This window comes from Streptomyces sp. NPDC127108 (assembly GCF_042677545.1).
Taxonomy (GTDB): Bacteria; Actinomycetota; Actinomycetes; order Streptomycetales; family Streptomycetaceae; genus Streptomyces.
Genome location: NZ_JBHXTE010000002.1, coordinates 197,314 through 253,286 on the forward strand (window position 1 = coordinate 197,314; position 55,973 = coordinate 253,286).

The 55,973-nt window shown below is 72.8% G+C and carries 51 protein-coding genes (2 of these 51 only partly in view); 23 read left to right on the forward strand and 28 right to left on the reverse strand.

The genetic code is table 11. From position 1 onward, the window contains the following. Together ACFVHO_RS02320 and ACFVHO_RS02325 are read left to right on the forward strand one after the other, a co-directional pair. A protein-coding gene (locus ACFVHO_RS02320) for a LysE family translocator (RefSeq protein ID WP_385708981.1) crosses the window boundary here: on the forward strand, positions 1–81 show its final stretch. It extends 543 nt beyond the left edge of the window; 81 of the gene's 624 nt are visible here — the last part of the coding sequence; its start codon lies off the left edge, out of view; the stop codon is at positions 79–81. 133 nt (positions 82–214) lie between these two features. Then, complete coding sequence (locus ACFVHO_RS02325) at positions 215–1,342, forward strand: M24 family metallopeptidase (RefSeq protein WP_385708984.1); 1,128 nt, start codon at positions 215–217, stop codon at positions 1,340–1,342. A gap of 30 nt (positions 1,343–1,372) precedes the next feature. Here ACFVHO_RS02325 and ACFVHO_RS02330 read toward each other — a convergent pair whose 3' ends face one another. The 3 genes from ACFVHO_RS02330 to ACFVHO_RS02340 all read right to left on the reverse strand — a co-directional run bounded on the left by ACFVHO_RS02330 (position 1,373) and on the right by ACFVHO_RS02340 (position 6,324). Next, the gene (locus ACFVHO_RS02330; RefSeq protein ID WP_385708986.1) at positions 1,373–2,374 is read right to left on the reverse strand and encodes an aldo/keto reductase; all 1,002 of its coding nucleotides are present in this window, start codon (positions 2,372–2,374) and stop codon (positions 1,373–1,375) included. A gap of 96 nt (positions 2,375–2,470) precedes the next feature. After that, positions 2,471–4,216, reverse strand: a complete 1,746-nt coding sequence (gene treZ, locus ACFVHO_RS02335; RefSeq protein ID WP_385708989.1) for a malto-oligosyltrehalose trehalohydrolase — start codon at positions 4,214–4,216, stop codon at positions 2,471–2,473. A gap of 86 nt (positions 4,217–4,302) precedes the next feature. After that, the gene (locus ACFVHO_RS02340; protein WP_385708991.1) at positions 4,303–6,324 is read right to left on the reverse strand and encodes an ATP-binding protein; all 2,022 of its coding nucleotides are present in this window, start codon (positions 6,322–6,324) and stop codon (positions 4,303–4,305) included. Between the two features lie 239 nt (positions 6,325–6,563). On the opposite strand from ACFVHO_RS02340, the gene ACFVHO_RS02345 reads away from it, so the two are divergent. Beyond that, positions 6,564–7,124 (forward strand): FHA domain-containing protein, encoded by a 561-nt coding sequence (locus tag ACFVHO_RS02345; RefSeq protein WP_385708994.1) that lies wholly within the window; start codon positions 6,564–6,566, stop codon positions 7,122–7,124. Between the two features lie 102 nt (positions 7,125–7,226). Here ACFVHO_RS02345 and ACFVHO_RS02350 read toward each other — a convergent pair whose 3' ends face one another. Both ACFVHO_RS02350 and treY read right to left on the reverse strand, forming a co-directional pair. Next, entirely contained in the window at positions 7,227–8,477 is a 1,251-nt protein-coding gene (locus tag ACFVHO_RS02350; RefSeq protein WP_385708996.1) for a M14 family zinc carboxypeptidase, read from the reverse strand. Positions 8,478–8,596: 119 nt separating this feature from the next. Next, on the reverse strand, positions 8,597–11,128 hold the full coding sequence (gene treY / locus ACFVHO_RS02355) for a malto-oligosyltrehalose synthase (RefSeq protein ID WP_385708998.1): 2,532 nt from the start codon (positions 11,126–11,128) through the stop codon (positions 8,597–8,599). An 81-nt stretch (positions 11,129–11,209) separates the two neighbouring features. On the opposite strand from treY, the gene ACFVHO_RS02360 reads away from it, so the two are divergent. Next, a complete protein-coding gene (locus ACFVHO_RS02360; RefSeq protein ID WP_385709001.1) occupies positions 11,210–12,553 on the forward strand; it encodes an MFS transporter in 1,344 nt (447 codons plus the stop codon). Here ACFVHO_RS02360 and glgX read toward each other — a convergent pair. Next, entirely contained in the window at positions 12,507–14,615 is a 2,109-nt protein-coding gene (gene glgX / locus ACFVHO_RS02365) for a glycogen debranching protein GlgX (protein WP_385709003.1), read from the reverse strand. The genes ACFVHO_RS02360 and glgX overlap by 47 nt on opposite strands. A 161-nt stretch (positions 14,616–14,776) precedes the next feature. Here glgX and ACFVHO_RS02370 point away from each other — a divergent pair, with 161 nt between their 5' ends. The 4 genes from ACFVHO_RS02370 (at position 14,777) to ACFVHO_RS02385 (ending at position 19,184) form a co-directional block, all read left to right on the forward strand. Beyond that, positions 14,777–15,571, forward strand: a complete 795-nt coding sequence (locus tag ACFVHO_RS02370) for a Tat pathway signal sequence domain protein (protein WP_385709005.1) — start codon at positions 14,777–14,779, stop codon at positions 15,569–15,571. Positions 15,572–15,656: 85 nt separating this feature from the next. Further along, on the forward strand, positions 15,657–16,985 hold the full coding sequence (locus ACFVHO_RS02375) for a copper amine oxidase (RefSeq protein ID WP_385709008.1): 1,329 nt from the start codon (positions 15,657–15,659) through the stop codon (positions 16,983–16,985). 105 nt (positions 16,986–17,090) lie between these two features. Beyond that, positions 17,091–18,332: an SAV2148 family HEPN domain-containing protein gene (locus ACFVHO_RS02380; RefSeq protein ID WP_385709010.1), complete on the forward strand. Its 1,242-nt coding sequence runs from the start codon at positions 17,091–17,093 to the stop codon at positions 18,330–18,332. A gap of 126 nt (positions 18,333–18,458) precedes the next feature. Next, positions 18,459–19,184 carry a 3'-5' exonuclease gene (locus ACFVHO_RS02385; protein WP_385709013.1) on the forward strand — a complete coding sequence of 242 codons (726 nt, stop codon included), beginning with the start codon at positions 18,459–18,461 and terminating at the stop codon, positions 19,182–19,184. 193 nt (positions 19,185–19,377) lie between these two features. Here the strand turns inward: ACFVHO_RS02385 and ACFVHO_RS02390 are convergent, their stop codons facing one another. After that, entirely contained in the window at positions 19,378–20,244 is an 867-nt protein-coding gene (locus tag ACFVHO_RS02390; RefSeq protein ID WP_385709014.1) for a phosphotransferase enzyme family protein, read from the reverse strand. 191 nt (positions 20,245–20,435) lie between these two features. On the opposite strand from ACFVHO_RS02390, the gene ACFVHO_RS02395 reads away from it, so the two are divergent. Genes ACFVHO_RS02395 through ACFVHO_RS02405 form a run of 3 tightly spaced genes read left to right on the forward strand, consistent with a single transcriptional unit; the run spans position 20,436 to position 23,568 of the window. Continuing rightward, positions 20,436–21,434: a carbohydrate ABC transporter permease gene (locus tag ACFVHO_RS02395; protein WP_385709017.1), complete on the forward strand. Its 999-nt coding sequence runs from the start codon at positions 20,436–20,438 to the stop codon at positions 21,432–21,434. Then, the gene (locus tag ACFVHO_RS02400) at positions 21,431–22,270 is read left to right on the forward strand and encodes a carbohydrate ABC transporter permease (RefSeq protein WP_385709020.1); all 840 of its coding nucleotides are present in this window, start codon (positions 21,431–21,433) and stop codon (positions 22,268–22,270) included. Before ACFVHO_RS02395 ends, ACFVHO_RS02400 begins: the two co-directional genes overlap by 4 nt. Continuing rightward, a complete protein-coding gene (locus tag ACFVHO_RS02405; RefSeq protein WP_385709023.1) occupies positions 22,270–23,568 on the forward strand; it encodes an ABC transporter substrate-binding protein in 1,299 nt (432 codons plus the stop codon). Before ACFVHO_RS02400 ends, ACFVHO_RS02405 begins: the two co-directional genes overlap by 1 nt. Positions 23,569–23,621: 53 nt before the next feature. Here the strand turns inward: ACFVHO_RS02405 and ACFVHO_RS02410 are convergent, their stop codons facing one another. Further along, positions 23,622–24,701 (reverse strand): hypothetical protein, encoded by a 1,080-nt coding sequence (locus ACFVHO_RS02410; RefSeq protein WP_385709025.1) that lies wholly within the window; start codon positions 24,699–24,701, stop codon positions 23,622–23,624. A gap of 64 nt (positions 24,702–24,765) precedes the next feature. Here ACFVHO_RS02410 and ACFVHO_RS02415 point away from each other — a divergent pair, with 64 nt between their 5' ends. From ACFVHO_RS02415 to ACFVHO_RS02425, 3 genes are all read left to right on the forward strand, one after another. Further along, a complete protein-coding gene (locus tag ACFVHO_RS02415; RefSeq protein WP_385709027.1) occupies positions 24,766–25,227 on the forward strand; it encodes a MarR family winged helix-turn-helix transcriptional regulator in 462 nt (153 codons plus the stop codon). Between the two features lie 77 nt (positions 25,228–25,304). Continuing rightward, on the forward strand, positions 25,305–26,546 hold the full coding sequence (gene mgt, locus ACFVHO_RS02420; RefSeq protein ID WP_385709030.1) for a macrolide-inactivating glycosyltransferase: 1,242 nt from the start codon (positions 25,305–25,307) through the stop codon (positions 26,544–26,546). Positions 26,547–26,823: 277 nt separating this feature from the next. Next, the gene (locus ACFVHO_RS02425) at positions 26,824–27,909 is read left to right on the forward strand and encodes a CDP-alcohol phosphatidyltransferase family protein (RefSeq protein ID WP_385709033.1); all 1,086 of its coding nucleotides are present in this window, start codon (positions 26,824–26,826) and stop codon (positions 27,907–27,909) included. Between the two features lie 7 nt (positions 27,910–27,916). Here ACFVHO_RS02425 and ACFVHO_RS02430 read toward each other — a convergent pair whose 3' ends face one another. After that, a complete protein-coding gene (locus ACFVHO_RS02430) occupies positions 27,917–29,377 on the reverse strand; it encodes a PLP-dependent aminotransferase family protein (protein WP_385709036.1) in 1,461 nt (486 codons plus the stop codon). A 110-nt stretch (positions 29,378–29,487) separates the two neighbouring features. Here ACFVHO_RS02430 and ACFVHO_RS02435 point away from each other — a divergent pair, with 110 nt between their 5' ends. The 4 genes from ACFVHO_RS02435 to ACFVHO_RS02450 all read left to right on the forward strand — a co-directional run bounded on the left by ACFVHO_RS02435 (position 29,488) and on the right by ACFVHO_RS02450 (position 32,994). Then, entirely contained in the window at positions 29,488–30,246 is a 759-nt protein-coding gene (locus ACFVHO_RS02435; protein WP_385709039.1) for a YitT family protein, read from the forward strand. 502 nt (positions 30,247–30,748) lie between these two features. After that, positions 30,749–31,957, forward strand: a complete 1,209-nt coding sequence (locus tag ACFVHO_RS02440; protein ID WP_385709042.1) for a S8 family serine peptidase — start codon at positions 30,749–30,751, stop codon at positions 31,955–31,957. 73 nt (positions 31,958–32,030) lie between these two features. Then, the gene (locus ACFVHO_RS02445; protein ID WP_385709044.1) at positions 32,031–32,582 is read left to right on the forward strand and encodes a DUF1697 domain-containing protein; all 552 of its coding nucleotides are present in this window, start codon (positions 32,031–32,033) and stop codon (positions 32,580–32,582) included. Beyond that, positions 32,575–32,994 (forward strand): DUF4440 domain-containing protein, encoded by a 420-nt coding sequence (locus ACFVHO_RS02450; protein ID WP_385709046.1) that lies wholly within the window; start codon positions 32,575–32,577, stop codon positions 32,992–32,994. Before ACFVHO_RS02445 ends, ACFVHO_RS02450 begins: the two co-directional genes overlap by 8 nt. Here the strand turns inward: ACFVHO_RS02450 and ACFVHO_RS02455 are convergent. Then, positions 32,966–33,895 carry a transglutaminase-like domain-containing protein gene (locus ACFVHO_RS02455; RefSeq protein WP_385709048.1) on the reverse strand — a complete coding sequence of 310 codons (930 nt, stop codon included), beginning with the start codon at positions 33,893–33,895 and terminating at the stop codon, positions 32,966–32,968. The genes ACFVHO_RS02450 and ACFVHO_RS02455 overlap by 29 nt on opposite strands. 89 nt (positions 33,896–33,984) lie before the next feature. Here ACFVHO_RS02455 and ACFVHO_RS02460 point away from each other — a divergent pair, with 89 nt between their 5' ends. Next, positions 33,985–34,986: a ketopantoate reductase family protein gene (locus ACFVHO_RS02460; RefSeq protein ID WP_385709050.1), complete on the forward strand. Its 1,002-nt coding sequence runs from the start codon at positions 33,985–33,987 to the stop codon at positions 34,984–34,986. A 51-nt stretch (positions 34,987–35,037) separates the two neighbouring features. On the opposite strand, the gene ACFVHO_RS02465 is transcribed toward ACFVHO_RS02460, so the two are convergent. The 14 genes from ACFVHO_RS02465 to ACFVHO_RS02530 form a co-directional block, all read right to left on the reverse strand. Continuing rightward, positions 35,038–35,574, reverse strand: coding sequence for a GNAT family N-acetyltransferase (locus ACFVHO_RS02465; protein WP_385709052.1), 537 nt, complete (start codon positions 35,572–35,574; stop codon positions 35,038–35,040). Positions 35,575–35,719: 145 nt separating this feature from the next. Continuing rightward, positions 35,720–36,526 carry a sirohydrochlorin chelatase gene (locus ACFVHO_RS02470; protein ID WP_385709055.1) on the reverse strand — a complete coding sequence of 269 codons (807 nt, stop codon included), beginning with the start codon at positions 36,524–36,526 and terminating at the stop codon, positions 35,720–35,722. A 5-nt stretch (positions 36,527–36,531) separates the two neighbouring features. Beyond that, complete coding sequence (locus tag ACFVHO_RS02475) at positions 36,532–37,458, reverse strand: ABC transporter permease (RefSeq protein WP_385709057.1); 927 nt, start codon at positions 37,456–37,458, stop codon at positions 36,532–36,534. Then, positions 37,445–38,260, reverse strand: a complete 816-nt coding sequence (locus ACFVHO_RS02480) for an ABC transporter ATP-binding protein (RefSeq protein ID WP_385709060.1) — start codon at positions 38,258–38,260, stop codon at positions 37,445–37,447. The genes ACFVHO_RS02475 and ACFVHO_RS02480 overlap by 14 nt, the downstream gene beginning before the upstream one ends. A 43-nt stretch (positions 38,261–38,303) precedes the next feature. Further along, complete coding sequence (locus ACFVHO_RS02485) at positions 38,304–39,434, reverse strand: ABC transporter substrate-binding protein (RefSeq protein ID WP_385709062.1); 1,131 nt, start codon at positions 39,432–39,434, stop codon at positions 38,304–38,306. Between the two features lie 251 nt (positions 39,435–39,685). Then, on the reverse strand, positions 39,686–41,041 hold the full coding sequence (locus ACFVHO_RS02490; protein WP_385709065.1) for a sulfate adenylyltransferase subunit 1: 1,356 nt from the start codon (positions 41,039–41,041) through the stop codon (positions 39,686–39,688). A 2-nt stretch (positions 41,042–41,043) separates the two neighbouring features. Beyond that, on the reverse strand, positions 41,044–42,015 hold the full coding sequence (gene cysD, locus ACFVHO_RS02495; RefSeq protein ID WP_385709067.1) for a sulfate adenylyltransferase subunit CysD: 972 nt from the start codon (positions 42,013–42,015) through the stop codon (positions 41,044–41,046). Then, entirely contained in the window at positions 42,012–42,605 is a 594-nt protein-coding gene (gene cysC, locus ACFVHO_RS02500; protein ID WP_385709069.1) for an adenylyl-sulfate kinase, read from the reverse strand. The genes cysD and cysC overlap by 4 nt, the downstream gene beginning before the upstream one ends. Further along, the gene (locus tag ACFVHO_RS02505; RefSeq protein WP_385709071.1) at positions 42,602–43,318 is read right to left on the reverse strand and encodes a phosphoadenylyl-sulfate reductase; all 717 of its coding nucleotides are present in this window, start codon (positions 43,316–43,318) and stop codon (positions 42,602–42,604) included. Before ACFVHO_RS02505 ends, cysC begins: the two co-directional genes overlap by 4 nt. Next, positions 43,315–43,494 carry a hypothetical protein gene (locus ACFVHO_RS02510; RefSeq protein ID WP_385709073.1) on the reverse strand — a complete coding sequence of 60 codons (180 nt, stop codon included), beginning with the start codon at positions 43,492–43,494 and terminating at the stop codon, positions 43,315–43,317. The genes ACFVHO_RS02505 and ACFVHO_RS02510 overlap by 4 nt, the downstream gene beginning before the upstream one ends. Then, entirely contained in the window at positions 43,491–45,197 is a 1,707-nt protein-coding gene (locus ACFVHO_RS02515) for a nitrite/sulfite reductase (protein ID WP_385709076.1), read from the reverse strand. The genes ACFVHO_RS02510 and ACFVHO_RS02515 overlap by 4 nt, the downstream gene beginning before the upstream one ends. A gap of 444 nt (positions 45,198–45,641) precedes the next feature. After that, positions 45,642–46,208, reverse strand: a complete 567-nt coding sequence (locus ACFVHO_RS02520; protein WP_385709079.1) for a GNAT family N-acetyltransferase — start codon at positions 46,206–46,208, stop codon at positions 45,642–45,644. A gap of 116 nt (positions 46,209–46,324) precedes the next feature. Further along, entirely contained in the window at positions 46,325–47,626 is a 1,302-nt protein-coding gene (locus ACFVHO_RS02525) for a GAF domain-containing protein (protein ID WP_385709082.1), read from the reverse strand. A gap of 309 nt (positions 47,627–47,935) precedes the next feature. After that, the gene (locus tag ACFVHO_RS02530; protein ID WP_385709084.1) at positions 47,936–49,570 is read right to left on the reverse strand and encodes an acyl-CoA dehydrogenase family protein; all 1,635 of its coding nucleotides are present in this window, start codon (positions 49,568–49,570) and stop codon (positions 47,936–47,938) included. Positions 49,571–49,587: 17 nt separating this feature from the next. Between ACFVHO_RS02530 and ACFVHO_RS02535 the strand changes: the two genes are divergently transcribed. After that, the gene (locus tag ACFVHO_RS02535) at positions 49,588–50,724 is read left to right on the forward strand and encodes a YihY/virulence factor BrkB family protein (RefSeq protein WP_385709087.1); all 1,137 of its coding nucleotides are present in this window, start codon (positions 49,588–49,590) and stop codon (positions 50,722–50,724) included. 647 nt (positions 50,725–51,371) lie between these two features. Here ACFVHO_RS02535 and ACFVHO_RS02540 read toward each other — a convergent pair. Further along, positions 51,372–52,244: an NmrA family NAD(P)-binding protein gene (locus ACFVHO_RS02540; RefSeq protein WP_385709090.1), complete on the reverse strand. Its 873-nt coding sequence runs from the start codon at positions 52,242–52,244 to the stop codon at positions 51,372–51,374. Positions 52,245–52,325: 81 nt separating this feature from the next. Between ACFVHO_RS02540 and ACFVHO_RS02545 the strand changes: the two genes are divergently transcribed. Both ACFVHO_RS02545 and ACFVHO_RS02550 read left to right on the forward strand, forming a co-directional pair. Continuing rightward, positions 52,326–53,282, forward strand: a complete 957-nt coding sequence (locus ACFVHO_RS02545; RefSeq protein ID WP_385709092.1) for an AraC family transcriptional regulator — start codon at positions 52,326–52,328, stop codon at positions 53,280–53,282. Between the two features lie 9 nt (positions 53,283–53,291). Then, entirely contained in the window at positions 53,292–54,047 is a 756-nt protein-coding gene (locus ACFVHO_RS02550; protein WP_385709095.1) for a DUF6597 domain-containing transcriptional factor, read from the forward strand. Positions 54,048–54,070: 23 nt separating this feature from the next. Here ACFVHO_RS02550 and ACFVHO_RS02555 read toward each other — a convergent pair whose 3' ends face one another. Next, the gene (locus ACFVHO_RS02555; protein ID WP_385709097.1) at positions 54,071–54,520 is read right to left on the reverse strand and encodes a VOC family protein; all 450 of its coding nucleotides are present in this window, start codon (positions 54,518–54,520) and stop codon (positions 54,071–54,073) included. A 126-nt stretch (positions 54,521–54,646) separates the two neighbouring features. On the opposite strand from ACFVHO_RS02555, the gene ACFVHO_RS02560 reads away from it, so the two are divergent. Next, on the forward strand, positions 54,647–55,072 hold the full coding sequence (locus ACFVHO_RS02560) for an NUDIX hydrolase (RefSeq protein ID WP_385709098.1): 426 nt from the start codon (positions 54,647–54,649) through the stop codon (positions 55,070–55,072). 18 nt (positions 55,073–55,090) lie between these two features. Here the strand turns inward: ACFVHO_RS02560 and ACFVHO_RS02565 are convergent, their stop codons facing one another. Continuing rightward, positions 55,091–55,873, reverse strand: coding sequence for a hypothetical protein (locus ACFVHO_RS02565; RefSeq protein ID WP_385709100.1), 783 nt, complete (start codon positions 55,871–55,873; stop codon positions 55,091–55,093). 59 nt (positions 55,874–55,932) lie between these two features. Beyond that, positions 55,933–55,973, reverse strand: the final stretch of a protein-coding gene (locus ACFVHO_RS02570) for a hypothetical protein (protein ID WP_385709102.1). The gene runs 1,363 nt beyond the window's last position; only the last 41 of its 1,404 coding nucleotides appear in the window; its start codon lies off the right edge, out of view; it ends in the stop codon at positions 55,933–55,935.

The window sequence follows — 55,973 nt, forward strand, 5'->3', positions numbered from 1 at the left end:
GCCGCGGAGCGGCGCAGGCTGGAGCAGGTGTCCGGCGGGGTCCTGGTGCTGCTCGGCGTGCGGCTCGCCGTCGAGGGCTGAGGCGGCACGGCACGGCGGGCGCCGCCCACGGCCCACCGACCCGCCACCGGCTCCGATGCGATACCCACTCGCGGGGCCCGGTGCCGCCGTGCAGGATGCTGGGGAAGACCCCGCACCCAGCCCAGGAGGCCCGATGACCACGGTCACGCCCGCGCCGTTCACCGCCGACGACTACCGCGCCCGCATGGACCGGGCCGCCCGCGCCGCCGCCGACGCGGGCCTCGCGGGCGTCCTCGTCGCGCCCGGACCCGACCTGGTCTGGCTCACCGGCTACCGCGTGCCCGCCGACACCGAGCGCCTCACCCTGCTCGTCATCGCCCCGGGCCGGGACCCGGTCCTCGTCGTGCCGAAGCTGGAGGCCCCCGACGCCGCGCGCGCCGCCGGCGCCCCCGCGCTGACCCTGCGGGACTGGACCGACGGCATGGACCCCTACGACGTGACCGCGCCGCTGCTCGACGCGCGCGGCCGCTTCGGCGTGAGCGACAACGCCTGGGCCATGCATCTCCTCGGCCTGCAGCGGCAGTTGCCCGACAGCTCCTACGCCGCCCTCACCGAGGCCCTGCCGATGCTCCGCGCCGTCAAGGACGCCGCCGAGCTGGAGCGGCTCGCCGCGGCCGGGGCCGCCGCCGACGCCACGTACGAGGAGATCCAGAAGGTGGCCTTCGCGGGCCGCAAGGAGACCGACGTCGCCGGTGACCTCGCGGACCTGCTGCGGCAGTTCGGGCACGAGCAGGTCGACTTCACCGTCGTCGGCTCCGGGCCCAACGGCGCCAGCCCGCACCACGAGGCGGGCGACCGCGTCATCGAGCGCGGCGACATGGTCGTCCTCGACTTCGGCGGCCTGCGGCACGGCTACGGCTCCGACACCTCCCGCACCGTGCACGTCGGCGAGCCCTCGGCCGAGGAGCAGCGCGTCCACGACGTGGTCCGCGAGGCCCAGGACGCCGCCTGCCGCGCGGTGAAGCCGGGCATCGCCTGCCAGGACGTCGACCGGGTGGCGCGCGCGGTGATCACCGAGGCCGGGTACGGCGAGTACTTCATCCACCGCACCGGCCACGGCATCGGCGTCACCACGCACGAGCCGCCCTACATGATCGAGGGCGAGCGGCAGCCGCTCGTCCCGGGCATGTGCTTCTCCGTGGAACCCGGCATCTACCTGCCGGGCCGCTTCGGCGTCCGCATCGAGGACATCGTCACGGTCACGGAGGACGGCGGCCGCCGCCTCAACGCCACCGCGCGCGAACTGGCCGTCGTCGACTGACGGCCCGGGCCGCGCCGCGCGGTCCCCGGCTCAGCCGTGCGGCCGCTCGTCCGTGAAGTGCGCCAGGAGGTCGTACGGATACGGCAGCGGCCGCGCGCTCGCCTCCGTGAGCCGCTGGTCCTGCGCCGCCGTCAGCGTCCAGCCCGCCGCGCCCAGGTTGTCCGTCAGCTGCTCCACCGAGCGGGCGCCCACGATCGGCGCGGTCACCCCGGGACGCTGGAGCAGCCAGCGCAGCGCCACCTGCGCGGGCGTGCGGCCGGTCTCCTCGGCGACGGCGAGCACGGCGTCCACGACCCGCCAGGTCTCCTCGGTGGCGCGCTCCTCCCAGGCGCCGCCGCCCCGCGCCCCCGCGGGCGGCGCCGCCATGCCGCGCCGGAACTTCCCCGAGAGCCAGCCCGCCTGGAGCGGGCTATAGGGGATGACGCCGACGCCCTCCGCCGCGCTGAGCGGAAGGAGTTCCCACTCGGCCTCGCGGGCGAGCAGGTTGTAGCGCGGCTGCAGGCAGACGTACGGCTCCCAGCCGCGCGCGCGGGACAGGTCGAGGGTCTTCTGCAACTGGGCCGGACTGACGTTGCTCGTGCCCAGGTAGCGGACCTTCCCGGCGCGCACCAGGCCGTCGAGCGTGGACAGCGTCTCCTCCAGCGGCGTGCGCGCGTCCCACACGTGCGTCTGGTAGAGGTCGATGTGGTCGGTGCCCAGGCGGCGCAGGCTCGCGTCGACCGCCGACAGGATGTGCTTGCGGCTGAGGCCGCGGGCGTTCGGGCTCTCGCCCATCGGCAGGAACACCTTGGTGGCGATGACGAGGTCGTCGCGGCGGCGGCCCTTGAGCCAGCGGCCGAGGACCTCCTCCGAGACCCCGCCGCCGTACACGTCCGCCGTGTCGATGAACGTGCCGCCCGCCGCCGTGAACGCGTCCAGCATCCGGTGCGCCGTCGCCTCGTCCGCGCCGCTCTCGCCGCCGCCGAACATCATGGCGCCGAAACACAGCTCACTCACCCGCAGCCCGGTCCCGCCCAGGTACCGCTGTTCCATCGGATCTCCTCACGTGTCCCGGCGCAGAATAGAAGTTGAAGTGCCCTTGAGGTCAAGGGCACTTCGCGACACCGCCCGTGCGGCCCCGCCATGCCCCTACGCGAGGGCGAGCACCGCGCACGACTCGCCCGGCAGCCGCAGCACCCCGTCCGCCCCCGGCGCCTCCACCGCGTCCCACGCGGCGAGCACGCGCGCGTGCGGCACGCCCAGCGGGATCACGACCGCCTCGCCTGACAGGTTCACGGCGATCCGCAGGTCCCCGCGCCGCACCGCGAACCAGCCCGCCCCCTCGTCGTACGCCACCCGCACCGCCGCCAGATCCGGGTCCACCAGGTCCGCGCGGGCGTGGCGCAGCGCGATCAGCTCGCGGTACCAGGCGAGCACGCGCGCGTGCGGCTCGCGCCGGGGCTCGGACCAGTCGAGGCAGGAGCGCTCGCGGGTCGCCGGGTCCTGCGGGTCGGGAATCTGCTCCTCGGCCCAGCCGTGCGCGGCGAACTCCCGCCGTCTGCCCCGGCGCACGGCCTCCGCGAGGTCCGGGTCGGTGTGGTCGGTGAAGAACTGCCAGGGCGTGCCGGCCGCCCACTCCTCGCCCATGAACAGCATCGGCGTGAAGGGCCCGGTGAGCGTCAGCGCCGCCCCGCACGCGAGCAGGCCGGGGGACAGCGTGGCGGAGAGCCGGTCGCCCTGGGCGCGGTTGCCGATCTGGTCGTGCGTCTGGCTGTAGCCGAGGAGCCGGTACGCGGGGGTGCGGGCGCGGTCGACCGGGCGCCCGTGGCCGCGGCCGCGGAACGTCGAGAACGTACCGTCGTGGAAGAAGCCGTGCGTCAGCGTCTTGGCGAGCGCGGCCAGGGGTGCGGCCGCGAAGTCCGCGTAGTAGCCCTGGGACTCGCCGGTGAGGGCGGTGTGCAGGGCGTGGTGGAAGTCGTCGTTCCACTGCGCGTGCAGGCCGAGGCCGTCGCTTGCGCGCGGGGTGATCACGCGCGGGTCGTTCAGGTCGGACTCGCCGATCAGGGCGAGCGGCCTGCCCAGTTCGTCCGCGAGGCCGTCCACGGCCGCCGCGAGCTCCTCCAGGAAGTGCAGGGCGCGGGTGTCCCGCAGCGCGTGCACGGCGTCCAGGCGGAGCCCGTCGATCCGGTACTCCCGCAGCCAGGCGAGGGCGCTGCCCACCAGATACGCCCGCACCTCGTCCGAGCCGGGCGCGTCCAGGTTCACGGCGGCGCCCCACGGCGTCTGGTGGGTGTCCGTGAAGTAGGGCCCGTACGCGGGCAGATGGTTGCCGGACGGGCCCAGGTGGTTGTGCACCACGTCGAGGACGACACCGAGACCGTGCCCGTGCGCCGCGTCGACGAACCGTTTCAGCGCCTCGGGGCCGCCGTACGGCTCGTGCACGGCCCACGGCGACACCCCCTCGTAGCCCCAGCCGTGCCGACCGGGGAAGGGGCACAGCGGCATCAACTCGACGTGCGTCACGCCGAGTTCGACGAGGTGGTCCAGGCGCTCCGCGGCCGCGTCCAGGGTGCCTTCGGGGGTGTACGTGCCCACGTGCAGCTCGTAGAGCACCGCGGCGCGCAGGCCCCGCCCCGCCCACGGCGTCCGCCACGCGTACCGGTCGTGGTCCACGACCGCGCTCAGCCCGTCGGGCCCGTCGGGCTGGCGCGCCGAGCGGGGGTCGGGCAGCGCGGGGCCGCCGTCCAGCGCGAAGCCGTAGCGCGTGCCGTCGGTCGCCGCCGCCTCCACCGTCCACCACCCCGGGCGCTCCTTGTCGCGCGCCGACGCCCGCGCGCCGTCGTCCAGGACCAGATCCACCCGCTCCGCGCGCGGCGCCCACACCTCGAACCTCACCGGCAGTCCCCTCGTCGGTCGACCGTGCCCATGGACTTGCGTATACCCGTCGGACCCGTCGGACCGTGCGCACTGGGTCCGTGGGGTCACCCCTTCCCCAACAGCTGCCCGGATACCGCCAGCCTGAGCACGGCGTCCGGATCCCCCTCCGCGCCCCGGCGGAACGCCAGCTGGAACGCGTACTCGCCGATGGACGCGACGGCCTCCGCCCGGCAGACGCGGCGCATCTCGCCCAGTTCGGGGGTGCCGCGCTGGGCGTGCCCCACGGCGGCCCAGTACGTCTGCCCGGCCCCGGCGGCCAGGGCGGCCGGTTCGCCGAGGCCGCGGGCGGCGGCAGCGGCGGCCAGGACGTCCATGCCGAGGGCGATGCCGAAGGTGTCGCCCAGGTGGCGCATGCCGGTCAGCATGGCGCGGGCGTGCTCGGCCGCGTGCGCGGGCCGCCCTTGCGCCAGCGCGATCAGGGCGAGCTGCTGATCGGAGTACGCGCGCGTCCAGTGCTCGCCGTGCGCCGCGCAGAGCGCCCGCAGCGAAACGGCCTCGCCGTGGGCCAGGTCGAGGCTGCCGAGCGCGGTGAGCGCGAACACCCGCACCAGGTGGCAGCGGAGCGTGGACGCGGACGTGAAGGGCGGCGCCCCCGCCACCGCGAGGGCGGCGTCGGCCACCTCCTTGGCCCGCCCCGGCTCCCCGGCGAGGAGCCGGGTCAGGCCGATGAGATACGCGGCGGCCAGCCGGGCCTCGGCGTCGTCGAGGCGCTCGGCGCCGTGCGCGCACCGGCGGCCGATGGCGGCCGCGCCGTCGAGGTCGCCCTGGAGGGCCTTGACGACCCCCAGCGCCCACTGCGCCCGCTCGCCCGCCCTGCTGAACCCCGGCCGCAGGCAGAGCACCTGCTCCAGATACGCGCGTGCCTCCCGCAGGTGCCCGCAGCAGACCCAGAAGAAGCCGAGCAGGGCGGCGAGTTCCACGGCGGCGGGGGGATCGTGGTCGCAGAGGTGGTCCAGGGCCGCGCACAGGTCGACGTGCGCGGCGCCGATCCTGCGGTACCACAGCAACTGCCCGGGCCCGGCCCAGCCCTGGTCCGCGGACCGGGCGTGGTCCAGGAAGTACAGGGCGTGGCGGGCGGCCGTCGCCTCGGTCTCCTGGAGCTCCTCCAGCCACATCGCGCCGTAGTCCCGCACGGTCCGCGGCAGCCGGTAGCGGTCGCCGTCCTCCCGGCTGACCACCGACTTGCCGGTGAGGCCCGCGAGCGCGGTGTCGACGGCCGCCGCGGACAGCGGCCCGCCCGCGCACACGCCCCGCGCGGCGCGGCTGTCGAAGGAGCCGGGGAACACCGAGAGCCTGGCCCACAGCAGCCGCTCCAGCGGCTCGCACAGCTCGTGGCTCCAGCCGATGGCCAGGCGCAGCGACCGGTGGCGCGCGGGCCAGGTCGGCGACATCAGGCCGACCCGGCGCGAACTCAGCCGCTCGCTCAGTTCGGGAAGCGTGGTGTGCATCAGCTGGGCCGAGGCCAGCTCCAGGGCGAGGGGGACGCCGTCGAGGAGCGCGCAGATCTCCCGTGCGCTGTCGTTCTGGCGCGGGGTCCGCAGGCTCAGGGCGGGGGCCACGGCCAGGGCCCGGTCGAGGAACAGGGTGAGCGCTTCGCCGTCGGCGGGCAGGGGCGCGATGTGGACGGCCCGCTCGCCGGGTAAGCCGAGGCGTTGCCTGCTCGTGGCGAGGATCCTCAGGTCGGGGCAGGCCGCGAGGAGTTCGCCGACCAGGTCGGCGCACGCGGCGACCAGGTGCTCGCAGGAGTCGAGGACGAGCAGGAAGCGGCGCCCCGACAGCCAGGTGGTGAGCGCGTCGAGGGCCACGCCGGTGGTGTGGTCGGCGAACCCCACGGCGTGCGCGAGGGCCGCGACCAGCTGCCGCTCGTGCGGGAGCCCGCCGAGGTCGGCCCACCGCGTCTCGCCGAGCGTGCCGGGCCGGTCGGCGGCGATCCGGTGCAGGCTCTCCAGCGCGAGGCGGGTCTTCCCCACGCCCGCCATGCCCGTGATGGTGGTCACGGGATGCGCCACGAGCGCGGCGGCCACGCGGGCCAGATCGGCTTCACGGCCCACGAAACTGTTCGCCACTTGCGGAAGATCAGCCACCATTTTCACATTCTGACCCAGGGGACGGCGCACTAGTCCAGCCGCCGTAACCCGTAAGGCTGTTGGCGCCGGAGCGGTCCGCCGGGGGCGGCCGGGGCGGGGTCGCGCGCGGTGGGCGCGGCCCGGGCCGTGCGGCCGGGGGGCACGGAACTCGGGGCGCTGTCCGGCCCCGGCCCGGCCCAATCTGGACACCCGCCGTGGCCTGGCCGACAATTGTCGACGTGACCTCGCCTTCCTCGCTGCCCTCCGAGTCCGGTACGAACCCGGTGCGGCTGACCGACGCCGAGCGGGAGCGGGCCCTCGAGGTGCTCAGAGAGGGCGCGGCGCTCGGCCGGCTCTCGCACGACACGTTCGTACGACGCATGGAGCTGGCCCTCGCCGCCCGGCGCCGGGACGAACTGGACGCGCTCACCGCCGACCTGCGCACCGAGAGCCGCTGGTCGAAGCTCGTGCTCGGCTCCGTGGGCGCGGTGTCCGGGTTCACGGTGAAGCTGCGCAGGGCCTGGCAGTCCGAGCGGCTGCCGAAGCTGCTGCTCCCGGCCCCCGGGGCGTACCCGCTGCGGATCGGCCGCGACCCGGCGAACGGCCTGCGGCTCAGCCACGACACGGTCTCGCGGCTGCACGCCGAACTGTCCGCGCAGGGCGGCATGTGGGTCCTGCGCGACCTCGGCTCGACCAACGGCACGTCGGTGAACGGCCGCCGGGTGATCGGCGCCGCCGTCGTCCAGGCCGGGGACCAGGTGTCCTTCGGGAGCCTGTCGTTCTGCCTCGCGACGGCCTGAGCGAAACCGCCCCCGACACCCGGGCCGCCCCGGCACTCGGCCCGCCCCCGGGCACTCACGTCCGGGCCGCCCCGGCACCCGCACCCCAAGCCGCCCGCTCGCTCAGTCGAGGGTCTCGCGCGCGTGCCGCGCCGCCTCCACCGCCGTCCGCGCCTGGTGCTCCACCTGGTGCTCCAGCGGCACCCACCGCGCCCCGAACCGCTCGGCGAACGCCTCGCTCCACTGCGTCACCAGGCGGTCCAGGCGCGGCGCCGCCCGGTCACCCGCACTGTTGAGCACCCGGAGCAGCATCGCCGCCGCCCGCAGCGGCAGCCGCCGCCCGAACGCGTCGACGCTCCCGATGTACGCCTTCGACGTGCCCGCGGGCGGCAGCCGCCCCCAGTCGTCGGCGAGCCCCGGCACCAGGCCGAGCGCCCACGTGGCCGCCCGCAGCAGCGGCCCCTCCGCGCGCGGAAGGCGGGGCAGCGCGTCCCCGAGCACCTCCTCCACGAGCCGCGCGTCGTGCCGCAGCCGGGACGCGAAGGACCGCATCGCCGTCCGCGGCGCCGGGTGCGCCGCGACGTCGCCCACGGTGTCGCTCGCCCACATCGGCACCTCCACGATGGCCGTCGTACCGCCGTAGCGGTGCGCGTGGTGCCACGTCGTGTGCCGGGCGTCCTCCGGCAGGCTCGGGTACGCCGCCGCCGACCCCGGGCCCGGCAGCACATGCACGCCGGGGCCGGACACCGGCCACCCGGCCGCGTCCGACGCGCCCGTCTCCACCGGGATGCCGAGGCGCGCCGCCGACTTGGCGAACGGCTCGGCGAGCCCCGGGATGTCCCGGGTCAACTGCACCCAGCTGCCGCCGAGGTCGGTGCAGTGCAGGGACACCTGCAAGTAGGGCCGCACTTCGTCGATGACGCGGGTCAGGGCGCGGGTCTCCGGGGGCAGCCGGTCCGGCGGGAGCACCGAGGGCGACCACTCGGGCTGCTCCGGGCCCGCGGGGCGGAAGAAGTGCCGGTGGTAGTCGAGGAGGCTGCGCGGCGCCGGGGTGCGGTGCAGGCTCGCGCCGTCCGGGTCCGCGCACAGCAGGAAGTGCCAGGAGGTGCCGTCCCTCAACTCCCGGTCGACCAGAGCCTGTTCGGCGAGCGCGAGGAGGGTGGAGCCGCCGGTGGGCTCGTTGGCGTGGGCGCCCGCGACCACCAGGACCGCGCGTGGGGAACGGCCCACGGACAGCAGGTGCAGGGGGCGGCCGCCGCGTGACGTGCCGACTCGGCGCAGCGTGCTCAGCTCGGGACGGTGGGCCGCCAGCTCCCGAACGGACATGAAGAGTTCGGGAACCGTGAGATAGCGGTTTTCCGCCAGTTGACTCACCCCCCGCCGGTCCGTCCGCTGACGCAATCCGCAGTACGCCACGTGACGGTTCAGGTGTCAAGCACTCCGGCCCCCGGTTCCCCAGGGCCCGCGCAAGAGAAGGGCGGTGCTCCGCCTCGTCACCGCCTTGTTGGCCTGTCTTGGCCCGTACGTTCCAGGAGCGTCACCGGCAGCTCCGCGAACAGCTCCGCCGCGCGCGCGTGCCCGCCGAACCGCCGCCCCGGTACGAGCAGGTCGGCCCAGTCGCCCGCGGGGAGCGGCAGCGTGGTGTCCCCCCAGCCGCCCGCGTCGGCGAGCCGCAGCGACAGTCGTGTCACGGCCACCACGACGTCTCCGGAGCGCGCGTAGGCCAGGCAGTGCCCGGCGTGGGGGCCCGTCGCGGCCAGGGGGTCGTACGTGCCCGCGCCGCCGAAGAGTTCCGGCCGCCGGGCCCGCAGCCGCAGCGCCGCGACGGTCACGGCGAGCTTCTCGGCGGACAGGTCCCGCACGCCCTCCGCGCCCTTCTCGCCCGTCTCCGGAAGTGACGGATCCAAGGAGTCTGCGGAGCCGACAGAGCTGTCGGAGCCGACGGAGCCATCGAGGGGGTCGCCGAACGACACGGGATGGCGGTTGTCCGGGTCCACCAGGGCCCGGTAGTCGCGCTCGGTGCCCTGGTAGAGGTCGGGCACCCCGGGCATCGTCAGGTGCAGCAGCGCCCCGCCGAGCACGTTGGCCCGCACGTGCGGTGCGAGTGCGGCGGCGAACTCGGTCACCGCGTGCAGCGGCGGCCCGCACGGCCCGGCCTCCAGGAACGCCGTCACCGCCCCCTCGTACGCCTCGTCGGGCTCCGTCCAGCTCGTGTGCAGCCCGGCCTCCCGCACGTGCTTCAACAGCGCCTCCTGGAGCCGCCGTGCGTACGGCCCGGCCTCCGCGGCCGCCCGCGCGGTGAGCGCCGACGGCGCGAACCCCACGGCCGTCTGCCAGGCGGCCCACGCCAGTTGGGGGTCGGGCGCCCGCCTGCCGCCCGGCCGCGCGGTCCGGCGCGTCACCTCCGTGAGCAGCGCCGCCCACCGCGCGGGCGCCTGCGAGAGCACGCTCACGGCCGCCCGCACGTCCGCGCTGCGCTTGGAGTCGTGCGTCGTCAGGACCGTGCCCGAGTACGGCCAGTCGCGCTGCACGCGCGCGCAGTACGCGTGGAACTCCGCCACGTCCACGGCGGGCCGGGCGGGCGAGCCGCCCACCTCGGCGGCCGACAGGAGCGGCGCGAACCGGTAGAACGCCGTGTCCTCCACCGACTTGGCCCGCAGCGCGGCGGCCGTCTGCGCGAACCGCGCCCGGAAGGCCTCGCGCGCCCCGTAGCCCTGGACCCTGCCGAGCACCAGGTCCCGCACCGCGTCCACGGCCTCGGCCTCCTCGGGGACGGCGAACACCCGCTCGGCCTCGCGCGCCGCCCCGGCCGTCAGGACCGTCTCGGGATCGGCGCCCCCGGTGACGTACGGACGGTAGACCTCGAGGCGTACGAGGAGTTCCCGCAGCGCCGTCCGCAGCGCCCACGGCGCGTGGTCGCGCAGCGCGGGGTCCGCCGCGCACAGCGCCGCCGCCTCGCGCGTGAGGCGGTCGACCTCGGCGGCCAGCTCGCGCGTGACGACCTTGTACGCGGCGCGCCGCAGCGTCGCCGTCCAGTCGCCGCCGCGGTCGGCGGGCGGGGCCGCGAACGTGCGGTACCGGCCGAGGAGTTCGGCGGCGCCCGCCTCGTCCGTGAGGACCCCGTCGACGTGCCGCAGCGCGTCGTAGCCCGTGGTGCCCGCCACGGGCCAGGCGGCGGGCAGCCGCTCCCCGTCGGCCAGGATCTTCTCGACCGCCGTCCAGCGCCCGCCCGTCGCCTCGTGCAGCCGCTGCAGATACGCCCCGGGGTCGGCGAGGCCGTCGGGGTGGTCCACGCGCAGACCGTCCACGACCCCCTCGTGAAGGAGCCGCAGCACCGTCGCGTGCGTCGCGTCGAACACCTCCGGGTCCTCCACGCGGACGGCGACGAGTTCCGAGATGGTGAAGAAGCGCCGGTAGTTGATCTCCGTGCGGGCGAGGCGCCACCAGGCAAGGCGGTACCACTGGGCGTCGAGGAGGCGTGTGAGCGGCAGCCCCTCGGTGCCCTCGCGCAGCGGGAACTCCTGGTCGTGGTAGCGCAGGACGCCGCCCTCGACGCGCAGCCGAGGCAGCTCCCGGCCGAGCCGGTGCCTCAGCACGGGCAGCAGCACCTTCCCGCCGCCCGCCTCCCAGTCGATGTCGAACCAGCGCGCGTACGGGGATGCGGGACCCTCGCGCAGCACCTCCCACAGCGCCCGGTTGTGCCGGGGCACCGCCGCCATGTGGTTCGGCACGATGTCCACGACCAGGCCGAGCCCGGCGCCCCTGGCCGTCCGCGCGAGCGCCCGCAGCCCGTCCTCACCCCCCAGCTCCGCCCGCACCCGCGAGTGGTCCACGACGTCGTACCCGTGCGTCGACCCCGGCACCGCCTCCAGGACCGGCGACAGATGCAGGTGCGAGACCCCGAGCGAGGCCAGGTACGGCACCGCCCGCGCGGCAGCCGCGAACGGGAAGTCCGGCTGCACCTGCAGCCGGTACGTGGCGGTGGGCGGCGGCGGAACCACAGCGGCGGAGCGCGCAGGCATCATGCGAACGTACGTACCCGCCCCACCGCCTTTTGTGCCTTCGACGCATGCGTACTCGGCCGGGACGGCAGTTAGCGTCCAACGATGGCTGAGAGAGCACGGGGGATCGCGGGGATCGACGTGGACGGGCGGGACGCTCCCGCCCCCCTGGCCACCCTCGACGCCTACCGCCGCGTGCTCGCCGTCACCGGGGTCGCGCTCCCCGTGGTGTCGTTCCTGGGGCGACTGCCCGTGGCCGTGATCCAGTTCGGGAGCGTGCTGCTCGTCAGCAGGACCAGCGGGTCGATCGCGACCGGGGGAGCCGTCGCGTGCGCGCTGGCGCTCGGGCAGGTGAGCGCGGGGCCGTTCGTCGGGCGGCTCGCGGACCGGCGGGGGCAGCGGCCCGTGGTCCTCGCGTTCGCGGCGCTCAACGCCCTCTGTGTGGCCGCGTACACGCTCGGCGCGCTCCTCGGCCTCCCCACCCCCGCGCTGCTCCTCCTGGGCGTCCTGGCGGGCGCCAGCGTGCCCGGGATCGGGCCGCTCGCCCGGGCCCGCGTCGTGCGCCTGGTGCGGAAGGAGGGCGGGGACGCGCGGCTCGTCGGCACCGCGCTGTCCCTGGAGTCCACGATGGACGAGCTGTCCTTCGTCCTCGGCCCCGCCCTCGTCGGCCTCGCCGCCCTGGCGGGCCACCCCGCGTACGCGTTCGGCGTCGCGGCCGTCCTGGTCGCCGGCTGCGGCACGGGCTTCGCGCTGCACCCGACGGCCCGCGCGGTCCCGCCGGGCACACCGGGCGCACCGACCGCGCGGAGCGCCCGCGGGGGCCGTCCGCCCCTGCCGCGCGAGGTGTACGTCGTCCGGATCGGCCTGGTCTTCCTCGGCGTGCTTCTCGGCGCCTGCGGGGCCGGGATCACCGCGCTCACAAAGGAGTTGGGCGCGTCCGGCCAGGCGGGCCTGGTCTACGCGGCGATGGGCGTGATGAGCGCCGTCACCGGGCTCGCGACGGCCGCGCTCCCGGACCGGTTCGGGCTGCACGCCCGCTGGCGGGTGGCGACGGCCGCCGCCGCGCTGCTCTCCCTGCCGCTCGTGTGGACGCACAGCATGGCGGCCCTGTACGCCGTCGTGACCGTCTTCGGCGCCGTGTACGCCCCGAACCTCATCACCGGCTTCGCCCTCACCGAACGCTCCGTGCCGCAGGCCCGGCTCGCCGAGGGCATGACGTTCGCGGCGAGCGCCTTCGTCGGCGGCCAGGCCGTCACGCTCGCGGTGGCCGGGCGCCTGGCCGAGACGCACGGGGCGGGCGCCGCGTTCGCGCTCGGCAGCGCGGCCGCGGCGGTGGCCTTCGCGGTGGCGCTGCTCGCCCGCCCGGGCGGGGGCGTCGGCGAGCCCGGGGAGAACGCCCCGCTCAAGCCGGCCGCTGCAGCACCACAAGGCTCCGGTCGACCAGCGTGACCCGCTCGCCCGCCCGCACCTTCCCGCCCGTCCCCGGCGGCACGCCGTCCTCACGGGCGGTGTCCACCACCACCTGCCACTGCGCGCCCTGGTTCACCGGCACCACGAAGTCGAGGGACTCGGCGGAGGCGTTGAACATCAGCAGGAACGAGTCGTCGGTGATGCGTTCGCCGCGCTCCCCGGGCTCGGAGATCGCGTTGCCGTTGAGGAACACCGTCAGGGCCCGCGCCTGCGCCGCGTCCCAGTCGTCCTGCGTCATCTCCTCGCCCTCGGGAGTGAACCAGGAGATGTCGGACAGCTCGTCGTGGGTGCCCTCGACCGGGCGGCCGTGGAAGAACCGGCGCCTGCGCAGGACGGCGTGGTCGCGGCGCAGCCACGCCATCGCGCGCGTGAACGCGAGCAGCGTGTTCTCGCCGTCGGGCCAGCGCACCCAGGCGACTTCGTTGTCCTGGCAGTAGGCGTTGTTGTTGCCGCCCTGGGTGCGGGCGAACTCGTCGCCGTGGCTGAGCATCGGCACGCCCTGGGACAGCATCAGGGTGGCGACGAAGTTGCGGAGCTGGCGGGCGCGCAGCGCGAGGACGTCCACGTCGTCCGTCTCGCCCTCGACGCCGCAGTTCCAGGACCGGTTGTGGCTCTCGCCGTCCTGGTTGTCCTCGCCGTTGGCTTCGTTGTGCTTGTCGTTGTACGCCACCAGGTCGTGCAGCGTGAACCCGTCGTGGCAGGTGACGAAGTTGATCGAGGCAAGGGGGCGCCGCCCGTCGCCCTGGTACAGGTCGGAGGAGCCGGTGAGCCGCGACGCGAACTCCGCGAGCGTGCGCGGCTCCCCGCGCCACAGGTCCCGCACCGTGTCCCGGTACTTGCCGTTCCACTCCGTCCACAGCGGCGGGAAGTTGCCCACCTGGTAGCCGCCCTCGCCGACGTCCCACGGCTCGGCGATCAGCTTCACCTGGCTGACCACGGGATCCTGCTGCACCAGGTCGAAGAACGAGGAAAGCCGGTCCACCTCGTGGAACTGCCGCGCGAGCGTCGCCGCGAGGTCGAAGCGGAAGCCGTCCACATGCATCTCGGTGACCCAGTGCCGCAGCGAGTCCATGATCAGCTGGAGGACGTGGGGGTTGCGCATCAGGAGCGAGTTGCCGGTGCCCGTGGTGTCCATGTAGTAGCGCGGGTCGTCGGTGAGGCGGTAGTACGAGGCGTTGTCAAGGCCCCGGAAGGACAACGTCGGGCCCAGGTGGTTGCCCTCGGCCGTGTGGTTGTACACCACGTCCAGGATCACCTCGATCCCGGCCGCGTGCAGCGCCCGCACCGCCGACTTGAACTCCAGGACCTGCTCGCCCCGGTCGCCCCAGGAGGCGTAGGCGTTGTGGGGCGCGAAGAAGCCGATGGTGTTGTAGCCCCAGTAGTTGTTCAGGCCGAGGTCCACGAGCCGGTGGTCGTTCACGAACTGGTGGACCGGCATCAGCTCCAGGGCGGTGACGCCGAGCGCCGTCAGATGCTCGATGACCGCCGGGTGCGCGAGTGCCGCGTACGTACCGCGCAGCTCCTCGGGCAGCTCGGGGTGGAGCATCGTGAGGCCCTTGACGTGGGCCTCGTAGATGACGGTCTCGTTGTACGGGGTGCGCGGCGGGCGGTCGTCGCCCCAGTCGAAGTACGGGTTGACCACCACGGACGTCATCGTGTGCGGCGCCGAGTCCAGGTCGTTGCGCTCGTTCGGGGACCCGAAGTGGTAGCCGTACACCTCCTCGCCCCAGCCGACGGCGCCGCTCACGGCGTGCGCGTACGGGTCGAGGAGCAGCTTCGCCGAGTTCAGCCGCAGTCCGCGCGCGGGGTCGAACGGGCCGTGCGCGCGAAAGCCGTACCGCTGGCCCGGCATGACCCCGGGCAGATAGGCGTGGCGCACGAAGGCGTCGGACTCGCGCAGCTCGACGGCGGTCTCCGAGCCGTCGTCGTGCAGCAGACACAGCTCCAATCTGTCGGCGGCCTCGGAGAAGACCGCGAAATTGGTGCCGGCGCCGTCGTACGTGGCGCCGAGTGGATACGCCTGCCCAGGCCAGACCTGCATGCCTATGACTCTTCCACGATCGCCCCCGCCTCATGACCGGAGTTCGCTGAGACTCTGCTCGAAAGTGGGGCAACCGCACGGGAGTTGAGCCCGTCTAACCGACTGACCACATACTCGACATGCCCTAAAAATGAGGCTGTACGGGAGAAAAGGGGGAGGATATGGGCGAACTAGTCAGACGTCATCTGGGGAAGGTCGTGGCGGGCGGCGCCCTCGCCGTAGTCGCGACCGCCGCGATGGTCGTTGTCACGCTGCCGGAGGGGGCCGGCGCGGGCGACAGGGGGGACCGCAGCACGGCGGCGGGTTCGGCGAGGCAGGACGCGATCGCACCCGACGGAGTCGTCGAGGACGCGCCCGACGAGGGCGACAAGGGCATAGGCAGCGACCCGCTGACCGACGCCGAGACCGAACGCGCGGAGAAGGCGGCCCTGGACAGCAACGGGCTGCGCACCAGCGCACGGGACGTGGAGGGCGACCGCGGGCCGCAGCGGCTCTCCACGAACCTCGCGGAGAACGATCCTGCCGAGGGCGCCGACGCCCCGCGCCGCGCGCAGATCGTGTACTACGACTACAAGAAGGACGCGGCCGTCACCAAGACGGTCAATCTCGAGACCGGCAAGGTGGAGTCCACGACCTCCGCGCACGACGTGCAGCCGCCACCCACCAAGGACGAGCTGAACGAGGCCACCCAGCTGCTGATCGCCGACCCGCTCGGCAAGGGCCTGAAGCAGGACTACAAGAAGGCCACCGGCAAGGACCTCACCGGCCCCGGCGACCTCGACCTGAGCGGCTTCATCTTCAGCAAGCAGACGAACCTGAAGATCCCCGCGGAGCTCTCCGAGTGCGGCAGGCACCGGTGCTTCCAGGTCGTCGCGAAGGTCAAGCGCGGCCCGTGGATCGACACCCGCGCGTTCGTCGTGGACCTCAGCTCACGTGACGTGGGCCGCCTGGGCTGACCCGCCCGGCAGGCCGCAGCCACCACCCGCCCGTCGGCGGGGCACGGCACCCACACACTTCTCCTCCTGAAGGAGTCACTTCCGTATGGACGCCTCTCACGGCAACAGACTTTCGCGCGCCCGCAGGAGGGCCGGTACGGCCCTCGCGGTCTCCGCGCTCATCGGGGCCGGCCTCGCCGCCGCGGGCCCCGCGGGACCGGCCGCCGCCGCTCCCAAGGCCCCACCCGCCGCGGCGGCGGACTGCAGCGCCGCCTACAAGATCGAGCAGACCGTCGACGGCGGTACGACCTGGCGCATGTGCTGGCACTACAACACGTACTCCGGCCTGATCCTCGACAAGGTCAGCTACCAGCCTAAGGGCGAGCCCAAGCCCATCCCGGTCCTCACCAGCGCCCGCCTCGCCCAGATCCACGTGCCCTACGACGACGGCGACGCCGAGTTCCAGGACGTCACGGACACCGACTTCGGCCAGGCCCTGCAGGCCCTCAAGCCCGGTGAGTGCCCCGGCGGCACCATCAAGACCGTCAAGGTGCCCGACCGGGGCAACGTCAAGGGCCTGTGCACCACCACGCGCGCGCGTGGGCACGCGTACCGCCTCACCCACGACCAGTCCACCGGCGGCAACGGCAAGGTCTACACCGCCCAGGGCAAGGACCTGCTCGTCTACACCGTCAACAAGGCCTCCTGGTACGAGTACATCACCGAGTGGCGCTTCTCCTCCGACGGCACCATCACCTCCAACGTGGGCGCGACCGGCAGCCTCTCGCCGTACGACTTCGACGGCGGCGACGACCGCGGCTGGCCCATCGGCAAGGGCCCCCAGGCCAAGGCCGAGAGCCACTCGCACAACGTCTTCTGGCGCCTGAACTTCGGCCTCGACGGCTCCCCGAAGTCCAAGGTCGAGCAGTACGACTCCAAGGTCACCCCGTCGACCGGCGGCGGCAGCCCGACCACGAGGACGACCCGCACCCCCGTCACCAAGGAACTCACCGGCGACCGCAAGGACATGCGCTGGTGGCGCGTGGTCAGCGCCACGGGCAAGAACAAGGACAAGCACCCGCGCTCGTACGAGATCGTCCCCGGGGCCAGCAACAAGCACATCGGACGGCCCTACACCAAGCACGACGTGTACTTCACCGAGTACAAGAAGTGCGAGCAGTACGCGAGCGCCAACATCGGCTGCCCGAACGGCTACCCGAAGAGCGTCGACCAGTGGTCGAACGGCGAGACCCTCAAGCACCCCATCACCTGGGTCAACATCGGCTTCCACCACATCGCGCGGGACGAGGACCAGCAGCCCATGCCGGTCCACTGGCAGGGCTTCGCGCTTGCCCCGCGCGACGTCACGGCCATGAACCCGCTCACGCCGCAGGACCTCGCCGGCCACAACGGACAGATCCCGATCGGCAATTGAGGAAAGTGCCCGTTCCATCCGGCTGCACCGCCCGCCGCTCCCGGAGTACCCTTCCTTGATCGTTGACTGGGGGAGAGTCCGGGGGGAGCGGAAGGCGGTGCGTGGGTGAGCTCGGGTGGGCGGGAACTGCCCCCTGGTGACGAGGGTCACGAGGAGGGCTCCGCCAGTGTCCCGCCGTCGGCCGTGTCCTTGGCACGTCCGGTGGACATGGCATCGCAGATCGGCCCCGAGCTCGACTGGGGCGCCGACGCCTGGCGCGAGGTGCGTACGCGCGCGCAGCGGGCCGGGCGGGCCTACATCTGGCTGAACCTGGTGGAACAGCGGCTGCGCGCGGTCGTGGCCGCTGTTCTGCGTCCCGTCTACGAACCCGTCCACGCCGACGACTGGGTCGTCGCCGCGGCGGGTCCCGCCGGGCAGGAGTGGGTGCAGCGGGCGGTCGCCGTCCGCGAGGTGAGCCGCCGCAAGGGCTATCTCCTCGACCCGGCGGACGACAACGTCCTCAGCTTCCTGACGCTGCCGCAGCTGCGGGAGCTGATGGTCCAGCACTGGCCGTGCTTCGAGCCCTACCTGGACGACCGGCGCGAGGTCGAACTCGCCCTGGACGAACTGGAGGTCACCCGCAACGTCGTCTCCCGCAACCGCGCCCTGTCACCGACCGTCCTGGCCCAGGCCGAACGCGCCTCGGCCCGGCTCCTGGAGATCCTCGGCGCGGGCTCCGACACGCCCTCCGCGCGGCGCCTGCCCGTCGACGCCGTCGAGGAACTGGTCGGCGACCGGTACGCCGACGTGGTCGGGGTGCACACCGACCGGGTGCGCCTCCTTCGCCAGTTCCCGGCCGAGGACCTGTTCGGCGAGGCCCGGCGCGTCGACGCCATCGGGATAGGCCTGAACCTGCTGGTCCAGAACTTCTCCGGGCGCCGTCTGGTGCGGCTCGCCGAGTCCGGCTGCCGGGTGCGGCTGCTGTTCCTGAACCCCGCGAGCAGCGCGGTCAAGCGGCGCGAGCGGGAACTCGGACTCAAACGGGGCGAGCTGAGCCGCTCCGTCGAGACGAACATCCTGCACATGCGGCGGGTGCGGTCGCGGCTGCGGGACCCCGGCGCCTTCGAGATCCAGGTCTTCGACGAGACGCCGCGTTTCACGGCCTATCTGGTGGACGGGGACGGCGCCGACGGCATCGCGGTCGTCCAGTCCTACCTCCGCCGCACCCGCGGCATGGAGGTGCCCGTGCTGGTGCTGCGCGGCGGCGGCAGGGTGGTGAAGCCCGGCGATCACGGCGAGCACGGGCTCTTCGCGACCTACCGGGAGGAGTTCGAGACGGCGTGGGCGGACTCGCGGCCGGTCTCGTGAGACGTCGGGGCGGGGCGCCCCCGCGGGGCTCGGCGGGGGACAAGCGGAATCCGGCCATCTGATTGTCAGTGGCGCATGGGATCGTGGGGACCACTGGGGGAAAGCACCACGACGAAGGGGGCGGCCATGGGCTGGCACCAGGAGCTGCTGATCGGCTTCGACCTGGAGACGACGGGCACGGATCCGCTTGAGGCGCGCATCGTCACGGGGGCGGTGATCGAGGTCAGGGCCGGGCAGGAGCTGGGCCGCCGCGAGTGGCTCGCGGACCCCGGCGTGCCGATCCCGCGGGACGCGGTGGCCGTGCACGGGATCACCGACGAGAAGGCCGCGGCCGAGGGGCGGCCCGGCGCGGAGGTCGCCGACGCGATGGCCGCGGTCCTGGTGTCGTACTGGCAGGCGGGCGTGCCCGTCGTCGCCTACAACGCCGCCTTCGACCTGACCCTGCTCGCCGCCGAGCTGCGGCGGCACGGGCTGCCGTCCCTGCGGGACCGGCTCGGCGGCGCGGAGCCCGCGCCCGTCGTCGACCCGTACACCATCGACCGTTCCGTCGACCGCTATCGGCGCGGCAAGCGCAACCTCGCGGCGGTCTGCACCGAGTACGGCATCGTCCTGGAATCCGCCCACGACGCCTCCGCCGACGCCCTCGCCGCCGCCCGCCTCGCCCACGCGATAGCCGCCCGCCACACCAAGGTCGCCGACCTCGGCGTGGCCGAACTCCACCGCCGGCAGGTCCGGTGGTACGCCGAGTGGGCGGCCGACTTCCAGGACTTCCTGCGCCGCAAGGGGGACGCTGCCGCTGTGGTGGACGGGACATGGCCCCTACGCGAGGACGTCGCCCTGCGGGCGGGCTGATTCCCCACCCACCCACCCTTCCTGGGGCTCCGCCCCGGACCCCGCTCCTCAAACGCCGGAGGGGCTGAAAGATTCAGCCCGTCCGGCGTTTGAGGACGAGGCGCGGAGCGCCGATCAGCGGGGGTCCGGGGGCGGCAGCCCCCGGTTCGGGAAGGGGCGGGGTTGGGGAGCCCCCGGCAGGGCCGTCGCCCCGTCAGAACGGATGCCAGCGGACCGTCGGATCCCCGTCCCGGAGGGACGCCACGCGGCGGCGGAATTCGGCCAACGCGCCCGGATTGGCGGGCGCGTGCTGCGCGACCCACGCACAACTCGCCGTCTCCCGAGCCCCCCGCAACACGGAACACCCCTCCCACTCCCGCACGTCCCACCCGTACACCCGGGTGAACTCGTCGTAGGCGTCGGCATCGAGCCCGTACCGGTCCCGGGAGAGGGCCATGACCACGAGGTCGTGCTCGCGCAGGTCGGAGGAGAAGGTCTCGAGGTCCACGAGGACGGGCCCCTCGGGGCCGACGAGGACGTTGCGAGGCAGCGCGTCCCCGTGCAGGGGCCCGGGCGTGAGGTGGGGAACGAGCGCGACGACGGCGGCCGCGAACCCGTCCCGCCGCGCCCGCAGATACGCGGCGTCCTCCGCGTCGATCGAGTCCCCGGCGAGCCGCAGCCACCTCTCGACCCCACCGAGCAGCTCCCGCCGCGGCAGCCGGAAGGAGGGGGCGGGCAGGGCGTGCACGAGGCGCAGGAGTTCGGCGAGGTCGGCGGACCCGGCGGGCCGCACGGCCGCGGGCAGCCGGTGCCACAGCGTCAGGGGATGCCCGGCGACGAACCACGGCTTGGGCTCGGCGGCCCGCACGGCCGGCACCCCGGACGCCCGCAGCCACTCGGCGACGGCCAGCTCGCGCCGCGCCCGGTCGAGGAGTTCCGGCGCCTGTCTGCCGACCTTCACGACGAGGTCGCCGACGGCGAACACCGCGTTCTCGCCGAGGGAGAGCAGCTCGGCGCGGACCCCGGCGCCGCCCGCGAGCCCCGCGGAGTTCAGTACGTCCCGTGCCCGTGCCTCGTCCATCCATTGCCTCCCGCACCCGATGCCTCGCCCACGGCCGGAAGTCTCCGGCCGCCGCGCAAGTCTTGCATTCGTACAGGCCAGAGAGGCTTCCGGCGTGCGCGGTCGCTTGACGTATCAAGGTCACATCAGCACGATGACGGGGGCCGCCTGGGCGGCCAAAACCCAATCAGCCGCCCAAAGGAGCCGATTCCGTGACATTGGCGACCGCGCGCGAGCGGTCCGGCAGCAGCGGCTCCGGCGGGGGCCGATGGTGGTGGGGCCGCCGCAGACGCACCGGGGACGACGGAGACAGGGGCGGCGGGGGCGCGGAGCGCGCCGGGGTGATGGACCACGGGGCGTGGTTCCTGGTCCTGCCCGCGCTCCTGCCGATCCTGGTCCTCAGCGTCGGCCCGCTGCTCTACGGCATCTCGCTGGCCTTCACCGACTCCCAGTCGGGCCGCACCGAGCCCACCGAGTGGATCGGACTGCTCAACTTCCAGGACCTGTTGGACGACACCCTGTTCTGGGACTCGTTCCGGATCGGCCTGGTGTGGGCCGTCGGCGTGACGGTGCCGCAGTTCGTGCTCGCCCTCGGCCTCGCGCTGCTCCTCAGTCAGAACCTGCGTCTCCGCTGGCTGGCCCGGTCGCTCGCGATCATTCCGTGGGCGATGCCCGAGGTCGTCGTCGGCATCATGTGGCGCCTGGTCTACAACCCTGATGCGGGAATCCTGAACGAGACCCTGAGCGATCTCGGCCTCGGGGACGGCCGCGACTGGTTGACGGGCATCGGCACCGCGCTGCCCGCCGTCATCGTCGTCGGCATCTGGGCGGGCATGCCACAGACGACCGTCGCGCTGCTCGCCGGTCTTCAGAACGTGCCGCGCGAACTCCACGAGGCCGCCGAGATGGACGGCGCGGGCGCCTGGCGCCGCTTCCGCACCGTCACCTGGCCCGCCCTGAAGCCCATCGCCCTCGCGATCACCGCGCTCAACTTCATCTGGAACTTCAACTCCTTCGCGCTGGTCTACGTGCTGACCAACGGCGGCCCCGGGGGGCGGACGCGGCTGCCGATGCTGTTCGCGTACGAAGAGGCCTTCCGCTACGGCCAGTTCGGCTACGCGGCGGCGATGGGCTGTGTGATGGTCGCGCTCATCTCGGTGCTGCTCGCCGTGTATCTCGTGGGCCGGCTGAGGGGAGGCGACCAGCGGTGACCCGACGTACCAGCAGGCCGGCGCGGGCGGGGCAGTACCTCGCGCTCCTCGCGTATCTGGTCTTCCTCTCCTTCCCGTTCCTGTGGCTGATCTCCACGTCCTTCAAACCGGCGCGCGAACTGGGCAGCCTGCACCCCACCTGGATCCCGAAGGACCCCACCCTCGCCAACTACCGCCAGGCCTTCGACGAACAGCCGCTGCTCGAAGCGGCGGGCAACTCGCTGGTCGCGGCCCTGAGCGCGTCGGTGATCGCCGTCGTCATCGCGACCCCGATGGCGTACGTCATGGCGCGGCACCGCACCCTGCTCGCACGGGCGGCGACCGGCTGGGTCGTGGTCAGCCAGGCGTTCCCGTTCGTCCTGGTGATCATCCCGCTGTTCCTGGTCCTGAAGAACCTGCACCTGATCAACTCGCTGCTCGGGCTGATCATGGTGTATGTGGTGTGGGCGCTGCCGTTCGCCCTGTGGATGCTCGTCGGGTACGTCCGCGCCGTGCCGACCGAACTGGAGGAGGCCGCCGCCGTCGACGGCGCGAGCAAGCTGCGCACGCTGGTCTCCGTGACCGCGCCGCTGCTCGCGCCGGGCATCGTGGCGACGGCCCTGTTCGCGTTCATCACCGCGTGGAACGAGTTCTTCTTCGCGCTCGTCCTGCTCAAGACCCCGGAGAAACAGACGTTGCCGGTCGTCCTCACGCACTTCCTCGGCGCGGAGGGCGCGGCCGACCTCGGCCCGCTCGCCGCCGCCGCGTTCCTCGCGACGCTCCCCTCGCTCGTGCTCTTCGCGATCATCCAGAAGCGGATCACCGGCGGGATGCTGGCCGGGGCGGTGAAGAGCTGATGGCGGCGGTACGCGTGCGCGCGCTCGGCGCCGTGGCCGCGGCGCTGGTCCTGCTGCTCGCCGGGTGCTCCGGCGACGGCGGCGGCGAACCGGACGGCCGGATCACGCTGCGCTTCCAGTCCCTTGCCTGGCAGAAGGAGTCCGTCGACGCCAACAAGGAGCTGGTGAAGGAGTGGAACGCCACCCACCCCGACGTCAAGGTCGAGTACGTACAGGGGAGTTGGAGCAGCATCCACGACCAGCTGCTCACCTCCTTCGAGGGCGGGGAGGCGCCGGACATCATCCATGACGCCTCCGACGACCTCGCGGACTTCGCGTACGGCGGCTATCTCGCGGACCTCGGCGACCTGCTGCCCGAGCGGCTGAAGTCGGACATCCCGCAAGCCAGTTGGGACACCGCGACCTTCGGCGGCAAGGTCTACGGAGTGCCGTTCCTGCAGGAGCCGCGCGTCCTGATCGCCAACGCCAAGTGGCTGAAGGAGTCCGGCGTCCGGATCCCGACCCCCGAGAAGCCGTGGAGCTGGTCGGAGTTCCGGTCGGTGGCGAAGGAACTCGGGGACGGCGACGGAAAGTTCGGGGTCGCCTGGCCACTGAAGGAGCCCGTGTCGGCGACGCTCAACCTGTCCCTCTCGACCGGCGGGCAACTGTTCCACCGACGCGCCGACGGCAAGGCCGAGATCCGCTTCGAGGCGGCCGACGAGGTCATGCCGCGCACCGTCCACGACCAGGTCAACGTCGACGGCAGCGCGTCGGACAGCACGCTCGGCATGGGCGGCTCGGACACGCTGCCCGGCTTCTTCGGCGGCAAGTACGCCATGGTGCCGCTCGGGTTCTCCTACCGCCAGCAGATCTCGCAGCAGGCGCCCGAGGGCTTCGACTGGCAGGTCCTGCCCGCGCCCGCCGGGGCGGACGGGCTCGCGCAGGGCGTCAGCCCGCAGACCCTCTCGGTCGCCGAGGACAGCCCGCACAAGAAGGAGGCCGCCGCGTTCATCGACTTCTTCCTGCGGCCCGCGAACATGGTGCGCCTCGCGCGCGGCGACTGGATGCTGCCCACCGGCAAGGAGGCCCTGAAGGACCCGGCGCTGCGCACCGAGAAGGACGACTGGGCGACCGGCACGGCCCTCGCGGGGCACCTGCGGTCCGCGCCCGCCCAGTCCGTGCGCGGCTACCCGGAGTGGAAGGACAAGATCGCGACCCCCGCGCTCCAGGAGTACTACAGCGGCGCGATCGACCTGGACGAGCTGCGCGAACGCCTGGTGGAGGACGGCAATCTGGTTCTGAAGCGCTACCAGCGCTGACGGCCGCGAGCGCCGGTGCGGGGGCCACGCGGGTGCGCGGCCCCCGCACCGCCTCAGACCCCGACCGACTCCTCCATCTCCTCCTCGGCAGCCTCCGCGGCCTCGGTGGCCTCGGCGGCCTCCCCGTCCCGTTCGGCGGCGGGGAGCGCCGCGGCCGCGCGCTGCCCGCGCTCCCGCAGCGCCGCCACCGCCGTGAGCGCGAGCCCCGCCGCCAGCCACGCGACCAGCGTCCAGACGGACCGGCCGAGATCGAGGCCGTCGAAGTACAAGTGGCCCCGGACGCCCTCGACGAAGCCCGCGCCGTTCCAGAAGGAGTGCAGCGAGCCGAAGAAGCCGTTCTGCAGCTCGGGCCGGAAAAGGCCGCCGGACGACGTGAAGTTGAGCATCACGAACAGGACCATCATCGTGAGCGTCGTCCACCGCTTCAGGAACGTGTGCAGGCCGAGGCCGATGAAGAGGATGCCCGCCGAGTACAGCCAGGCCATCGCCCACACCCCGGCGAGGCCGTGGTGCGCGAGGTGGAACACCGGCCCCGCGAGCGCCGCCCCGATCGCGCTCACGGCGAGCGAGACCCCGGCGGCGAACGCGGCCCGCGTCCGCATCCGCAGCCCCGCGCCCGCGGCGCCGAGCGCGGCGACCGAGGCGTAGGAGCCGATGCTCACGGCGACCAGGAGGAAGAAGAGGCCCTGGCCGGTCGGGTCGTCGTGGACCGGGGTGGCCACGTCGGTGACCTTCAGGGGAGCGCCCTCGGCCGCGGCGAGCGGGGTGAAGACCTTCTGCGCGGCGAGCGCGCTCATGTCGGAGCCCGCGGAGGCGACCAGGAGCTCGGGGGTCCTGGCGTCCGGCAGGTACGCGCCGGAGATGTCGAGGGACTTCAGCTCGTCGACGGCCTCGGCGCGGGAGGCGACCGGCCGGACGTCGAGGGCGTCGCCCGCCCCGGCGCCGAGGGACCGGGCGACGTCGTGGGCGCGGGCGTCGGTGCCGACGACCGCGACCGGCAGGTGGTGGGGCTCGGGGGTGACGAAGGCGCTCATATAGGCGAGGCCCATGCCCAGGCACATCAGCAAGGGGGTCACGAGATGGACGAGTACGTGACCGAGGGGGCCCAGGGGGCCGCGGGCGGTGGCCGTCATACGGATCGCTTCCAAATGGTTGGCTTATACAACTCTCACTCAATGTTGTACTGTACAACCATTCATGGAGGAGGTGGAAACCGTGGCCGACGACGAGCCGGGCCGGGACGCGCCGATCGAGATCATCCAGCGCGAGATGACGGCGTTCGCGCGGCGGGCGCGGGCCAGTGCCGCCCGGATGCACCCCGAGCTGTCCCTGGTGTCCTTCACGCTCCTGAGTCATCTGGAGGACCGGGGCGGCTGCCGGGCCACGGATCTCGCGGCGTACTACACGCTGGACAAGTCGACGATCAGCAGGCAGGTGGGGGCCCTGGAGAAGGCCGGCCTGGTGGAGCGGCGCCTCGATCCGGACGACCACCGCGTACAGGTGCTGCATCTGACGGAGCGCGGCACGGGGCTGCTCAAGGAGGTCACCGCCAGCCGCCGGGTGGCGTTCCGCGAGCGGCTCGCGGGCTGGAGCGGTCCGGACCTGGAGCGCTTCGCGGAGTATCTGCTGCGCTACAACGCGGGGGTGCCCGAGGAGTGAGCCCCGGCTGCCGCTGAAGCGGGGTGGCGCGAAAAAGAGAGTTGCACGAGACGTATCGTCTCGTTTATGGTCGGGGCATGACCACACCGCAGCGTGCCCACATCGCCATGTTCTCCATCGCCGCCCACGGGCACGTGAACCCGAGCCTCGAAGTGATCCGGGAACTCGTCGCCCGCGGCCACCGCGTCACGTACGCGATCCCGCACGCCTTCGAGGAGAAGATCGCCGAGACCGGGGCCGAGCCCGTGCTCTACACCACCACGCTCCCGGGCCCCGACGCCGACCCCGAGGCCTGGGGCGACACCCTGATCGACAACATCGAGCCGTTCCTGAACGACGCCATCAACGCGCTGCCGCAGCTCCTCGCGGCGTACGAGGGCGACGAGCCGGACATCGTCCTGCACGACATCACCTCCTACCCCGCGCGCGTGCTCGCCCGCCGCTGGGGTGTCCCCGAGATCTCCCTCTCCCCGAACCTGGTGGCCTGGGAGGGGTACGAGGAGGAGGTCGGCGAGCCGCTCTACGCGCCGCTGCGGGAGACCGAGCGCGGCCAGGCGTACTTCGCGCGCTTCGCGGCCTGGCTCGCGGAGAACGGCATCACCCAGCACCACGACCCGTTCGTCGGCCGCCCGCCGCGCTCGCTCGTCCTGATCCCCAAGGCGCTGCAGCCCAACGCCGACCGGGTCGACGAGAGCGTGCACACCTTCGTCGGCGCCTGCCAGGGCGACCGCGCCGCGCAGGGCGACTGGCGGCGCCCCGCGGACGCGGAGAAGGTGCTGCTGGTGTCGCTCGGCTCGGCGTTCACCAAGCAGCCGGGGTTCTACCGCACGTGCGTCGAGGCCTTCGGCGACCTGCCCGGCTGGCACATGGTGCTCCAGATCGGCAAGCACGTCGACGTCGCCGACCTCGGTGACGTGCCCGCCAACGTCGAAGTGCACCGCTGGGTGCCGCAGCTGGCGATCCTCAAGCAGGCCGACGCCTTCATCACGCACGCCGGGGCGGGCGGCAGCCAGGAGGGCCTCGCCACGGGGACGCCGATGGTCGCCGTGCCGCAGGCCGTCGACCAGTTCGGCAACGCGGACATGCTCCAGGACCTCGGGGTCGCCAGGCACCTGCCCATGGAGGAGGTCGACGTCGAGTCGCTGCGCACGGCCGTCCTGGACCTGGTGGCCGACCCCGAAGTCGCCCGCAGGCTCGACGAGGTGCGCGCGGCCATGGCGGGGGAGGGCGGCACGAAGATGGCGGCCGACCTGATCGAGGAGGAGATTGTGCGGGCCGCGCGTGGCGGCGCTGTGAAGGCCGGGAGCGAGGAGCGGTGACCGTTTGGTGGTGCTTCAAGGGGAGTTGGCTGTACTTCGGCCTGAGTGTGGCGAGTGCCGACCGGGCGTGACGTAACGCTCCGCGACGCCATTCGGTAACGGCAGGGTCATTGGATAACGCTCATGTAACGCGGGGCCGTCCTGGCTGGGCCATGGACCGGGTCTGTCTGTGTGACCCATACCCCCGGCCAAAGGTTGCGTTCGTAAGCGCTTGTTCCTTCCGTGAACGACTACCTAGCGTGAGATGAACTTCATTCGAACGCCAGGAAGTTGACCCATGTCACGACAGTCCGTGCGCCCCGACGTGCCACCGCTCGCCGAGGTGCGCCGCATCACCCAGAAGAAGCGCGACGCGTGGTGGACGGTGATCCTCGTGGACCCGCTCGCCACGCCGCTCGTGCGGCTGACGGCGCGGTACACGAGGATCACGCCCAACCAGATCACCTGGGGCGCGTTCGTGCTCGGGCTCGCCTCTTCGGTGTGCTTCGCGTTCGGTGACTGGCGCTGGCTGGTGCTCGGTGCGGTGATCTACCACTTCAGCTTCGTCCTGGACTGCATGGACGGGAAGGTCGCCCGGCTGACCGGGCAGGGTTCCGTCTTCGGCGCCTGGCTCGACTTCGTCTTCGACCGGATCCGGGTGATGGTGTGCGGGGTCGCCCTGATGGGCGGTCAGTACGCGCGCACGCACGACGAGACCTACATCTGGCTCGCGGTCGCCGTGGTCTTCCTGGACACGCTCCGGTACATCAACTCGCTGGAGATATTCAAGATCCGGCACACCATGCGCAAGCAGATCAAGGCTCGCGTGCGGGCCGCCCGACGGGCCGAGAACGCCGCCGAGCTGGCCTTCATGGAGGACCTGCTGCGGGACAACCCCGAGGCGGACGTGGAGCAGGACCTGGAGCGGGCCAAGGAGGAGGGGGAGGAGAGGAACGGGTACCCGTCGGCGGAGGTTGTGGCCTTCGAGAGCGACGCGCCCGCGGACGCCGCCTCCCACGCCGACCCCGCCTCCTCGCTCTCGGGGCACGCCGACCCCGCCCCGGCGGTCGGCAGGACCCGTCGCAAGGCCCAGGTCATCGACCTGCACCAGGAGTTCAGGGGCAAGTTCCCGGCGTACCTGCGGGCGCGCTCCTTCCTGCTGCGCCACCGCATCCGTACGCACCTGGTGAGCGGCATCGAGTTCCAGATGGGCGTCTTCATCATCGGCCCGCTGTTCGACGTGGTGATCCCGGCCACGATCGTGGCCGGAGCGCTCCTCCTCGTCTTCGAACTCGCCATCGTCTACAAGCTGCTGCTCTCCACCCGCGACTTCACGCGGACGCTGGACTCCTTCGAGCAGCAGAAGGTCACGACGGCGGCGTGACCCCCGGCTAGGCGATCCAGTGCGGCCGACGGCCCGCCGGTGACGGCGGCAGGCCCTCGGCGAGTGTCGTGGCCATGCGGTGGACGGCCTCGCGGAGGGTGTCCGGGGGAGCGGTGTACGGGATGCGCAGGCGCTGCTCGAACAGGCCCGGGTCGGGGGCGAAGCAGCCGCCGCCCTCGATCCGGACGCCGTAGTCGAGGACCCGCTCCGCGAGGGCCGGGGCCACGGGCTCGCCGAGGTCGACCCAGAAGGACAGGCCGCCGGACGGCTGCCGCCAGGTCCACCGGGGGATGTGCTCGGTGAGGGCGGCGGCGAGGGCGGCGCGCTGCTCGCGGAGCTGTTCCAGGCGGCGCGGCAGCAACTCCCCGGCGCGGTCGAGCAGGGCGAGGGCCAGGAGCTGGTCGAGGACCGAGCCGCCCATGTCCATGGCGACGCGCTGCCCGGCCAGTTCGGTGACGAGCCGAGAGGGCGCCCGCAGCCAGCCGACGCGCAGGCCGCCCCAGTGCGTCTTGCTCATCGAGCCCACCGTGACGACATCGCCGCTTCCGTCAGGACCGGCGTACGAGGCGAGCGGCGCGGGCACGGGTACGTCGAGCGCCAGGTCGGCCAGGGTCTCGTCGACGACCAGCCAGGTCCCGGAGCGGCGCGCGGCCCGAAGGACCCGGGCCCGGTCCGCCGCGGGCAGCAGACGGCCCGTCGGATTGTGGAAGTCCGGGATCAGATAGGCGAGCCGGGGCACCGCCTGGCGCAGCGTCGACTCCATGATCTCGACGTCCCAGCCGGTGTCGGTCACCGGCACCGACACCGTGCGCAGCCGGGCCCGGCGCATCGCCTCCAGGGCGTTCGGATACGACGGGTTCTCGACCAGGACCCGGTCGCCGGGGCGGCACAGCAGCCCCAGGACGAGCGTGAGCGCGTGCTGCGCGCCGGAGGTCACCAGGATCTGGTCCGGCACGGTGGCGAGGCCCCGCCGCGTGAACCGCTCGGCGACGGCGGCCCGCAGCTCGGGCAGGCCGTAGGGGTGGTAGCCGGGCGTGCGGGTGTGCTCGGCGAGGTGGGGCGTGATCTCGGCGAGCGCGTCGAGAAGGACCTCCTCGGGCAGCGCGGGCGCGGCCCTGGCCAGGTCGATCGCGCTGTCGTGGGGCCGCAGGTGCCGGGTGACGCCGTGCGGCGCCCGGCCCTCCGGCAGCGCCGTCCACGTACCCGAACCCTGTCTGCTGTGTGCGTAGCCGCCCTCGCGCAGCAGGTCGTATACAGCCGTGACCGTCGACCGGCTGGTGTTCAGGGCGGTGGCCAGGTCCCGTTCGGCGGGGAGCCGGACGTGCAGCGCGATCCTTCCGTCGAGGATCAGGGCGCCGATGGCCCGCGCCAGCTGCCGGTACGCGGGCCGGGCGCCCGTCGGGTCCGGGAGCAGGGCGGCGAGTTGGCGGCTGCCCAGGGTCCGGTCGCGCGTCTCCCGCTCCGCCATGCCATTCTCCCGGGATTGGCCGTGTAGTTCGAGCCAATCAATCTACAGACTCGCCGTCATTGGCCTTGCGGGCCGATGAATCGTCCGACCACCTGTGGAGGCACCCCGGCATGCGGCACCCCGCCGAGAGCGACTGCGGCAGCGGCAGCGGCACAGGCACAGGCACCGACAGCGACCCCGACCGGGCCGGCCCCCACACCCCCGCCCCACCCGCACTCACCTACCTCCCCCTCGCCGAGCGCCCCCTGCGCCGCCTGCCCCAGCTCCTCCTCGGCCTCGCCCTGTACGGACTCAGCATCGGCGTCCTGGTCCGGGCCGGGCTCGGCGTCAGCCCCTGGAGCGTCCTGAACCAGGGCGTCGAGCGGCACACCCCGCTGAGCTTCGGCACCGTCAGCGCCCTGGTCGGCGTCCTCGTGCTGCTGCTGTGGATCCCGCTCCGGCAGCGGCCGAGGTTCGGCACGGGCGCCAACGTGATCGTCGTGGCGTACGCGTCGGACCTCGGCCTCTGGCTGGTGCCCGCGGACCTGGGGCCGTGGACCCGGATCGGCCTCCTCGTGGTGGGGATCCTCGCCAACGGGCTCTCCGTCGCGGTCTATGTGGGTGCCCGCCTCGGACCGGGGCCGAGGGACGGCCTGATGACCGGCCTCGCCGCCGCCACCGGACGCTCCATCCGGTTCGTGCGCACCCTGATCGAGCTCGCCGTGCTCGCCGTGGGCTGGCTGCTCGGCGGGAGCGTGGGGGTGGGGACCGTGCTCTACGCGCTCGCGATGGGGCCCGTCACCCAGTACTTCCTGCCGCGGTGGGCGTACGGGACGACTCCGACGCCTCGGCCGGGGCGATTCCGGCGGGTGCCGACTCGTCGTCGATGAGGACGGCGGCCGCGAGACCGAAAGCCACGCGACGATCGCGCCCACGCCCTCCGCACCGACGAGCGACGCGCCCCGGCTGTGTTCGACGCCAGGGCGCCACGCACGAGGCCTCATCGTGCCCGCAGGTGACCCGCCGCCAGACCGAGGGAGGAGGCGGGCCGCTCAAGCCCCCTACATCTCTCGGGGAGTTGGCACCTGCACCCACTCGGGATGCAGGGCGTGAAACGGGCATGGGAATCCGTTCCGCCGGATGTATACGTTCCATGGTGTCCGATCTGCCACTGCGAACCCTTTTTGTTATTACGGAACCTTGTTGAACAAGTCACAGCCGTATGAAGGTATTGATCTGCGCGCGTCATTCAGACAAGGTTTCGTCCCAACGCCCAAAGATCTTCAGTTCTTTCGGAGTTCCCAGGGCGCCGCAGCCATGGCTGCGCACGGCACGAATGGCTTTGAAACCCCCCACATCCCCCCACAACACACCACGAGGAGACCCCTCTTCATGGCAACTCACAAGCGCGCTCGCACGATGAAGCTCACCGCTGCGATAGCCACCGCCGCCACCGCGGTCGGCGTGACCGTCTTCGCCGGAACGTTCGCAGGTGCGTCGACTCCCGCCGAGGGCAAGGTCTACGGCGCCGACGCCAAGGGTGCCGTCGAGGGCAGCTACATCGTGCTGCTCGACGAGAAGGCGAACAAGGAAGCCAAGTCCGACCTCGCCCAGGAGTACGGCGGCAAGCTCAGCCGCAACTACTCCTCGGCCGTCAACGGCTTCGCCGCCAAGAGCCTGTCCGAGACCGAGGCCAAGCGCCTCGCCGCCGACCCGGCCGTCGGCAAGGTCGTGCAGAGCAAGAAGTTCTCGATCGACGCCACCCAGGACAACCCGCCGTCGTGGGGCCTGGACCGCATCGACCAGGCCGACACGGCCGGCGACAAGAAGTACACGTACCCCGACGCCGCGGGCGAGGGCGTCACCGCGTACGTCATCGACACCGGCGTCCGCGTCAGCCACAAGGACTTCGGCGGCCGCGCCACCTCCGGCTTCGACGCCATCGACAACGACGACAACGCCGACGACGGCAACGGCCACGGCACCCACGTCGCGGGCACCATCGCCGGTGACGCGCACGGCGTCGCCAAGAAGGCGAAGATCGTCGCCGTCCGTGTCCTGGACGACCAGGGCTCCGGCACCACCGAGCAGGTCGTCGCGGGCATCGACTGGGTCACCAAGAACCACCAGGGCCCCTCCGTCGCCAACATGAGCCTCGGCGGCGGCGCCGACGAGGCCCTGGACGAGGCCGTCAAGAAGTCCATCGCCGCCGGTGTCACCTACGGCGTGGCCGCGGGCAACGAGTCCAGCGACGCCGGCCAGGGCTCCCCGTCCCGTGTCAAGGAGGCCATCACGGTCGCCTCCTCGACCAAGGACGACGAGCAGTCGGACTTCTCCAACTTCGGCTCCGTCGTGGACATCTACGCCCCGGGCTCGGACATCACGTCCGCCTGGAACACCGGCGACGACGCCACCAAGACGATCTCCGGCACCTCGATGGCGACCCCGCACGTCGTCGGCGCCGCCGCCGTCTACCTGGGCGCCCACAAGGACGCCACGCCCGACGCCGTCGCCAAGGCCCTGACCGACGGTGCCACGCCGGACAAGATCTCCAACCCCAGCGAGGGCACCCCCAACAAGCTCCTGAAGGTCGTCGAGTAGTCACGGCCCTGAAGAAGCCGGCGGTCGTCGTGCCCACCCCCACGGGGCACGGCGGCCGCCTTATCGTGTGCGCATGGCGACGAAGATCTACGCGGCGCTGCTGCGCGGCGTCAATGTGGGCGGCAGCAGGAAGGTGCCCATGGCGCGCCTGCGCGCGCTCCTCGAAGGACTCGGCCACGGCGGCGTACGGACGTATCTGCAGAGCGGCAACGCCGTCTTCACCGCGGACCACGGCGACGAGGAGAGCCTGGCCGCCGAGCTGACCGCGGCCCTTGCGGCGGAGTTCGGCTTCCACGTGGACGTCCTGGTGCGGGACGCGGCCTATCTGCGGGCCGTCGCCGACGGCTGCCCCTTCCCGGCCGCCGAGCTCCAGGGACGGCAGCTGCACGTCACCTACTTCTCCGCGCCCGTCGACGCCGCCCGGTTCGCCGCCCTCGACCAAGCGGCGTTCCTGCCGGAGGAGTTCCGGCTCGGCGACCGCGTGCTGTACCTGTACGCCCCCGACGGCCTCGGCCGCTCCAAGCTCGGCGAGGCCCTCGCGCGCCCGGCGCTCACCAAGGGGCTCATCGCCACCAGTCGCAACTGGAACACCGTCACCAAGCTCGTGGAGCTGACCGATGCCTGACACGTCCACCACGTCCGGCCTGCCCGATCTGCCCGGCCGCTCGCCCGCCGTCGAGGCCGCCATCGAGAACGAGCTGCGCCTCCTCGACCCCGAAGTGCGCGCCTCGCCCGCGCTGTTCGGCGCGCTCCTGCACCCGGAGTTCACCGAGTTCGGCGCGTCCGGCGCCCGCTGGGACCGCGAGTCGATCGTCAAGGTGCTCACCGCCCGGCCCGAGCCGGGCGGCCGCCCCACCACGACCTCCCGCATGCGAGGCGTCCAGGTCGCCGAGGGCGTGGTGCACCTGACGTTCGACACCGACACCAACGGCCGTCTGGCGCACCGCAGTTCACTGTGGCGGCGCACCGACGACGGCTGGCTGCTCTGGTTCCATCAGGGCACCCCGTTCACCCCCGAGCCGCCCCCGGCAGACTGACGACACGCGTCCCGCCGTACGTGGTGTGCGAGACGACCTCGGCCGGGACGGTGAGGCGGGGGTCCGCGAGCAGGCGGCGCACCGCGTCCGGCCGCCGGGCGTCCTCGGCGTGCCCGGCGGCCGAGGTCACGGCGGCCACCTCGTCGACGAGCGCCAGGTCCGCGGCCGTGACCTCCGTCTCGCCCTTCTCCATCACGCCCCAGCCGTCCCACGGCAGCGCCTCCACACCGCCGAGCGCCGCCAGGTCCGCCACCACGTCGGACCGCACCAGGGCGAGCCCCTTGATCTCCGGGACGGTGCTCACCCCGAACGTGTCCGGGTCCGCCCGCCCCTCCCGGCACGCCCGCCACGCCTCACCGCCCACCACGAACTGCTCCCGCGGTACGTCCATGGGGTCGAAGTCGATGTCGTACAGACCGCCGCCCAGGGTGGCCTCGACGAGGAGCTGCGCGTCCGCGAGGACCCAGCCGCGCCCCGCCGTCCAGAACTCGGTCACCCAGTGGTTGTCGTGGAACCCCGCCTGGAAGTACGTGCCGTAGCCGCACCGCAGGCGCGCCGGGGTGCCGGTGGCCCGAAGCAGCGAGCACAGCAGCAGCGCGAAGTCCCTGCAGGTGCCGACGAACCGCGCCGCGGGCTCCCGGGGCTCGGTCAGCGGCGTGCCGCCGCGCTCGCCGAGGATCCGAAGGAGTTCGGTGGCGTACCGGGACTCGGCGTCCTCGCGCATCCGCTCCTCGGGCACCGCGTAGCCGAACCTGGCGCCCTCCTCCCGGTGCAGGACGACGCCCCGCACGACGGCGGCGAGCGCGGCCGGGTCCGCGGGGAGCGGGGCGGGGCCGAGGAGGGCGTCGAGGTGGGGGCCCGGGGTCGTGTACGGGCTCTGGGTCAGGTAGTCGCTGTCCATGGCGGGGAGCCTCGGGTCTGACCCTGGGGCAAGGTCAAGAATCGGAAAGATCTTGACCGTTCACCTGTTCGCTGTGCGAGGCTCGCGCCATGCGCTACATCATGATCGGAGCGGGGGCCATCGGCGGCAGCGTCGGCGGGCGCCTCGCCGAGGCGGGGCACGAGGTCGTCCTGGTCGCGCGCGGTGCGCACCACGAGGCGCTGCGGGACCGAGGGCTCACCCTCATCACGCCCGACGGGACCCGCACGCACCGGCCGCCCGTCGTCCAGAACCCCGCCGACCTCGGCGAACTGCGCGCCGACGACGTGCTCGTGCTCGCCGTGAAGACCCAGGACGCCGAAGCCGCCCTCGACGCCTGGGCCACCCGGCCCGTCGCGGGCGGCACCACAGCCGCCGAGTCGCTGCCGCTGGTCTGCGCGCAGAACGGCGTCGAGAGCGAGCGGATGGCACTGCGCCGCTTCCGCCACGTGTACGGCATGTGCGTGTTCCTGCCCGCCACGTACGTCGAGCCCGGCACCGTCTCCGCCGCGGGCGCCCCCCGCACGGGCATGCTGCACATCGGCCGCTATCCGGCGGGCGTCGACGACACCGCGCGCCGTATCGCCGCCGACCTGGAGAGCGCCAAGCTGCTCGCGCCCGTGGTCGCCGACGTGATGCGCTGGAAGTACGGCAAGCTCCTCGGCAACCTCGCCAACGCCGTCGACGCGCTCACCGGACCCGTCACCGAGGAGGACGCCCTCGTCCTCGTCCGGCGCGCCCGTGCCGAGGGCGAGGCCGTGCTCGCCGCCGCCGGGATCGCCGCGGTCGGCGAGCAGGAGCAGCGCGAGACCCGCGGCGACCGCGTCACCCTCGAACCGCTCCCCGGCGTGCCCCGGGGCGGCGGCTCCTCCTGGCAGAGCCTCAGCCGAGGCACCGGCACCATCGAGGCCGACTACCTCAACGGCGAGATCGTGCTCCTGGGCCGTCTGCACGGCGTCCCGACCCCGGTGAACGACGTGCTGCGGCGCCTCGCCAACGAGTTCGCGCGGGAGCGCAGGGAGGCGGGGTCGATGGCGGTGGCGGAGCTGGTCGCGCTGGTGGAGAAGGGGTAGGCGCGGGGACGCGTGGGTCCGCTTCCGCGGTCACGGCGGCCGGTTCCGCGGTTACGCCGGCCAGTCCGTGGCCCGGGACGTGAACTGGAGCGTCGTGCTCCCGTCGTCCTCGCGGACCTCGCGGCCCTGGGTGTAGCCGAGCCGCTTCAGGACGGCGACGGACGGCGAGTTCAGCGCGTCGACCGTCGCGTGCACCTCGGGCAGGCCCAGGGTCCGGTGGCCGTAGTCAGTGAGCAGGCGCGCAAGCTCCGTGCCGAGGCCGAGGCCCCAGCTGTCCCGGGACAGCCCGTACACGATCTCGTGCCCGTCCAGCCACGGCTCGGGCGACGGCTTGATCTCCGCGTGCCCCGCGTACCGCCCCTCGTGCCGCACCGCCCACACCGGGAAGCGCTCCTCCGCGTACACGATGCCGAACAGCCGCGCGAACAGCGCCCGGTCCGCCTCCGCGCTGCGTTTCCCGTCACCGAACCAGCGGCCCACGGCCTCGTCCTGGAACAGCGCTATGAAGTCCGACTCGTCGGACGCGACATAAGCGGAGAGCAGCAGGCGCTCGGACCGCAGTTCGGGAGTGAACGGCTCGGACGTCATCCGCGAGACGCTATTGGGGGGTCGGGAACGCCCGCAAGCGGTTTCTGGCCGGGGGCCCTGGCAAGATCAGGCCGGGGGCGGTTGGTTCGTCACCTGCGGGCGGTGGGGGCTGGGCGCGCAGTTCCCCGCGCCCCTTACGGGCTTGTCAGCCTGCGGCTCGTAGTGCGGGGTGCGGCGGGGCTGTGATGTTCCCCGCACGGGTGGGTGGGTGGGAGGGATCCGCCGCGAAGCGGCGGCATGCGTCGTAGCGGTCCAGGAGGAGGCGGGCCACCAGCGGGGAGTCGCCCAGCACGTCCGCCAGGACGTCGGCCTCCGCCGCGCCCCGGGCGATCCGGTCGGGGAGGAAGCCCGGGGCGAGGACGTACGGCGCGACGGCGACCCGCCGGACGCCGGGGGTGTCCCGGAGTCGGCGCACCGCGTCCTCGGTACGGGGAAGAGTCGCGGAGGCGAACGCAGGCCGCACGGCGCACCAACCGGTGTGCCGCCACTCCCGCGCGATTTCAGCGATCACTGCGATCGCCTCCGGGTCGGTGGAGCCCGCCGAGGCCAGGACGACCCCGGTCGTGGGCTTGTCGGCGGGGTCGAGCCCCGCCTCGTACAGGCGTGTCTCAAGCGCGTCGAGCAGCAGCGGCGAAGGACCGAGCACCCCCGCCTGCCGCACCCGCAGGCCCGGTGGTGCCTCCCGCAGCACCGCCGGGATGTCGGCCTTCGCGTGGAAGGCGCGGGTGAGGAGCAGGGGCAGGGCGATCACGTCCCGTACCCCCTCCTCGGCGAGGGAGTCGAGCACGGCCGGTACGGACGGGGTGTTGAAGTCGAGGAACCCCACCTCCACCCGCAGGCCGGGCCGCAGGCCCCGCACCGTGCGCAGCAGCGCCCGCACGCTCGCGGCATGCCGGGGATCCCGGCTGCCGTGGGCGACGACCAGCAGGACAGGACGGTACGTGTGGCGCATGGGGATCAGCCCTTCACCAGCAGGCCGCGGCTGCGCAGCACCCACCGCTCGAGGGGGCTGAAGATGAGCAGGTCGATGGCGATGCCGACGATCAGGATGAGCAGGATGGCGAGGAAGACCTGGGACATGCTGCTGTTGGTGCGGCCCGCTTCGAGGAGCTGGCCGAGGCCGATGCCCAGGTCGGGGGATTGCGCGATGATCTCCGCGGCCATCAGGGAGCGCCAGGAGAACGCCCAGCCCTGCTTCAGGCCCGCCACATAGCCGGGCAGCGCCGCGGGCATGACGATGTGCCAGGCGCCGCGCAGCCCCCGCGCGCCGAGGGTGCGCCCCGCCCGCAGGACCAGCGGCGGGATCTGGTCGACGCCCGCGACCAGGCCGTTGGCGATGGAGGGCACCGCGCCGAGCAGGATCACCGCGTACATCATGGAGTCGTTGAGACCCAGCCAGATCACGGCCGGCGGCACCCACGCCACCGAGGGCAGCGACTGCAGGCCGGACAGGATCGGGCCGATGGCCGCCCGCACGAAGCGGATCCGCGCCACGATCAGGCCGAGCGGGGTGCCGATGGCGAGGGCCATCAGGAAGCCGAACAGACCGCGCTCGACGCTCGTCCAGATGTATTCGAGCAGGGTGCCCTGCCGCCAGGAGGCCTCGACCTCGTCCCACACCGCCGACGGCGCGGGCAGCTTGTAGCTGTCGGTGACCTTCGCCCAGACCAGGATCTGCCACACCACGAGGACGAGGACGACGGCGGTGATCGGCGGCAGGACCTTCTGGACCAGGGTCTCGCGCAGCGGGGTGCGCCGCGTCTGCACCGTGTCCAGGGCGTCCAGGCCCGCTTCCAGACCGGCCAGGTCGTGCGCGTCCGCCGGTCCTTCCGCCTGCGCCGGGCCGCCCGATTTCGCGGGCGTCGTCGTGTCAGTGCTGCCCATGGCGGCGGATCTCCCCACGCAGTTGTTCGGTGATCTCGACGGAGAGTTCCGCCACGGCCGCGTCCTCGATGCGCCGCGGCTGCTCGATGTCGACCTGCCACTCGCGCGCCACCCGGCCGGGCCGCGACGAGAGCAGCACGACGCGCTGGGCGAGCCGCACCGCCTCGCGGACGTTGTGCGTGACGAACAGGACCGAGACGCCGGTCTCACGCCAGACGCGCATCAGCTCGTCGTGCAGGACGTCCCGGGTGATGGCGTCGAGGGCCGCGAACGGCTCGTCCATCAGAAGGAGTTGGCTGTCCTGGGCGAGCGCGCGGGCCAGCGCGACGCGCTGGCGCATGCCGCCGGACAGCTCGTGCACCCGCTTGCCGTGCGCGCCCCGCAGCCGGACCAGGGCGAGCAGCTCCTCGGCCCGCTCCCGCCGCTCGGCCTTCGGCACGCCGCGCAGCCTGAGGGCCAGCTCGATGTTCTTGCCCGCCGTCAGCCACGGGAACAGCGCGTGCTCCTGGAACATCAGGGCGGGCCGCCCGTCGGTGGCGATGGTGCCCGCGGTGGGCCGGTCGAGCCCGGCCGCGAGGTTCAGCAGGGTCGACTTGCCGCACCCGGAGGCTCCCAGGAGGGTGACGAACTCGCCGCGTGCGACGTCGAGCGTGATGTCGTCGAGGACGAGCTGCTGCCCCGCCGGGGTGGCGAAGGACTTCGAGACGTGCTCGATGCGCGCGGCGACGTCGAGCGTCGCGACCTCGCCGACGGCGGCGTCGGCGGACTGCGCGGACCTGGACTTGGTAAGCGTGGTGGCCATGGTCGTCACCTCCTGGGATCCCTGAACCGGCTCTGGACTGTGCCTACTTGACGCCGAGTCCGGCGTCGTCGACCGCGGGCCTGCCCGCCGCCTTCAGGACCTTGCCGAGCGGCTTCAGGTCGTAGATGCCGTTCAGGTCGGGCTTGTCGAGCAGGCCCGCCTTGACCGCGTGGTCGGCCTCGGTGTCGAGCGTCGCGGCCAGCGGGTCGTCGGTGAACTGGATCGACTTCCACGCCGGGTCGATGACCTCGGACGGCAGCGCCTTGCCGGAGAGCTGCTTCAGCTTGGCGTTGGCCGCGGCCTTCGCCTTCTCCGGGTTCTCCTTGATGAACTGGTTCGTCTTCACCGAGCCCCGCAGGACCGCCTCGACGACCTTCGGGTGCTTCTTCAGGAACTCCTGCGACACGATGATGTTGGTGATCACGAACTTCTTGTCCGGCCACAGGTCGGACTCGTCCAGGAGCACCTTGCCGCCCTCGGCGACCAGCTTGGACGCGGTCGGCTCCGGCACCCACGCGCCGTCGATCGAACCGGACTTGTACGCGTCCGGGGTGATCTTGTTGTCGGTGCGGACCACGGAGACGTCGCCCTTGCCGCTCTGGGCGTCGACCTTCCAGCCCTTCTCGGCGATCCAGTTGAGGAACGCCACGTCCTGGGTGTTGCCGAGCTGCGGCGTCGCGATCTTCTTGCCCTTGACGTCGTCGAGGGACTTGACCTTGTCCGGGTTCACCACGAGCTTCACGCCGCCGGACGCCGAGCCGCCGATGATGCGCAGGTTCTTGCCCTGGGACTTGGTGTAGCCGTTGATCGCCGGGGACGGGCCGATCCACCCGATGTCGATGGACTTCGAGTTCAGCGCCTCGATCTCCGAGGGCCCGGCGTTGAACTGCGCGTACGTCGCCTTGGTGCCGCCCAGCTCCTTCTGCAGGATGCCTTCCTGGTCGCCGACGAGCGCGGTGCCGTGGGTGAGGTTCGGGAAGTACCCGATCTTCACCGTGTCCAGGCCCTCGATCTTCTTCGCGTTGGCGGCGATCTTGGCCTTGCCGCTGTCGTCGGAGTCGGACTCCGATCCGTAGCCGCAGGCGGAGAGGGTCAGGGCGAGCAGGGGGAGCGCGGCGACGGCTCCGAGTGCGCCGCGGCGGCGGGCGGTGCGGGACGAGCGGTAGGCGAGCACGGGAGGTGTTCCTCTCGTTGGCCCGGCGGTCACGGCCTCACGGCGTGGCCGGGGTCAGGTCGGCGGATCTTCGTCTGCGTGCGAAGGGACGGCGGGGGGTGCGGGCGCGCGAGCGGTGCGCGTGCACCTCCCCCGCTGAAGGCGTCACGTCGCACATCGCGCGACCCCGCCCTGCCCGCTGCCCAGTGCGCCGCTGCCGACGCGTCCGCCCTCCTTGGCGAACGTCGCGTACACATCGATGGAGGTCATGGTCAGAAGTCCCAGCCCTCGTCGTCCGCGGGGGCGGCATGGGCGTCCTCGGCCTTGGCGAAGGCCTCGCCCGCCATGCCCGCGGCCAGCGTCGTGCCGTCCGCCGGGTCGATGAGCAGGAAGGAGCCGGTGCGGCGCGAGTCGGCGTACGCGTCGATCGCGAGCGGTTCCGCGGTGCGCACCAGGACCCGGCCGATGTCGTTGGCCACGAGCTGCCCCGGGTTCGGATGCTGGGACAGGTCGTCCAGGGTGAGCCGGGACGGGATCTGCTTCACGATCGCCTTGACCGTACGGGTGGTGTGCTTGAGCAGCACCCGCTGGCCCACCGCGAGTGGGGTGTCCGCGACGTGGCAGACGGTCGCCGCGATGTCCTGGGTGGTCGACGGCGTATCACTGCTCGGGACGATCAGATCACCCCGTGAGACGTCGATGTCGTCCTCCAGGAGCACGGTCACGGACTGCGGGGTCCACGCCACGTCCACGGGCCTGCCGAGCAGATCGATGCCCGCGACCTTCGAGGTCCGGCCCGACGGCAGCACGGTGACCGACTCGCCGACCCGGAAGGTGCCCGCGGCGATCTGGCCCGCGTATCCCCGGTAGTCCGGGTGCTCGGCGGTCTGCGGCCGGATCACGTACTGCACCGGAAGGCGCGCGTGGCAGCTCGTCAGGTCGTGGCTGACGGGCACGGTCTCCAGGTGCTCAAGGACCGTCGGGCCGCCGTACCAGTCCATGTTCGACGACGGCTCCACCACGTTGTCCCCGGCGAGCGCCGAGATCGGGATCGCGGTGATCTCCGGGATCCCCAACTCGTCCGCGTACGCGGTGAACTCCTCCGCGATCTTCTCGAACACCGGCTCCGCGTACGCCACCAGGTCCATCTTGTTCACGGCGAGCACCACGTGCGGCACGCGCAGCAGGGCCGCTACGGCGGCGTGCCTGCGGGTCTGCTCGATGACGCCGTTGCGGGCGTCGACGAGGACCACGGCCAGGTCGGCCGTCGAGGCGCCGGTGACCATGTTGCGGGTGTACTGCACATGGCCCGGGGTGTCCGCGAGGATGAAGCGGCGCCGGGGCGTGGCGAAGTAGCGGTACGCCACGTCGATGGTGATGCCCTGCTCCCGCTCGGCGCGCAGGCCGTCGGTGAGAAGCGCCAGGTCAGGGCCCTCGGCGCCGCGGCTGCGCGAGGCGTGCTCGACGGCCTCCAGCTGGTCGGTGAGGACCGACTTGGAGTCGTGCAGGAGACGTCCCACGAGCGTGGACTTGCCGTCGTCGACGGAGCCCGCGGTGGCGAACCGCAGCAGCGTGGTCGCGGACAGACCGGCGAGTTCCCCGGCGGCGGTGTCGATGGTGCTGGTCATGGCTAGAAGTACCCCTCGCGCTTGCGGTCTTCCATCGCGGCCTCGGAGAGCTTGTCGTCGGCGCGGGTCGCGCCGCGCTCGGTGAGCCGGGACGCGGCGATCTCGGTGATCACGGCCGCGAGCGTCGTCGCGTCGGAGTCGACGGCGCCGGTGCAGGACATGTCGCCGACCGTGCGGTAGCGCACCTGGCGCCGCTCGACGTCCTCGCCGTCCTTCGGGCCGCCCCAGTCGCCCGCGGTCAGCCACATGCCGGAGCGCTTGAAGACGTCCCGCTCGTGCGCGAAGTAGATCTCCGGCAGCTCGATCCCCTCGCGGGCGATGTACTGCCACACGTCCAGCTCGGTCCAGTTGGACAGCGGGAACACCCGGACGTGCTCGCCGGGCGCGTGCCGGCCGTTGTAGAGCTGCCACAGCTCGGGGCGCTGGCGGCGCGGGTCCCACTGCGAGAACTCGTCGCGCAGCGAGAACACCCGCTCCTTGGCGCGCGCCTTCTCCTCGTCGCGGCGCCCGCCGCCGAAGACCGCGTCGAACCGCTCGGCCTGGATCTTCTCGGTGAGCGGCAGCGTCTGCAGCGGATTGCGGGTGCCGTCGGGGCGCTCGCGCAGGACACCGCGGTCGATGTAGTCCTGCACGGACGCCACGTGCAGGCGCAGGCCGTGCTCGGCCACCACCCGGTCGCGGTAGTCGATGACCTCGGGGAAGTTGTGCCCGGTGTCGACGTGCAGGAGCGCGAAGGGGACCGGCGCCGGGGCGAAGGCCTTCAGCGCCAGGTGCAGCATGACGATGGAGTCCTTGCCGCCGGAGAACAGGATCACCGGCCGCTCGAACTCGCCCGCGACCTCGCGGAAGATGTGCACGGCCTCGGACTCCAGGGCGTCCAGGTGCGACAGCGCGTACGGGCTGTCGCCGGGTGAATTCCCCTCCTGGTCACCGGAGTTGTCGGCGGCCTCATGGACACTCGCGGCGGTCGTCACGCCAGACCCCTTTCGTTGAGCAGCGCGTACACGGCTGCCGCGGACTCCTGCACGGTCTGGTCCTGGGACTCGATGCGCAGATCGGGCGACTCGGGCTCCTCGTACGGGTCGTCGACGCCGGTGAGCCCCGATATCTCGCCCGCGGCCTGCTTGGCGTACAGGCCCTTCACGTCCCGTACGGAGCAGACCTCCACCGGCGTGGCCACGTGCACCTCCAGGTAGGCGGTGCCGCCCGCCTGGTGGCGCTTGCGGACCGCCTCGCGGCTGTCCGTGAACGGCGCGATCACCGGGACGAGGGCCAGCACGCCGTTGCGGGCGAGGAGTTCGGCGACGAAGCCGATGCGCTGGACGTTGGTGTCCCGGTCGACGCGGCTGAAGCCGAGGCCCGCCGAGAGGAACTCGCGGATCTCGTCGCCGTCGAGGACCTCGACCCGGCGGCCCTGCGCGCGCAAGGTGCGTGCCAGCTCGTGGGCGATGGTGGTCTTGCCCGCGCTGGGCAGGCCCGTGAGCCAGACGGTGGCTCCGGTCACGTGAGTCTCCTGCGGCGTTCGACTGGTCGGTGGGGTCGGGAGTGTCTGAGGGGCCGTCATCCGTGCAGCCCGCATTCGGTCTTGGCGCGTCCCGCCCAGCGTCCCGCGCGCGCGTCCTCGCCGTCGAGGAGGCGGCGGGTGCACGGCGCGCAGCCCACGGAGCCGTAGCCGTCCATGAGCAGCGGATTGGTGAGGACGCCGTGCTCGGTGACGTACGCGTCCACGTCGTCCTGCGTCCAGCGGGCTATCGGCGAGACCTTGACCTTCTGCCGCTTCTCGTCCCAGCCCACGACGGGCGTGTTCGCGCGGGTCGGGGACTCGTCGCGGCGCAGCCCCGTCGCCCACGCGGCGTACCCGGCGAGGCCCTCTTCGAGGGGCTTGACCTTGCGCATCGCGCAGCACAGGTCCGGGTCGCGCTCGTGCAGCCGGGGGCCGTACGCGGCGTCCTGCTCGGCCACGGTCAGGTCCGGGGTGAGCGTGATGACGTTGACGTCCATGACGGCCTCGACGGCGTCGCGGGTGCCGATGGTCTCGGGGAAGTGGTAGCCGGTGTCGAGGAACACCACGTCCACGCCGGGCCGGGCGCGCGCGGCGAGGTGGGCGACCACCGCGTCCTCCATCGACGACGTCACGCAGAACCGCGCGCCGAAGGTGTCCGCGGCCCAGCGGAGGATGTCGAGCGCGTCGGCGTCCTCCAGGTCGCGCCCGGCCTGCTCGGCGAGCGCCCGCAGCTCGGCCGCGGCCGCTGTGTCGGGCTCCTGAGATGTCGTCATATCGGTTCCCCTCCAGGGTCGTTGCGCTGAAGTCCACGGGTCAGCAGCCCGAGGAACTTCAACTGGAAGGCGCGGTTGCACGCCGCGCATTCCCACGCGCCGTGGCCCTGCTCGCTGGGCCGCAGGTCCTCGTCTCCGCAGTAGGGGCAGTAGAAGGGTGCCGCTCGCTCGCTCATGAGAGGGCCTCCTCGGAGGCGCGCGCCGCCCAGGTCGCGAACCGCTCGCCGTCCGCGCGCTCGGCCTGGAACCGCTTGAGCACGCGCTCCACGTAGTCCGGCAGCTCGGCCGACGTGACCTTCAGGCCGCGCACCTTGCGGCCGAACCCGGCCTCCAGGCCGAGCGCGCCGCCCAGGTGCACCTGGAAGCCCTCGACCTGGTTGCCGTCGTCGTCCAGGACGAGCTGGCCCTTGAGGCCGATGTCGGCGACCTGGATGCGGGCGCAGGCGTTCGGGCAGCCGTTGATGTTGATGGTGATGGGCTCGTCGAACTCCGGGATGCGGCGCTCCAGTTCGTCGATGAGCGAGGCGCCGCGCGCCTTGGTCTCGACGATCGCGAGCTTGCAGAACTCGATGCCCGTGCAGGCCATCGTGCCGCGCCGGAACGACGACGGGCGCACCGTGAGGTCCAGCGACTCCAGGCCCTCGACCAGCGAGTCGACCTGGTCCTCGGCCACGTCGAGCACGATCATCTTCTGCTCGACGGTGGTGCGCAGGCGGCCCGAGCCGTGCGCGGCGGCCAGGTCGGCGATCTTCGTCAGTACGGTGCCGTCGACGCGGCCCACACGCGGGGCGAAGCCGACGTAGAACCTGCCGTCCTGCTGCCGGTGCACGCCGACGTGGTCGCGCCAGCGCTGGACCGGCTGGGCGGGGGCGGGGCCGTCGGCCAGCTTGCGCAGCAGGTACTCGTCCTCCAGGACCTGGCGGAACTTCGCCACGCCCCAGTCGGCGACGAGGAACTTCAGCCGGGCCCGGGTGCGCAGACGGCGGTAGCCGTAGTCGCGGAAGATCGAGATGACGCCCTCGTAGACGTCCGCCACGTCCTCCAGGGGCACCCACGCGCCGAGCCGCTGGCCGATCTTGGGGTTGGTGGACAGGCCGCCGCCGACCCACAGGTCGAAGCCGGGGCCCAGGTCGGGGTGGACGACGCCGACGAACGCGATGTCGTTGATCTCGTGCGCCACGTCCAGGAGCGGCGAGCCGGAGATCGCGGACTTGAACTTGCGGGGCAGGTTGGAGAAGGCCGGGTTGCCGACGATGCGGCGCTGGATCTCGTCGACGGCGGGCGTGCCGTCGATGATCTCGTCCTCGGCGATGCCGGCGACGGGCGAGCCGAGGATGACGCGCGGGGTGTCGCCGCAGGCCTCGGTCGTGGACAGGCCCACGGCCTCCAGGCGCCGCCAGATCTCCGGCATGTCCTCGATGCGGATCCAGTGGTACTGGATGTTCTGCCGGTCGGTGATGTCGGCGGTGCCGCGTGCGAACTCCTGCGAGATCTCGCCGATCACGCGCAGCTGGTCGGTGGTGAGGCGGCCGCCGTCGATGCGCACCCGCAGCATGAAGTACTCGTCGTCCAGCTCCTCCGGCTCCAGGATCGCGGTCTTGCCGCCGTCGATCCCGGGCTTGCGCTGGGTGTAGAGCCCCCACCAGCGCATCCGGCCGCGCAGGTCGTTCGGGTCGATGGAGTCGAAGCCCCGCTTGGAGTAGATCGTCTCAATGCGTGTCCGCACATTGAGACCGTCGTCGTCCTTCTTGAACTGCTCGTTTCCGTTGAGCGGGGTGAAGTGACCGACAGCCCACTGGCCCTCGCCACGGTGGCGGCTCGCCTTGCGCCGGGGCGCGCGGGGGGCGGCGGTCGCGGTGTCTTCAGGGTTGGCAGCCATGGGTGTATGTCCTTCACAGCGGGCTGAGAACGGCTCTGACCTGCACACTCGCGCAGAAGGCGCGGCGGTGCGCTGGGATGGGGTCAGACAGGGAAAAGCGGCGGTGCTGGGTTTCTCAGCTCGCCGGACACATGGCGCTGGACATGCGGCCGAGGTCGACGTGACGTCGACTCACCAAGGCGGTTCCAGCTCGAGACATGACGGAAGCGTGGCACGCGCCTTTCGGCGCAGTCCACCTCTGTCCGAATCCTGGACGTCTGCGTCCCGCATCCTGGACAGACCATGGGGGCCCCGCCCCCGTTCCCCCCGCTTTTTCGGCGCTCCGCGCCTCGTCCTCAATCGCCGGACGGGCTGATTTTCCCGTCCGTGCGTCCTTGGCTGCCGGATCCGGTGCGCCGGGGATTCTCAGCCCGTCCGGCGCTTGAGGACGAGCGCGCAGCGCGATCAGGGGCGCGCCCCGGGCCAAGGGCCCGGGGTGTCCTGCTCGCGCTCCTGCGAGACCTCCGTGTCGAAGAGCTTGAAGCCCCGCCGCAGGTAGTTGTCCATCGCGTGCTCCCCGTCGAGGCTGCACGTGTGCACCCACACCCGCTTCGTCGGCGCCCGCCCGGGCCACCGCTCCGCGAGGTCCCACGCGCGGGCCGTCCCGTAGGAGAGGAGGTGCCCGCCGATCCGCCGCCCCCGGAACGCCGGGATCAGGCCGAAGTAGAGGATCTCGACGACGCCGTCGTCCTGCGGGTCCAGCTCCACGTACCCGGCGGGGGTACCCCTGTCGTACGCCACCCACGTCTCCACGCCCGGACGGGCCAGGTGCTCCTGCCACTGGGCGTAGCTGAGGGAGAGCCGGTCCACCCAGGTGATGTCGCCGCCGACGGCGGAGTACAGGAAGCGGCTGAACTCGGGCGAGGGCACCTCGGCCCGCACGATCCGCACGTCGCCTTCCGGGGCGGCGGCCGGGAGCAGATCGGTACGGGCGGTCTGTTCGAGGGACCAGGTGGTGACGGGGATGCTCATGCCGGTCAGGCAATCACGGGCGGCGCCGACGGGCCAAGGCGGATCCGACGGTGGACGCGAGCCGTGCGCGCGGACCGCATGACTCGTGTAAGTCGGCCCAGCGGGCCACGGCCCCGTCAAGGCTCCGCAGCGGCCCGCGCGCGCAGCACCGCCGGGGCGAGGGAGTGCGGGAGCAGCCGGGAGGCGTCGTCCGGCAGCAGCAGCTGGACGTCCGTGTCCTCCTGGAAGCGGTACGGGCGGTGGGCGAGCAGCCCGCCCAGATAGCGCCGGACGCGGGACAGCTCCGCGCGGACCGTCACCGTGCGCGCCGGATCGCCGAACAGGTCCGCGGCGAGGCCCGCGGCGCTGCGGCCCGCGCGGTGCACGGCGAGCAGATACAGCAACTCGGCGTGCCGGGGCGACAGTTCATGGGTCCAGCAGTCCGCGCTGCCGGTGACGGCGACCGTCCAGCGGTGCGGCGCCGAGACGTCCACCACCACCCGCGTCCCGGCCCCGGGACCGGCCACGTCCCGCTCCTCGTCGTCGGGGCGCAGCAGCCACCCGCCGGGCAGCGGCGCCACCGTGCACATGCCGAGCGCGGGCAGCCAGGAGCGGCCGTCGACAAGGGACTTGGGCAGCGCGAGCCGGTCCACCGGCGGCATGCCCGTGACCGCCGCCGTCCAGCCGTGGCCGTCCACCGCGACGGCCCGCCCGTCCATCCGGGCGAGCACCGGCGCGGCCACCGACCGCAGCCGGTCCAGGGCCGTCAGATGCGCCTCGCGCAGCCGTGCCTCGGCGAGCTTGGCGACCGAGCAGACCAGGGCGAGCGTCGCCGGATGCATGGTGTCGAGGGGCCCGCTGATGTCGACCACGCCGAGCAGCCGCCCGTCCCTCGGGTCGCTGATCGGCGCGCCCGTGCAGGTCCAGCGGTGGTGGGTGCGGACGAAGTGCTCCGCGGAGAAGACCTGCACGGGGCGCCGGGCCACCAGCGCCGTGCCGACGCCGTTCGTGCCGACGATGCTCTCCCGCCAGTCGGCGCCTATCTCGAAGCCGTGCCCGTCGGCCATCCGCAGCACCGACTTGTTGCCCTCGCGCCACAGCAGCCGCCCCTCGGCGTCCGCGACGACCATGATGTGCTGCGCCACGTCCGCGACCGAGAGCAGCCCCTCGCGCAGCACCGGGAGGATGTGTCTGAGCGGTGACGTCTGCCGCCGCCGCTCCACCTCGTCCGTGCTCAACACGCCCGACCGGAAGTCGTGTTCGGGGTCGACGCCGCTCGCCAGCATCCGGTCCCAGGACGCCCCGATCTCCGGCCGGGGCCCGACGCGGGGCCGCTGTCCGGCGATTCTGGCGTCGCGCACCTCCCGCAGGAGCCGTGCGGCCTGCGCGGTCTTCACGGCCGTCAGCCGTTCGAGGTCGAACGTCGCGTGCGTGTTCATCACCGGTTCCTCCCGCTCCCCGAGCCCGCCGACAGAGGGGACACGTCATCCATCGTGCCCTTCCGGGCGTGCCGAAGGACATGCTTCACCCAGCTCGTACGTTCCCGGGCCGCGCACACCGTCCAGAGTTGCAACCCTCTGCAACTCTGGCGAACAGTCGTGCGGTGTTTGAAACTTGGCCATGCGCCGCCGAGTGCGGCGCCCGTCCCGACGGGGCCTGAAGACCGGGGGTGGTGCCGTGTCGGCGCAGCACCACCCCCGTGACAGTGCCCGTCGGGCGCGCGCTCACCTCGGAGCCGCACCCTCCCCTCAGAGCCCTACGGCCGCCCGCTCCACCACCGCCCCCAGATTCAGGCTGTGCGGCAGCGTGCCGAACGCCGCGCCCCAGTCCCCGCCGAGCCGCGACGCGCAGAACACGTCGGCGACATCCGCCGGGGCGTGCCGCACGAGCAGCGAGCCCTGGAGCACCAGGGCCATCCGCTCCACCAGGCGCCGCGCCCGCGCCTCGACGCCGTTCATGTCCGCGAGGTCGGTCAGCAGGTCCTTGATCGCTCCGTCCAGACGGTGATCGGCCCCGCGCGCCGCGCCCACCTCCTCCAGGAACGCGGCGAGCGCCTCCGGCTCCCGCTGCAACGCCCGCAGCACGTCAAGGGCCTGGACGTTGCCCGAGCCCTCCCAGATCGAGTTCAGCGGCGCCTCACGCAGCAGGCGCGGCATCCCCGACTCCTCGACGTACCCGTTGCCGCCCAGGCACTCCAGGGCCTCACCGGCGAGCGGCGTGCACCGCTTCGTCACCCAGTACTTCGCCGCCGGCACCGCGAGCCGCAGGAACGCCCGCTCCCGCTCGCTCCCGTCGTCGTACGCCGCCGCGAGCCGCAGCGCGAGCGTCGTCGCCGCCTCCGACTCCACGGCCAGATCGGCCAGGACGTTGCGCATCAGCGGCTTGTCGACGAGCCTGCCGCCGAACGCCTCCCGGTACGTGGCGTGGTGCACGGCCTGCGCCACCGCCTGCCGCATCAGCGCGGCCGAGCCGAGGACGCAGTCGAGCCGGGTCGCCGCCACCATCTCGATGATGGTGCGAACACCGCGCCCCTCGTCACCGACCCGGCGCGCCCAGGTCCCGTCGAATTCGACCTCGCTCGAGGCGTTCGACTTGTTTCCGAGTTTGTCCTTCAGGCGCTGAATGTTGAATACGTTCCGCGAACCGTCGTCGAGGACCCGTGGCACCAGAAAACAAGTGAGCCCCTCCGCCGCCTGCGCGAGGACGAGAAAACCGTCCGACATCGGCGCGGAACAGAACCACTTGTGTCCGACGAGTTCATACGTGCCGTCCTCGGCGAGCGCCCGCGCCCGCGTCGTATTCGCCCGTACGTCACTGCCGCCCTGCTTCTCCGTCATGCCCATCCCGAAGAGCACGCCCGCCTTCTGCGCGGCCGGCCGCAGCCCCTGGTCGTACACCGTGGACGTCAGCCGCGGCTCCCACTCGGCGGCGAGCGCCGGGTCGGCGCGCAGCGCGGGCACCGCCGCGTGCGTCATCGACACCGGACAGCCGTGCCCGCCCTCCGCCTGCGTCCACACCAGGAAGCCCGCCGCGCGCCGCACGTGCCCGCCCGGACGGTTCCACGCCGACGTCAGGCCCGCGCCGACCGCCTTGCCGAGCAGGCGGTGCCAGGACGGGTGGAACGTGACTTCGTCGACACGGTTCCCATAGCGGTCGTGCGTGTGCAGAACGGGCGGATTCTCATTCGCGAGCACTCCCCACTCCTGTGCCTGGGCGGAACCCGCGGTGCGGCCGAGCGCGGAGAGCTCCTCATGAGTCGCCTTCAGGAGCGACGGGTCGAGATGCCGTTCGACCCCCTCCACCAGAGCGCGGTCGGACGTGAAGACGTCATATCCCACCAGGGGCGGAGCCTGGTTGGTCACTGTGTGGGTGGTGGCTGCCATGCCGCTACGGTAAGGAGGTGCACCAGGCAAAAGAAACACCCGGGCGGCCACACGGCCGCTGGAAACGGGCTCGCGCTCTCTACCGCAACGTCTCCAAGCGCAGGACTGCCTGGCTGCTGCTGAAGGACACCGTCAACTCCTGCATCGAGTACCGCGTCCTCGGGCTCGCGGCGGAAGCGGCGTTCTTCACGCTGCTGTCCGTGCCGCCCCTGCTCCTGAGCCTCATCGGGCTGCTCGCGTACGTGGACCGGTGGACCGGCGCCGACACCATCACCAGCGTCGAGAACAACATCCTGGAGGCGTCCCGCACGATCCTCTCCGACAAGGGCGTCCGCGAGATCGCGCAGCCGATCCTCGAAGACGTCATGAAGGTCGGGCGGCCCGACGTCATCTCCATAGGGTTCCTCTTCGCCCTCTGGTCCGGCTCGCGCGCCGTCAACGTCTTCATCGACACCATCACCGTCATGTACGGCCTCGACGGCGCCCGCGGCATCGTCAAGACCCGGCTCCTCGCCTTCGGGCTCTTCCTCGTCGCCCTCGTCATCGGGTCCGTCGCGCTGCCGCTGATGGTGGCCGGGCCGGACGCGGTGGTGAAGCTGGTGCCGGGCTCTGCGACGGTCGTCCAGATCCTCTACTGGCCCGTCGTCACGCTCCTCTCCATCATCTTCCTCACCACCCTGTACCACGTGTCCGTGCCCGTGCGGTCGCCCTGGGTGGAGGACATGCCCGGGGCGCTCATCGCCCTCGGCATGTGGGTGCTCGGCAGCTTCCTGCTGCGCATCTACCTCACGAGCACGGTGGAAGGGCCCACCATCTACGGCTCGTTGGCCGCGCCCGTCGCCGTGCTCCTGTGGATCGGGATCTCCGCCTTCGCCGTGCTCGTCGGTGCCGCCGTCAACGCCGCCATAGACCGGGTGTGGCCGTCCGTCGCCACGGCCTCCGCGCGTGAGGCCAACGAGCGGGTGCGGGAGGCCAAGGCCGCCGAGCTCATCGCCCGGGCGGCGGCCGCGCGGGCCGCGGAGGATCCCGACGACCCCGAGATGCCCTCGGAGTTCCCCGAGCGCTGGTCCCGCTTCCTGCCCCCCGACGACGTCTCGTCCCGTCTCCGCACCCACCACTCCAAGCGAAACGGCGACCACCCGGACCCGGACTAGCCCTTCCGACGCGGGCCCCGCCCCCACCTGCGGCACCCCCACCCCGAGGCCGAAGCCACCTCCACCCAGGCCGTGCTCCCCCCGATCGGCGCTCCGCGCCTCGTCCTCAATCGCCGGACGGGCTATTCCCCACCCACCCACCCTTCTCGCCCTCCGGGCGGGCGGGAGGCGGTGGATGGGTTCGCCGTGCGGGCGGGCAGCGCTGGGTGGGTTCGTCCTCCGGGCGGGCAGCGGTGGGAGGGTTCGCCGTGCGGGCGGGCGAGAGGTGGTGGGTGGATTTGCCCTGCGGGCGGTATGGGACGGGTGGGCCTTGTCCGCTGGGCAGCACGGGGGGTGGGCCTAGCCCTTCGGCCGGGGGAGATTCAGCCCGTCCGGCGTTTGAGGACGAGCGCGGCGCGCGATCGGCGGTGTGTCGGTCCACGGTGACGGGGCACTCGCCCGCGCCAGCCCGCAGGGCGAACCGGCCCGCCGCCCGGTCCCGCTCGCCGCCCGATCCCGCCCGATCCCACCCGATCCCGCCCGGAGGGCGAGAAGGGCGGGTGGGTGGGGGAGTGAGCCTGTCCGGCGTTTGAGGACGAGGTGCGGAGCGGCGATCGGGGGAGGAGTGGGGCACCCGCACGGGCCGCGCCGCGCGGGGGCGGGCGGCGTCAGCCCTTCCACGTGGTCGTAGAGGCCGCCTCCTGGACGAAGGTCGAGAATTCCCTCGGGGCCCGGCCGAGTATTTCCTGGACGCCGGGGGAGATATGGGCGTTGCGGCCGTCGAGGTTGGTTTCGAAGAGGTCGATGAGGAATTCGACCTCCGCGTCGGGGACACCGAATTCACGCAGAGCGGCACCGTATTCACGGGCGGGCACCGGAATGTAGGTGAACTCCCGCCCGACGGCGGCAGAAACCTCGGCGACGGCGTCGCGGAAGGACAGCAGCCGCCCCCCGCTCACCTCAAGGACACGCCCGTCGTACCGAGAACCCGCGGCGAGCACGGCGAGGACGACATCAGCGATGTCCCGCACGTCGATGAAGGGCTCGAGCACCTCACCCCCGGGAAACGCCAGCTCCCCGCTCTCCCGCATGGCATCGGCCAACGGCCCTTCGCTGAGGTTCTGCGCGAACCAACTGGCCCGCACGACGGTCCACCGCGCCCCGGGCACGGCGAGCGCGTCCTCCGTGGCACGGGCCTGGTCCTCCCCGCGCGCCGAGAGGAGGACGAGGTGGCGCACCCCCAGCTCGACGGCCTGCCGGGCGAACGCGCCGACGGCCTCCGCGGCACCGGGCGCGCCGACGTCGGGCTGGTAGGCGAGGAACGCGGCGTCGGCGCCCCGCAGGGCGTCCGCCCACGTCGACGCGTCGTACCAGTCGAACCGCACGGCGCCGGACCGCGAGGCGGACCGCACCTCGTGCCCCGCGGCCCGAGCGGCCTCGGCGACCCGGCTCCCGACCCGCCCGGTCGCCCCGGTGACGAGGACCGTCAGGGGTGCCGGAGTGCTCTGCGTGTGCTGTGTGTTCTGCTCGTTTGTCGTCATGGGGCAAGTCAACTGCCGGACCCCGCACGGGAGCCATCCGTGAGCGGCTCACGCGCATGCGCGTGCGTCTACGCTGCCCCCATGGACGTACTCGCAGGTCTCCTAGAGGGCCCCCGCGCCCGCGGCGCCTTCATGCTCCGCGCGTGCTTCGAGCCGCCCTGGTCGGTCCGGATCGCCGACGAGGCCCCCGTGTCGGTCATGATCATGGTGGCGGGCGAGGCCTGGGTCGTCCCGGAGACCGCGGACGGCACCCCGCACCCCGACCGGCCGCCCCGGCTGATCCGCCCCGGCGACGTGGCCATCGCCCGCGGCCCCGACCCGTACCTGGTCACGGGCGACCGGGCGACCCCGCCCTTCGGCGAGATCGGCCCCGGCCAGTCCTGCGCCCCGCTGAACGGCGCCCCCGAGGGCCACTACGCGAGGCTCGGCGTACGCCGCTGGGGCCAGCCCGACGGGGACGTCCAGATGCTGATCGGGACGTACCAGATGCGGGGTGAGATCACCGGACGGCTCCTCGACGCGCTGCCGCCGCTGCTCGTCCTGCCCACGGAGGTGTGGGACTGCCCGCTCACGCCCTTCCTCGCCGAGGAGATCGACAAGGACGAGCCGGGCCAGGAGGTCGTCCTCGACCGCCTCCTCGACCTGCTGCTCATCGCGGCCCTGCGGGCCTGGTTCTCCCGCCCGGAGGCCGCGGCCCCCGCCTGGTACGTGGCCATGGGCGACCCCGTCGTCGGCCCGGTCCTGCGGCTCCTCCAGGACGACCCGGCACACCCCTGGACGGTCGCCTCGCTGGCCGCCAAGGCGGGCGTCTCCCGGGCCGCCCTGGCCCGGCGCTTCAGCGAACTGGTCGGCGAGCCGCCGATGACGTATCTGACCGGCTGGCGGCTCGCCCTGGCCGCCGACCTGCTGCGCGACAGCGAGCTGACGATCGCCTCGATCGCCCGCAAGGTCGGCTACGGCAGCGCGTTCGCGCTGTCCAGCGCCTTCAAGAGGGAGTACGGGGTCAGCCCGCAGGAACACCGCACGGGCGCGTCGTAGCCTGGGGGCATGGCGGTCGGCGGAGGCAGGGGCGGACGCGAGGGGCCGGTGCCCTCGTACGCCGAGCGGCCCTCCGGGGTGCTGCCCGGTGCCGTCGTGTGGAGCAAGACGGCCGCGCCGGACGCCAGACCCGGAACCCCGGCCGTCTCGCCGGTCCTGCCCGACGGCTGCATGGACCTGCTGTGGACCGAGGGCAGGCTGTTCGTCGCGGGACCGGACACGCACGCGTACCGGCCCGAGGCCGGGGACCCCGCCCGGTACGTCGGCGTCCGCTTCGCGCCCGGCACGGCCCCCGCGATCCTCGGCGTCCCCGCGCACGAACTGCGCGACCAGCGCGTGGAGTTGGCGGACCTGTGGGGCGCCGCCGAGGTGCGCCGCCTCACCGCGCGCGTGGACGGGGCCGAGGACCCCGTGGCCGCCCTGGAGGCCGTCGCCGGGGAGCGGGCGGCGGACCGGCCGCCGCCCGACCCGCTCCTGACCGAGGTCGTGCGGTCGCTGAGCGCGGGCCGCGGTGTCGCCGAGACCGCCGACGCCGCGGGCCTCGGGGCCCGGCAGCTGCACCGCCGTTCCCTGCCCGCGTTCGGCTACGGCCCCAAGACCCTCGCACGCGTCCTGCGGCTCCAGCGGGCGCTCGCCCTGGCCCGCGCCGGACGCCCGTACGCGGACACGGCGGCCACCGCGGGCTTCGCCGACCAGGCCCATCTGGCGCGTGACGTCAAGGAGTTGACAGGTATGCGGCTGACCGAGCTGCTCGGCCCCGGCTGACGGAAGGCGCACGGCCGCCCGGGTCAGCCAGGCAGCGGGGCGAACAGGTCGGCTCCGTTGCCGTCGGGGTCGAGCACCGTCGCGTAGCGCTGCCCCCACTCCGCGTCGAACGGCTTCAGCTCCGTGCGGTACCCGGCGGCCGTCAGCTCCTCGTACACCGCGTCCACGCCCGCCGGCGTACCGCAGTGGAAGGCGAGCCCGACGCGCCCGCCGCCCGGCACCGGCTGCCAGCCGGGGGAGAAGGAGCGGACGGTGTCCTCGGTGTCGAGGGCGAAGCGCGGGCCGCCGGGGACGGTGGCCTCGGCGTGCGGCAGGTCCTCGGCGCCGGGCGGGAAGTCGAGGCCGAGCCTGCGGTAGAAGGCGAGGGACGCCGCCATGTCGGAGGTGACGATCCCCACCATGTCGAGGCGGGGCGTGACGCGGGGCGCGGGGGCAGGGGTGTTCGTGGTCTGTGCGGTGTCGTCGCTGTTCATGCCGGAAAGCGTAGGCAGCCGCTCCGCGCGGGTCTTGAAGGAATCGGACGCGCCGGGGGCGCACGGGCGGGGCGCGGGCGGTGTCCGTGGCTGTCCCGGACCCCGATTCCTCGCTACGGTGGTGCCATGGCTATCCCTGGCGAGAACCATCTTGCGGCAGCCGTCGTGGCCCACCAGGGCCGCGTGCTGCTCGTGCGTCGCAGTGAGACGGAGCGGTTCCTGCCACGCGTGTGGGGGGTGCCCTGCGGGAAGCTGGAACCGGGCGAGAGTCCGCGCGACGGCGTGCTGCGCGAGCTGAAGGAGGAGACCGGACTGCTCGGCCACGTCGTGCGCAAGGTCGGCGAGTCCTCCTTCGTCAGCCAGTACCGAGGCCACGAGGTCAAGAACTGGCAGGACAACTTCCTCGTCAGCCCGCTCAGCTTCGACGTGACGCTGCCCCACCCCGACCAGGACCACCGCTGGCTCACCCCCGGTGAGCTGGACACGGTCGAGATCGACGACTACAACCGCGAGATCGTGGGCCAGGCGCTGAGCCGCCTGCGCATCCGCTGACGGCGCGGCCCCGGCCGCCTAGGAGCGCGCCAACTCCTCGCTCCCACCGATCAGTTCGGCGAGCACCCGCAGCTCCGCCAGATACTCCGCCACCTCCAGCGGCTCCTTCACGTACGCCTGCGCCCGCCCGTCCCGGCCGCCGCCCGTGAACACGTCCGTGTAGCGCCGCCGACCCGCGCCCGTCTCCAGGAACAGCGTCACCGCCGCGCCCGGCGAGGCGCACCACGCCCGGTGCAGCGCGTACGACGGCAGCGCGTAGCCACTGCCCGCCGCGTACTCGGCGGTCTGCGTCAGCCGCAGCCGGGCCCGCCCCGCGGGCTCCAGGAGCCAGTCGCTGAACTCCGCCGACAGCGACTCGCGGTAGCGCGCCGCCGCCAGCGGGCCGTCGCCCGCCGTCTCGTACAGCTCCATGCCGAGGGTGCCGCGCACCACGAACGAGGCCAGCGCGGAACGGTGGTTGTGGATGTCCTCGCGGCCCGCCCGGTGCGAGCCGGGGTGCCAGACGTGCGCGCGCAGCATGTGCCGGGTGTCGACGGAGAGGAGCAGGAGCTTGTCGAAGCCGAGGACGTGCCGGTACGAGAGCCGCGCGCACCCCGAGGGGTCACCGACACCCGCCGCGAGCTCCGCCACCAGCGCCGAAAGCCGCCCCGGGGAGCCCAGTTCGGCGACGACCGCGCGCGCCGCCCGCACCAGGTCCTCCTCGTCGGGGCCGTCGAGGCCGTCGGGCCCGGCAAGGCCGACGAACCCGTCGAGGGACCCCTCGATCAGCCGCCTGGCCCGCAGCACGTGCCGACCACCCATGCGGTCACTCCGCCTTCCGCTCCTTCCGCGACCCGCCCGCCGGGATGCGGAGCCGGAGTTCAGCGGTCCGGCTGATACATCCATACGGCATGCGCCCGCA

Bases quoted from the DNA above. Each gene is read 5' to 3' on its own strand.
- ACFVHO_RS02470 (WP_385709055.1), bottom strand. From the start codon at position 36,526: ATGCGCCACACGTACCGTCCTGTCCTGCTGGTCGTCGCCCACGGCAGC.
- ACFVHO_RS02375 (WP_385709008.1), top strand. From the start codon at position 15,657: ATGGACGCCTCTCACGGCAACAGACTTTCGCGCGCCCGCAGGAGGGCC.
- ACFVHO_RS02415 (WP_385709027.1), top strand. From the start codon at position 24,766: ATGGAGGAGGTGGAAACCGTGGCCGACGACGAGCCGGGCCGGGACGCG.
- ACFVHO_RS02445 (WP_385709044.1), top strand. From the start codon at position 32,031: ATGGCGACGAAGATCTACGCGGCGCTGCTGCGCGGCGTCAATGTGGGC.
- ACFVHO_RS02555 (WP_385709097.1), bottom strand. From the start codon at position 54,520: ATGAACAGCGACGACACCGCACAGACCACGAACACCCCTGCCCCCGCG.
- ACFVHO_RS02325 (WP_385708984.1), top strand. From the start codon at position 215: ATGACCACGGTCACGCCCGCGCCGTTCACCGCCGACGACTACCGCGCC.
- ACFVHO_RS02390 (WP_385709014.1), bottom strand. From the start codon at position 20,244: ATGGACGAGGCACGGGCACGGGACGTACTGAACTCCGCGGGGCTCGCG.
- ACFVHO_RS02450 (WP_385709046.1), top strand. From the start codon at position 32,575: ATGCCTGACACGTCCACCACGTCCGGCCTGCCCGATCTGCCCGGCCGC.
- cysC (WP_385709069.1), bottom strand. From the start codon at position 42,605: ATGACGGCCCCTCAGACACTCCCGACCCCACCGACCAGTCGAACGCCG.
- mgt (WP_385709030.1), top strand. From the start codon at position 25,305: ATGACCACACCGCAGCGTGCCCACATCGCCATGTTCTCCATCGCCGCC.
- ACFVHO_RS02460 (WP_385709050.1), top strand. From the start codon at position 33,985: ATGCGCTACATCATGATCGGAGCGGGGGCCATCGGCGGCAGCGTCGGC.
- ACFVHO_RS02550 (WP_385709095.1), top strand. From the start codon at position 53,292: ATGGCGGTCGGCGGAGGCAGGGGCGGACGCGAGGGGCCGGTGCCCTCG.
- ACFVHO_RS02540 (WP_385709090.1), bottom strand. From the start codon at position 52,244: ATGACGACAAACGAGCAGAACACACAGCACACGCAGAGCACTCCGGCA.
- ACFVHO_RS02480 (WP_385709060.1), bottom strand. From the start codon at position 38,260: ATGGCCACCACGCTTACCAAGTCCAGGTCCGCGCAGTCCGCCGACGCC.
- ACFVHO_RS02435 (WP_385709039.1), top strand. From the start codon at position 29,488: ATGCGGCACCCCGCCGAGAGCGACTGCGGCAGCGGCAGCGGCACAGGC.
- ACFVHO_RS02440 (WP_385709042.1), top strand. From the start codon at position 30,749: ATGGCAACTCACAAGCGCGCTCGCACGATGAAGCTCACCGCTGCGATA.
- ACFVHO_RS02475 (WP_385709057.1), bottom strand. From the start codon at position 37,458: ATGGGCAGCACTGACACGACGACGCCCGCGAAATCGGGCGGCCCGGCG.
- ACFVHO_RS02530 (WP_385709084.1), bottom strand. From the start codon at position 49,570: ATGGCAGCCACCACCCACACAGTGACCAACCAGGCTCCGCCCCTGGTG.
- ACFVHO_RS02425 (WP_385709033.1), top strand. From the start codon at position 26,824: ATGTCACGACAGTCCGTGCGCCCCGACGTGCCACCGCTCGCCGAGGTG.
- ACFVHO_RS02505 (WP_385709071.1), bottom strand. From the start codon at position 43,318: ATGACGACATCTCAGGAGCCCGACACAGCGGCCGCGGCCGAGCTGCGG.
- ACFVHO_RS02545 (WP_385709092.1), top strand. From the start codon at position 52,326: ATGGACGTACTCGCAGGTCTCCTAGAGGGCCCCCGCGCCCGCGGCGCC.
- ACFVHO_RS02385 (WP_385709013.1), top strand. From the start codon at position 18,459: ATGGGCTGGCACCAGGAGCTGCTGATCGGCTTCGACCTGGAGACGACG.
- ACFVHO_RS02360 (WP_385709001.1), top strand. From the start codon at position 11,210: ATGGCTGAGAGAGCACGGGGGATCGCGGGGATCGACGTGGACGGGCGG.
- ACFVHO_RS02565 (WP_385709100.1), bottom strand. From the start codon at position 55,873: ATGGGTGGTCGGCACGTGCTGCGGGCCAGGCGGCTGATCGAGGGGTCC.
- ACFVHO_RS02370 (WP_385709005.1), top strand. From the start codon at position 14,777: ATGGGCGAACTAGTCAGACGTCATCTGGGGAAGGTCGTGGCGGGCGGC.
- ACFVHO_RS02510 (WP_385709073.1), bottom strand. From the start codon at position 43,494: ATGAGCGAGCGAGCGGCACCCTTCTACTGCCCCTACTGCGGAGACGAG.
- ACFVHO_RS02405 (WP_385709023.1), top strand. From the start codon at position 22,270: ATGGCGGCGGTACGCGTGCGCGCGCTCGGCGCCGTGGCCGCGGCGCTG.
- ACFVHO_RS02490 (WP_385709065.1), bottom strand. From the start codon at position 41,041: ATGACCAGCACCATCGACACCGCCGCCGGGGAACTCGCCGGTCTGTCC.
- ACFVHO_RS02455 (WP_385709048.1), bottom strand. From the start codon at position 33,895: ATGGACAGCGACTACCTGACCCAGAGCCCGTACACGACCCCGGGCCCC.
- ACFVHO_RS02515 (WP_385709076.1), bottom strand. From the start codon at position 45,197: ATGGCTGCCAACCCTGAAGACACCGCGACCGCCGCCCCCCGCGCGCCC.
- treY (WP_385708998.1), bottom strand. From the start codon at position 11,128: ATGATGCCTGCGCGCTCCGCCGCTGTGGTTCCGCCGCCGCCCACCGCC.
- ACFVHO_RS02465 (WP_385709052.1), bottom strand. From the start codon at position 35,574: ATGACGTCCGAGCCGTTCACTCCCGAACTGCGGTCCGAGCGCCTGCTG.
- glgX (WP_385709003.1), bottom strand. From the start codon at position 14,615: ATGCAGGTCTGGCCTGGGCAGGCGTATCCACTCGGCGCCACGTACGAC.
- ACFVHO_RS02430 (WP_385709036.1), bottom strand. From the start codon at position 29,377: ATGGCGGAGCGGGAGACGCGCGACCGGACCCTGGGCAGCCGCCAACTC.
- ACFVHO_RS02560 (WP_385709098.1), top strand. From the start codon at position 54,647: ATGGCTATCCCTGGCGAGAACCATCTTGCGGCAGCCGTCGTGGCCCAC.
- ACFVHO_RS02330 (WP_385708986.1), bottom strand. From the start codon at position 2,374: ATGGAACAGCGGTACCTGGGCGGGACCGGGCTGCGGGTGAGTGAGCTG.
- ACFVHO_RS02525 (WP_385709082.1), bottom strand. From the start codon at position 47,626: ATGAACACGCACGCGACGTTCGACCTCGAACGGCTGACGGCCGTGAAG.
- ACFVHO_RS02410 (WP_385709025.1), bottom strand. From the start codon at position 24,701: ATGACGGCCACCGCCCGCGGCCCCCTGGGCCCCCTCGGTCACGTACTC.
- ACFVHO_RS02520 (WP_385709079.1), bottom strand. From the start codon at position 46,208: ATGAGCATCCCCGTCACCACCTGGTCCCTCGAACAGACCGCCCGTACC.